The sequence below is a fragment of the Haladaptatus pallidirubidus genome (assembly GCF_020700235.1).
In the GTDB taxonomy this organism is placed as follows: Archaea; Halobacteriota; Halobacteria; order Halobacteriales; family Haladaptataceae; genus Haladaptatus; species Haladaptatus pallidirubidus.
The window spans coordinates 168172-225842 of the sequence record NZ_CP085304.1 but is presented as its reverse complement, the minus strand read 5'-3'; the positions used below and the strand labels follow the sequence as shown (position 1 = coordinate 225842).

43 protein-coding genes and 10 pseudogenes (1 of these 53 running past the window's edge) are annotated in these 57671 nt (G+C 49.7%); 30 read left to right on the top strand and 23 right to left on the bottom strand.

Annotated features, from left to right (window positions below; all coding sequences use genetic code 11):
• Positions 1–417: 417 nt before the first annotated feature.
• From LIX15_RS26590 to LIX15_RS26575, 4 genes are all read left to right on the top strand, one after another.
• Positions 418–1191, top strand: coding sequence for a glycosyltransferase family 2 protein (locus tag LIX15_RS26590; RefSeq protein WP_227777897.1), 774 nt, complete (start codon positions 418–420; stop codon positions 1189–1191).
• A 125-nt stretch (positions 1192–1316) separates the two neighbouring features.
• Positions 1317–1820: a GtrA family protein gene (locus LIX15_RS26585; protein ID WP_227777896.1), complete on the top strand. Its 504-nt coding sequence runs from the start codon at positions 1317–1319 to the stop codon at positions 1818–1820.
• Between the two features lie 231 nt (positions 1821–2051).
• Positions 2052–3782, top strand: a complete 1731-nt coding sequence (locus LIX15_RS26580) for a glycosyltransferase family 39 protein (protein WP_227777895.1) — start codon at positions 2052–2054, stop codon at positions 3780–3782.
• 404 nt (positions 3783–4186) lie between these two features.
• A complete protein-coding gene (locus LIX15_RS26575) occupies positions 4187–4519 on the top strand; it encodes an RDD family protein (protein WP_227778099.1) in 333 nt (110 codons plus the stop codon).
• A 135-nt stretch (positions 4520–4654) separates the two neighbouring features.
• Here the strand turns inward: LIX15_RS26575 and LIX15_RS26570 are convergent, their stop codons facing one another.
• A complete protein-coding gene (locus LIX15_RS26570) occupies positions 4655–6097 on the bottom strand; it encodes an AlbA family DNA-binding domain-containing protein (RefSeq protein ID WP_227777894.1) in 1443 nt (480 codons plus the stop codon).
• A gap of 215 nt (positions 6098–6312) precedes the next feature.
• Here LIX15_RS26570 and LIX15_RS26565 point away from each other — a divergent pair, with 215 nt between their 5' ends.
• Entirely contained in the window at positions 6313–7089 is a 777-nt protein-coding gene (locus LIX15_RS26565) for a hypothetical protein (RefSeq protein ID WP_227777893.1), read from the top strand.
• A gap of 249 nt (positions 7090–7338) precedes the next feature.
• Here LIX15_RS26565 and LIX15_RS26560 read toward each other — a convergent pair whose 3' ends face one another.
• Positions 7339–7572 carry a hypothetical protein gene (locus LIX15_RS26560; RefSeq protein ID WP_425556809.1) on the bottom strand — a complete coding sequence of 78 codons (234 nt, stop codon included), beginning with the start codon at positions 7570–7572 and terminating at the stop codon, positions 7339–7341.
• A 244-nt stretch (positions 7573–7816) separates the two neighbouring features.
• On the opposite strand from LIX15_RS26560, the gene LIX15_RS26555 reads away from it, so the two are divergent.
• The 9 genes from LIX15_RS26555 to LIX15_RS33465 all read left to right on the top strand — a co-directional run bounded on the left by LIX15_RS26555 (position 7817) and on the right by LIX15_RS33465 (position 15031).
• Entirely contained in the window at positions 7817–8314 is a 498-nt protein-coding gene (locus tag LIX15_RS26555; RefSeq protein ID WP_227777892.1) for a hypothetical protein, read from the top strand.
• Positions 8315–8370: 56 nt separating this feature from the next.
• The gene (locus LIX15_RS26550) at positions 8371–8751 is read left to right on the top strand and encodes a hypothetical protein (protein WP_227777891.1); all 381 of its coding nucleotides are present in this window, start codon (positions 8371–8373) and stop codon (positions 8749–8751) included.
• Positions 8748–9074 carry a hypothetical protein gene (locus LIX15_RS26545; RefSeq protein WP_227777890.1) on the top strand — a complete coding sequence of 109 codons (327 nt, stop codon included), beginning with the start codon at positions 8748–8750 and terminating at the stop codon, positions 9072–9074. The genes LIX15_RS26550 and LIX15_RS26545 overlap by 4 nt, the downstream gene beginning before the upstream one ends.
• Positions 9075–9076: 2 nt before the next feature.
• Complete coding sequence (locus LIX15_RS26540) at positions 9077–9484, top strand: hypothetical protein (protein WP_227777889.1); 408 nt, start codon at positions 9077–9079, stop codon at positions 9482–9484.
• A complete protein-coding gene (locus LIX15_RS26535) occupies positions 9477–10274 on the top strand; it encodes a hypothetical protein (RefSeq protein WP_227777888.1) in 798 nt (265 codons plus the stop codon). The genes LIX15_RS26540 and LIX15_RS26535 overlap by 8 nt, the downstream gene beginning before the upstream one ends.
• 533 nt (positions 10275–10807) lie before the next feature.
• Positions 10808–12559 (top strand): right-handed parallel beta-helix repeat-containing protein, encoded by a 1752-nt coding sequence (locus LIX15_RS26530; RefSeq protein WP_227777887.1) that lies wholly within the window; start codon positions 10808–10810, stop codon positions 12557–12559.
• A 484-nt stretch (positions 12560–13043) separates the two neighbouring features.
• Complete coding sequence (locus tag LIX15_RS26525; RefSeq protein WP_227777886.1) at positions 13044–13559, top strand: cation:proton antiporter regulatory subunit; 516 nt, start codon at positions 13044–13046, stop codon at positions 13557–13559.
• A gap of 2 nt (positions 13560–13561) precedes the next feature.
• On the top strand, positions 13562–14779 hold the full coding sequence (locus LIX15_RS26520) for a cation:proton antiporter (RefSeq protein WP_227777885.1): 1218 nt from the start codon (positions 13562–13564) through the stop codon (positions 14777–14779).
• Positions 14780–14887: 108 nt separating this feature from the next.
• Positions 14888–15031 carry a zinc ribbon domain-containing protein gene (locus LIX15_RS33465; RefSeq protein WP_227777884.1) on the top strand — a complete coding sequence of 48 codons (144 nt, stop codon included), beginning with the start codon at positions 14888–14890 and terminating at the stop codon, positions 15029–15031.
• Between the two features lie 64 nt (positions 15032–15095).
• On the opposite strand, the gene LIX15_RS26510 is transcribed toward LIX15_RS33465, so the two are convergent.
• Complete coding sequence (locus LIX15_RS26510; protein ID WP_227777883.1) at positions 15096–16118, bottom strand: lysylphosphatidylglycerol synthase transmembrane domain-containing protein; 1023 nt, start codon at positions 16116–16118, stop codon at positions 15096–15098.
• Positions 16119–16371: 253 nt separating this feature from the next.
• Between LIX15_RS26510 and LIX15_RS26505 the strand changes: the two genes are divergently transcribed.
• Both LIX15_RS26505 and LIX15_RS26500 read left to right on the top strand, forming a co-directional pair.
• Positions 16372–16674, top strand: coding sequence for a hypothetical protein (locus LIX15_RS26505; protein WP_227777882.1), 303 nt, complete (start codon positions 16372–16374; stop codon positions 16672–16674).
• A gap of 470 nt (positions 16675–17144) precedes the next feature.
• A pseudogene (locus LIX15_RS26500) lies at positions 17145–17957 on the top strand (IS5 family transposase).
• Positions 17958–18260: 303 nt separating this feature from the next.
• Here LIX15_RS26500 and LIX15_RS26495 read toward each other — a convergent pair.
• From LIX15_RS26495 to rdfA, 8 genes and pseudogenes are all read right to left on the bottom strand, one after another.
• A complete protein-coding gene (locus LIX15_RS26495; protein WP_227777881.1) occupies positions 18261–18605 on the bottom strand; it encodes an L-rhamnose mutarotase in 345 nt (114 codons plus the stop codon).
• 59 nt (positions 18606–18664) lie between these two features.
• On the bottom strand, positions 18665–19534 hold the full coding sequence (locus tag LIX15_RS26490; protein WP_227777880.1) for an amidohydrolase family protein: 870 nt from the start codon (positions 19532–19534) through the stop codon (positions 18665–18667).
• Between the two features lie 4 nt (positions 19535–19538).
• Entirely contained in the window at positions 19539–20345 is an 807-nt protein-coding gene (locus LIX15_RS26485) for an SDR family NAD(P)-dependent oxidoreductase (protein WP_227777879.1), read from the bottom strand.
• Between the two features lie 127 nt (positions 20346–20472).
• Positions 20473–20877 (bottom strand): hypothetical protein, encoded by a 405-nt coding sequence (locus tag LIX15_RS26480; RefSeq protein ID WP_227777878.1) that lies wholly within the window; start codon positions 20875–20877, stop codon positions 20473–20475.
• A 97-nt stretch (positions 20878–20974) separates the two neighbouring features.
• Positions 20975–21938 (bottom strand): annotated as a pseudogene (locus LIX15_RS26475) (IS630 family transposase).
• 165 nt (positions 21939–22103) lie between these two features.
• Positions 22104–23013: pseudogene (locus tag LIX15_RS26465) on the bottom strand (transposase); the annotation flags it as partial.
• A gap of 405 nt (positions 23014–23418) precedes the next feature.
• Positions 23419–23739, bottom strand: coding sequence for a hypothetical protein (locus LIX15_RS26455; protein WP_227777875.1), 321 nt, complete (start codon positions 23737–23739; stop codon positions 23419–23421).
• Between the two features lie 69 nt (positions 23740–23808).
• Positions 23809–24444 carry a rod-determining factor RdfA gene (gene rdfA, locus LIX15_RS26450; protein ID WP_227777874.1) on the bottom strand — a complete coding sequence of 212 codons (636 nt, stop codon included), beginning with the start codon at positions 24442–24444 and terminating at the stop codon, positions 23809–23811.
• A 156-nt stretch (positions 24445–24600) separates the two neighbouring features.
• Here rdfA and LIX15_RS26445 point away from each other — a divergent pair.
• Positions 24601–25271: pseudogene (locus LIX15_RS26445) on the top strand (transposase domain-containing protein).
• A gap of 607 nt (positions 25272–25878) precedes the next feature.
• On the opposite strand, the gene LIX15_RS33030 reads toward LIX15_RS26445, so the two are convergent.
• From LIX15_RS33030 to LIX15_RS33845, 6 genes and pseudogenes are all read right to left on the bottom strand, one after another.
• Complete coding sequence (locus tag LIX15_RS33030) at positions 25879–26313, bottom strand: hypothetical protein (RefSeq protein WP_265338452.1); 435 nt, start codon at positions 26311–26313, stop codon at positions 25879–25881.
• Between the two features lie 8 nt (positions 26314–26321).
• Positions 26322–26678, bottom strand: coding sequence for a transposase (locus LIX15_RS33025; RefSeq protein ID WP_265338451.1), 357 nt, complete (start codon positions 26676–26678; stop codon positions 26322–26324).
• A gap of 795 nt (positions 26679–27473) precedes the next feature.
• Positions 27474–27779: pseudogene (locus tag LIX15_RS26435) on the bottom strand (transposase domain-containing protein); the annotation flags it as partial.
• Positions 27780–28382: 603 nt separating this feature from the next.
• Positions 28383–29336, bottom strand: coding sequence for an aldo/keto reductase (locus LIX15_RS26430; RefSeq protein WP_227777873.1), 954 nt, complete (start codon positions 29334–29336; stop codon positions 28383–28385).
• 404 nt (positions 29337–29740) lie between these two features.
• A complete protein-coding gene (locus LIX15_RS26425; RefSeq protein WP_227777872.1) occupies positions 29741–30838 on the bottom strand; it encodes a Gfo/Idh/MocA family protein in 1098 nt (365 codons plus the stop codon).
• Between the two features lie 98 nt (positions 30839–30936).
• Positions 30937–31352: pseudogene (locus tag LIX15_RS33845) on the bottom strand (transposase domain-containing protein); the annotation flags it as partial.
• Between LIX15_RS33845 and LIX15_RS26420 the strand changes: the two are divergent.
• The 4 genes and pseudogenes from LIX15_RS26420 to LIX15_RS26405 form a co-directional block, all read left to right on the top strand.
• Positions 31339–31484 (top strand): annotated as a pseudogene (locus tag LIX15_RS26420) (ISH3 family transposase); the annotation flags it as partial. The pseudogenes LIX15_RS33845 and LIX15_RS26420 overlap by 14 nt on opposite strands.
• Before the next feature lie 399 nt (positions 31485–31883).
• Entirely contained in the window at positions 31884–32948 is a 1065-nt protein-coding gene (locus LIX15_RS26415) for a Gfo/Idh/MocA family protein (protein WP_227777871.1), read from the top strand.
• A gap of 118 nt (positions 32949–33066) precedes the next feature.
• On the top strand, positions 33067–33813 hold the full coding sequence (locus LIX15_RS26410; protein ID WP_227777870.1) for a sugar phosphate isomerase/epimerase family protein: 747 nt from the start codon (positions 33067–33069) through the stop codon (positions 33811–33813).
• 1713 nt (positions 33814–35526) lie between these two features.
• A pseudogene (locus tag LIX15_RS26405) lies at positions 35527–35946 on the top strand (transposase); the annotation flags it as partial.
• Between the two features lie 533 nt (positions 35947–36479).
• Here the strand turns inward: LIX15_RS26405 and LIX15_RS33460 are convergent.
• Together LIX15_RS33460 and LIX15_RS26395 are read right to left on the bottom strand one after the other, a co-directional pair.
• Positions 36480–36638 (bottom strand): helix-turn-helix domain-containing protein, encoded by a 159-nt coding sequence (locus LIX15_RS33460; RefSeq protein ID WP_227778096.1) that lies wholly within the window; start codon positions 36636–36638, stop codon positions 36480–36482.
• Between the two features lie 64 nt (positions 36639–36702).
• A complete protein-coding gene (locus LIX15_RS26395) occupies positions 36703–36975 on the bottom strand; it encodes a COG3415 family protein (protein WP_227777869.1) in 273 nt (90 codons plus the stop codon).
• A gap of 39 nt (positions 36976–37014) precedes the next feature.
• On the opposite strand from LIX15_RS26395, the pseudogene LIX15_RS26390 reads away from it, so the two are divergent.
• The 3 genes and pseudogenes from LIX15_RS26390 to LIX15_RS26380 all read left to right on the top strand — a co-directional run.
• Positions 37015–37774: pseudogene (locus tag LIX15_RS26390) on the top strand (transposase); the annotation flags it as partial.
• A 127-nt stretch (positions 37775–37901) separates the two neighbouring features.
• Positions 37902–39734, top strand: coding sequence for an ABC transporter substrate-binding protein (locus LIX15_RS26385; protein WP_227777868.1), 1833 nt, complete (start codon positions 37902–37904; stop codon positions 39732–39734).
• Between the two features lie 526 nt (positions 39735–40260).
• Complete coding sequence (locus tag LIX15_RS26380; protein ID WP_345412943.1) at positions 40261–41328, top strand: Gfo/Idh/MocA family protein; 1068 nt, start codon at positions 40261–40263, stop codon at positions 41326–41328.
• A gap of 235 nt (positions 41329–41563) precedes the next feature.
• Here LIX15_RS26380 and LIX15_RS26375 read toward each other — a convergent pair whose 3' ends face one another.
• Positions 41564–42733, bottom strand: coding sequence for an MFS transporter (locus LIX15_RS26375; RefSeq protein ID WP_227777867.1), 1170 nt, complete (start codon positions 42731–42733; stop codon positions 41564–41566).
• A gap of 383 nt (positions 42734–43116) precedes the next feature.
• Between LIX15_RS26375 and LIX15_RS26370 the strand changes: the two genes are divergently transcribed.
• From LIX15_RS26370 to LIX15_RS26360, 3 genes are all read left to right on the top strand, one after another.
• Entirely contained in the window at positions 43117–44130 is a 1014-nt protein-coding gene (locus tag LIX15_RS26370) for an ABC transporter permease (RefSeq protein WP_227777866.1), read from the top strand.
• Between the two features lie 136 nt (positions 44131–44266).
• Complete coding sequence (locus LIX15_RS26365) at positions 44267–45145, top strand: ABC transporter permease (RefSeq protein WP_227777865.1); 879 nt, start codon at positions 44267–44269, stop codon at positions 45143–45145.
• Between the two features lie 35 nt (positions 45146–45180).
• Complete coding sequence (locus tag LIX15_RS26360) at positions 45181–47364, top strand: ABC transporter ATP-binding protein (protein WP_227777864.1); 2184 nt, start codon at positions 45181–45183, stop codon at positions 47362–47364.
• A 1413-nt stretch (positions 47365–48777) separates the two neighbouring features.
• On the opposite strand, the gene LIX15_RS26355 is transcribed toward LIX15_RS26360, so the two are convergent.
• Both LIX15_RS26355 and LIX15_RS26350 read right to left on the bottom strand, forming a co-directional pair.
• Positions 48778–50202 (bottom strand): family 4 glycosyl hydrolase, encoded by a 1425-nt coding sequence (locus LIX15_RS26355; RefSeq protein ID WP_227777863.1) that lies wholly within the window; start codon positions 50200–50202, stop codon positions 48778–48780.
• Between the two features lie 566 nt (positions 50203–50768).
• Positions 50769–52039: pseudogene (locus LIX15_RS26350) on the bottom strand (IS4 family transposase).
• A gap of 177 nt (positions 52040–52216) precedes the next feature.
• On the opposite strand from LIX15_RS26350, the gene LIX15_RS33840 reads away from it, so the two are divergent.
• On the top strand, positions 52217–52588 hold the full coding sequence (locus LIX15_RS33840) for a hypothetical protein (protein WP_227777862.1): 372 nt from the start codon (positions 52217–52219) through the stop codon (positions 52586–52588).
• On the top strand, positions 52570–54717 hold the full coding sequence (locus LIX15_RS34050; RefSeq protein ID WP_227777861.1) for a glycosyl hydrolase family 95 catalytic domain-containing protein: 2148 nt from the start codon (positions 52570–52572) through the stop codon (positions 54715–54717). The genes LIX15_RS33840 and LIX15_RS34050 overlap by 19 nt, the downstream gene beginning before the upstream one ends.
• Before the next feature lie 122 nt (positions 54718–54839).
• Here LIX15_RS34050 and LIX15_RS26335 read toward each other — a convergent pair whose 3' ends face one another.
• Entirely contained in the window at positions 54840–56864 is a 2025-nt protein-coding gene (locus LIX15_RS26335; RefSeq protein ID WP_227777860.1) for a glycoside hydrolase family 97 protein, read from the bottom strand.
• 555 nt (positions 56865–57419) lie between these two features.
• Between LIX15_RS26335 and LIX15_RS26330 the strand changes: the two genes are divergently transcribed.
• Positions 57420–57671: the 5' end (the start) of a glycoside hydrolase family 27 protein gene (locus LIX15_RS26330; protein WP_227777859.1), read on the top strand. The gene runs 936 nt beyond the window's last position; the window shows 252 of its 1188 coding nt (coding positions 1–252); it begins with the start codon at positions 57420–57422; its stop codon lies off the right edge, out of view.

The window sequence follows — 57671 nt, the reverse complement described above, 5'->3', positions numbered from 1 at the left end:
TACGTCGTTGGGATGCCATAAAATCACTTGGGCAAAAAAGATAATTGGTCCTGAAACGAATTCCTCAGAATCACCGTGTCTACGGACGCTACCGCCACGCATAGAATACGTAGTCTCGTACCGTTTCGTCTTCGCCCTCAATAGATATGGCTGGCAGTGATCGCCACTCGTAATCGGTTATTCAATCAATGAACGTGGCTTGAAGGTATGACAGATACGTCCAAGCGGTTTCCGTGCCATTATTGCCTCACACGTTCTCCGTACCGAGGCCCACTTTGCATTTTCGGCGAGAACGTATAAGTGACAAGCCGCTATATGCTAAGAGTAGAAATGACTGGAACGGTAGTCCAGTGATCCGATTACTACTGTTCAAAATACCATGATCATTAGACAGATATTATTGGAATAACTGTTAACATGATGAAAATAAGCCTCATCACCCCTGCTTTCAAAGAAGAAGGTAACGTCCAAAGATTAGTCTCCAGAGTAACAGATGTCTTTGAAAACAACGATTCATCACGTAACTTCGAACTGATTATCGTCGTCAACGATGACGATCCGAGCAACACACCGTCGCTCGCTGCCGATTTGTCGAATAAAAATCCCACCATAACGTCGGTTCATAGAAATGAAAATCCCGGCTTCGGCAACGCAATAAAAGCAGGATTAGACGCTGCAACCGGCGATATACTCATTCCACTGATGTGTGACTTTTCAGATGATCCACAGGATGCGCTTCGTCTCGCCGAAGCGATCGAAGCTGGCAACGATATCGCTTATGGATCACGGTTCGCACAGGCTAGTTCAGTCAACGATTATCCCCCCATAAAATTGCTGCTGAATAGGGCGTTCAATCACACAACCAAAATTGCATTTGGGGTTGAAACAAATGATATTACAAATATATTCAGCGCCTACCATTCGAATATTATAGAGAACATAGGTGTGAATTCCCTTAAATCAGAAAGCTTTGATATTACGGTTGAACTCCCTATCCGCGCTCATATGGAGGCTCAAACGTACACTGAAGTGCCTGTTTCCTTCAATGGGAGAGACGTAGGAGAAAGTAATTTCCAAATCGGGCGTGAAGGACCATTGTTCGCTAAGCGTCTCGCCCAACTTTTCTGGCAGTACAGACTGCCACTGGATGGGTCAGTCAAATCGGCAGAAGCCACCAAAAAAAGAATGTGAATATGTAGATATCGATACGAAATCATCTAACTGAATATAGTATGATTCGATTTAAGAGCTATCGTTACAACCGCAAAGGGTTACACCTCCATACATCACTGGCGTATTCCATGGATGAATAGCAAATGAGTCGCCGCTCTCGCTTCTCCGAGCATATCGAAGCCGTCATTTCAATCGTCCATTTTGGGCAGTTCCTCTCTGTCGGGGCTGTCGGAACTGTCTGTGATAATATCGTTTTACTGCTTCTCTCGGAAACGGGCATCGCAGCAGCACTCGCCGCTACTCTCAAGATTTCAGACTCTTCCCTCATAGTCGCGAAAATTGTGAGCATTGAGACTGCAATTGTTGTGATGTTCTTACTAAATGAGCATTGGACGTTCGGGGACGAGGGTGCAGCGGGTACTAGCGCTCTCTTTCACCGGCTGGGTAAGTCCCATATCGTGCGTACCGGCGGTGTTGCTGTACAACTGATCGTTTTCACGACCGTATATCGCGTTTTCAACGTAACCCTTTCTCTCATGGGTATTGACCTCTGGTTGCTGATCGCGAACGGGTGTGGCATTGTGATCGGCATGATTATAAACTACATTTCTGAATCCCTCTTTACTTGGCGGATTCAAGACACTTAGTAACCGAAGATATAGCTTGTCTATATAGAATATCACAAGTGGTTCGAGCACAGAGATATGGATTAAATGGGTCATTCACGCGGATCAAAAGAGGAACCCAAAACTCAACGAAAACACGCCGTAAAGATCTTGACGGGCGGACACCGACTCGCAAGCCAATTTGTGACGCCAACACTTCATGAGAACACCCGAAGTATCATTCGAGAAGATTCAACCCAATTGGTACACTGAATGAAGAAACGATGGACTATCTCGGTTGGCGTCGCTTTCATAGCCGTCCTCGCGCATATCGAGACGATCGGTTACTGGTTCGTGACGTCGGATATCCTCGCGCTCACGGTCTCAAGCCGTGCGGCTACCATTAACGGCGTCATAGATATCTTCACGCAACCGCTGATGGCTGGAACCTCATTCACTAATAACGCACTGTTCTACCGGCCACTCATGAGTCTCTCGTACACGCTCGACTACGCGCTTTGGGGGCTCGACCCAACCGGCTACCACCTCACCAATCTCGTCCTTCATAGCGTCGCGGTGGCTCTCTCCGTTCTCGTTGTGAATGCGATCACTGACTTGGAAACCGGTTCTCTCGCTGGACTGTTAGTGGCGGCGCATCCGTTGACAGCGGAGGTCGTTCCCGCCGCCTCACGTCGCGATAGCGTACTCATGAGTGTCTTCCTCCTGACGGCACTCTTCATGCTCGTTCGCGGGCGCCAACGTGATTCCCGATGGCTACATGTCGGGTCCGTCGCAGCATACGCATTTGCGCTCCTCTCGAAGGAGCTCTCCATCCTATTTCTGGGACTCGCCTTCATGTGGGTCGTCTTCGGCGAGTTGGATGTCGAGGACTCAACCAGTCAGAACATCGTTCTCACCGTTTGGACAGCTCTTCGCTACCTCATTCCGTTCATCCTCGTTTCCGTCGCGTACGTCGGCGTCCGAGTCGCCGTCCTCGGTGGACTTGGGGGATACGACCAGACCCGTCCGTTAACGCTGGACACGGTCTTCGAGATCGTGACAAAGTACGTCATGTCGATTGCGTATCCGCAGGACATCATTTCCGCACTGATCGGGGTCGTTGGGCTGGATCCGCTACGTATACTCGGGGGGCTGCTCGGCGTGTTCGCGCTCGTCATGTTCGGCCTTGCTATCAGACGACCCCATCACATGGGCGCACTCGCACTCGCGACCGTCGCCGGTGGCATCGGCAGTCTCCCGTTCGTCGCCAATCTCCTCAACCGATTCGGCGTCAAGATCGTTCTTGACTACTATACTCCTCAACCGATGGCACTCGGCGGTCTATTCGTCGTAAGTCTCGCTGTAGGAGCGCTCATTGCCCTCCTCGCATTCAGTCAACGGCGGTTCGCGGGTACTGATTGGCAACCGTTTGCGTTCTTTGCAATCTGGTTCATCTCCCCCATCCCACTGTTCCTCCTAAGCGGTGCGTACACTGTCCGTAACGGATACTTCTTTCTCATTCCCGCAATGGGACTCGTCGCACTCATGCTGACGACCGCGATTCGATCCATCGACTTGGACGCTCGAGAACTAGATGCAAGTGTGGCGTTAACGGTTATCGCGGCAGTGTTCGTCCTCTCGCTGTCGGTGACCTCGCCGCTCGTGCACGAATACGACGGTTGGCACACTTCGGGTGAGACGAACCGAGCGACGCTCACTGCCCTCAAGGATGCGCGCGTCGATGCTCCCAACAACGCCACAGTGCAGATCTCGAAAATGCCGGCAAACGTCCGCACGCACAGGCAGGCGTTCCCGCAGGTACATTCCCTTTCCTACGCTCAAAAATTCACCGTCGAATCGTGGCTTCGGTTACACGACAGCGACAGCCGAGTGACGGTTCGCATCTCCAAATTCTTCATGCTTCCACGGACGCCGACCGGAGCGACGGCTGCGACCAAACGAAAGAACGGAACGACACGGGTTGACATACGCTACACATATTGATAGCAGGCACTGTCTAGATACGGAAAGCCAAGCGACAGCGATACGATTGATGAGATTTTCGCACTGTTCGTAAGCGACTGAATCTTGATAATGAGATCGGCTGCACCTTGAGACGACCAGAATCGACTGCTTCACCGAAACCCTAGTCATGATGAGATGAAGTGGTTGGTTAGCCACACACGTCAGAGACGTTGAAACGCCACTCCACCACTGAATCTCTTAACTAGACAGTGCCTGATAGCATAGCTTTTCATCTGTCGACCATTTCGTCTCCACGGTAGCCACGTAGATTACTGATGACGATTCATAGTCTTCATTCATATCTCAATGTTGCATTCGTGGTCGGCTTTTTCGGTGGGCTACTCGGGATCAATGGTACAGGATGATTCGGAGTTCTACTCGGTATACTGGTTGCCCTCGTCTACTGGTTGTTGATTGAAGGGTTCTGGGATGGATATACTATTGGCAAGAGATTATTCGGTATCCGTGTTGTCCAAGAGAACGGGACTCCGTGCACGCTCGGCTCCTCAGTTGTTCGCAACCTTCTTGAAATCATTGATGGGTTATTTTACTACCTTATTGGGTTCATCTCGATGGCGATGACCGACAAGCGCCAACGCCTCGGCGATCGTGTTGCCGGAACAGTCGTTGTTCGTGAAACCTCGGTTAGTACTACAAGCAGCACGACACCCGTTGGGACACCAACTGAGCCTGAGTCACCAGCACGTTCACAGTGAATAGTTCCTCGATTTCGAAATCTTTGGACAGGTACATGCTTCTCAGAATCTCCTATCAGTCTATTCGAACAATCATTTATGGGTAGATCCCGAGTTTCAGAACCAATGACTTCCAGAGAAGCCCTATGTATGAGGCTATTCTCGTTGTTGTCTACACCAACCAGATACAAAGACAGTATTCACTAAGAGATTTTTCGAAAACATAGAGAGGGTATCGAACTTTACCGCCCTTTCCTCATCCTCAGAGTAGCCTCCAGAGATTGAAAGAGGCATACGATTGATCCCATCTAGCGGATTCAATAGGTACTCTGGAATATTGACTTTGACCTGGTTTTGAAGTTCGTCTTTCCGATGATAGAAAGGGTTGTCAATAGCCATATACTCTGACGCGTCAGGATGAGAGCTAATATTGATGATTTCGGGGTTCCCGAGATATTGTGATTCTCCAGCTACGGTAAGCATCTGTAAACCTCGACGTTGTTCATACACCTCGGGGTGCTTACCTAGTTCTGTAAAAAACGATTGGTAACCACGATCGTCAAATGGGATATCGGTGAAGACAAACCCGCACTTTGTTCTCGAAAATTGTTCACCTTGCCACCGAGTTTCAATCCAAAAAATGCCTGCAGAACAATCCACATAGGCAACCGCAATGGGCCGTGGGTCACTAGGAGCACTAGAAACTGGTTCTTTTTCATGCGACGATTCTAACACCTCTATTGTATCGTCGATGTTTTTCAAATCTTCAACGAACCAACGATGGCCACGGCCTATCACTTGACGGTCTCCCAATTTAATCGCGTAACCTAATCGTGAAGGGAACAGGCTTGTTCCGGTGGTTTGTTCCAGCACATCAAATATCTCCGATATTTCCTCAGCTGATGACGCGTGAACTCGCTCCTCTACGTGATAAAGAACAGACTTACCGAAGTCATGAGAGAGCCCTGGCTCTCCAAAGACAAACATTGAGGGCCCTTCCGATGTCGTGATCAGCCAATTTGGTGGAGACGGAAGAGAGGGTACATCTTCTTGTGAATCGATGTCAATTGTAACGTTGACGCGATGTTCGATTTCGGAGGAGAACAAGCTATAGTCCTCACGTTCACGAGCTTGGAAGAATGAGAGCATCTGGTCACTAGTCATTTCATCCATACCATCTCCAACACGGATCCATGGAACGAAATCCCCATTCTCTTTGAATTGAACAGGCTTCTCTCGGGCTTTGTTCACATCAATACGAAGGATCCGTTTTCCTGAATACTCGATAAAGTTCACATCTACTAGATCGGAAACAGGAGGTGTTGTGTATTCGAGTGTTGAGTGGGTGAGATGTTGTACAACCTCGGAATCAACCGAGAAACCCTGAATGAGAATACTATCGTCCGACTCATTTCTCACCCCGATAATTACCGTTCCCCCGTTCTGGTTGGCCATCGCTGAGAGTACCTTTACAAGCTTCTTTCGACCATTGGAACTCTTGACGATCTCCTTTGATTTGAAATCCAATTCCTCCGATTCGACTCCTGGCTCCGAAGCAAACTGTTCTACGAGGCGTTTCGTTTCTTGTTCAAGACGCATTTTACTGCTGAATTGATATCCAATTCATAAGAGGATATCCCAGTGCGAATGGTTGTCGCTCCTATAGTAGTCAAACTTAGTTGATTCGTTCAGTAGATAAGGCTCAATAAATCTGTGAGATAGATGTGATTGCAGCTAGTTTGAGAGACATTTCAACATTGGTTAGAATAGTCAAGAAGACTCAAGATACCTGAACACTCAGATGTTGACATTCGATGTCAGACTACAATTTAGGTGACTTCTTTAACGAAGATGAACTCGATCACAGAAAATTAGAAGAGATTATCGAATCCGATGAGAGAACACGTGAGGAGCTCGTTAGTGCTAGTTTAGATTCTGAAGGCTCAAGGATTTTCAACGAAATCCGATCGCTCTATAGTACGCTGAATATGGTAAATACAAATTTTACTTTACTAACCAAGAAGCGGGATGAGTTTGTAGCACATGACGCGACATTCTGGATGAAAAAGTCAGACGAAGAGATGCAGGACTTTTTCAGGGAATACCTGAGACGTCTCCACAATTATACAGCCTCTGTGCATACACTTATTTCACATACCTATACTTTTCTAGATAGACACGAAGACGACAAGCCTGGACTAAAATCTGGATATTTCGAGGAAATCAGGTCAAGAGATCTTCAGACGAAAGTCAATCTTCTAAAACAGATTCGACACTACACTCAGAAGAACTGGATCCCTCCATTGTCAGCAAATATCTCTACAAGTATGAAGGGGGACAAAGATGGTGAACTAGAGCTCTTTCTTGATAAAGAAGAAATGTTGGAGTGGAATGGTTGGGATTCAGATGTCCAAATATTTCTTGAATCACTCGATGAAGAGATTGTTATTACAAAATTAGCTGAAGACTACCAGAAAGAGATGAATGACTTTTATGACTGGTTTCGGACATTCATTTTGAGTATTTTTTACGACGAAATCTTGGAGTTCTTCACTGCAAGTCTAATTTTGCAGAAAAAGCGAACAAGATAGGAGCAATCCGTTGCCACCGACGATAAGTCAAAAAGAGCATCCGATTTCAGTTTTTGTAGATATCTGTTTGACACACCACGCACGCCAATTCTTTCTTCAATTTTTTCATCGACAGATCATATCTCCCAGAGGAAAGCATCGGAACAACGGCTTACGTCCACTACTACAATATAATGTCAAATGTCATAATTGGTATGGTAGGTATTGCAATAGGAGTTGGTTACGTAATGGTCGAGATGCTTCCCGACTTTATACGTCATTTTGATTTTCGCAGACCACCTCTCGAAGTTCATCAAGCAATTCTGGGTCGTGTTCTTCAAGTACTTCAATATCTTTTTCCAGTTTTTCAATGCGATTTCTGAGGAATGAGCGTGTTTTATACCGATACGAGTCTGACGCGTCTCCAGCGATAGCATTGCGTTCGGGTTCTGTGAGAAGTCCCCGTCCTTCGGACATATGTGACTTTTTAGTGGAGTTGTTCATACTTCATTCGGTAATATGTTGTCCTATCTCTTTGTCTTTCCCAATACAGTAAGCCTTACCATATTTGGTAAGAATTAAGTGGCCAAATTACGTAGTAATAGCTGAGGAGCGCGGATTACCTTCGCAGAAAGGCCGGTGATAGGACACCGACCGCGCTTCGTTTGGGACGAAGCATGACTAGCAATACCCTTTCCGTAGAAAAACGCATCGACTACCAACCACCCGTTTTCGGAGGACAGGACTAATGGCGTCCTTCGACGAGAAACCCAACGGCGGGCTCCTCTCACTCGAAGCCCAATTCGGCACAAAAACCTTCCATCCCGTCAAGTGCCTCAAACCCACACCCGAAACCGCCGTCCAAGACCCCGACCAACCCACTCCCGAAATCACCGACGAGGCAATCACCCGCGCGTACCTCGTCGAACTCCGCGTGGGCTTTCAAACCCGAACCAAGACCACCAGCCAAGAGCCCTTCCTCTACTGCATCTACGCGACGCCAGACTGCCAGCGATTTTTCGAACGTCGCCTCCCGATCAACTACGACGAGGACGGATTCCAGATTCCCGAGGATACCGACACCTACCGCTCGGTCGTCACCACCAAAACGGGCAACTCGAACCTCCCTTCGACACCACCGGGCGAAACCCACGCAGAAACCCGCACGCACTACCAACGCATCCTCGAGCGGTGCTACGGGATCGACGCCACCACTCACACCACCACAACCGAGGTGCGCGCGTAGATGTCCCCCACAGAACGCCCTTCCCAGAGAGCGACAGCCATCGGCGGTGATGGGCGATGACCCGCACGTCCACCTCGATCACCCCCGAGGAGATCGAGAACACATTCGAACGCTGTCCGGACTGTGGAACCTACGCGGTGCAGATCACCGACTCCCATTACTGTACCACCCGGTTCACAAGCAATCTCAGTGACGCCGAACGCGATCAGCGCATCGCTGCCGACCCGTATCCTGCCGATGAGACGGTCGCTATCGTCGATCAATTTGTCGGCGACGCCTTCGCCTATCACGAACTCGATGCGGACAACGACCCACACTGTACGCTGCAGACCGACAATCCACTCGCCTATTGCACTCGTAAAGAGGCACAAGACGACCAATACGCACCTTGCCAACTCTGTCAACGACTTCGCGAAAAACGGGAGGCAGACCAATGACCGACCAGGAAACGGTCCTCGCATTGGCGTGTGCAGATCCGATCCAGATCCACACCCAAAAGCGCACGCTCACGGGCGTCATCTACCAATGTGAGCACTGCGAGCCCGAACTCACCTGCCGAGGGCCAGAGCCCGGCGAGCACGTGCTATACGTTGCGACACCGACTCACTACCTGTATCGTCTGCTGTTCGCCTACTACGACGAGATCGAGCACACCGAAGCCACACTCGAACACTACGATCTCTCGCCAAATGGTCGATACACCTGGCTTCGGACGGATGCCCGTGTTGAGTGCATCACCAACCCCACGGGAGGTGAGTAGGCGTGAGTACCGACCAGCATTCGATCATTCCGAAGCCACTGAATCCACGCGATGCCGACACACTCGTCCAACAGCTCTCACCCGGTGATCGCGTTCGCATTACGACGACTGACCTCCCACGGACGATTCTCACGGTGCAAGAGACACACCCCGTAACAAGTCGCGCACCACAGCTTGTCCTGACGGCTCCGCCACTCACCACGACTTCACAGGACGAGATCCAACAAGCCACCTACCACTGCACGGCCAGCCGCTCCAATTCACCGATGACTGTTCTCGAGTACACCCACACCGCTACTGACACGACTACTCGTTGTATCGGTTCGCTCACCACCATCGCGCACTTCCCTCGGCTCTCCACGCCAGCAGACGCCACTATGGCCAAAACGGAGGTGCCCGTCAATGAGTAACACCACCACTTCCGGAGCTTCCAGTGCGCTCGAAAATGTCTCAGTCACCGACCTCGCCAAGCACGTCCAATCGCTTACCGACCGTGTTGATGACCTCGAAGCAGAAGTCGCCGAGAAAGACGAGCGAATCGACGAGCTTGAACAGCGAGTCGATGAGCTCGAAGACTATCGCACGGAAGCGACGAAAGCACATGGTCAAGACCGACAAAAGCTCAGTCGTCTCGAAGACACGACCGAGTCACTAGAAGCGGACGTCGACGACCTCACCGACGTAGAGGAGAAGAATGCACGAGTTCGGGCGTCGGTCTCGCGTATAATCAATCTCGTGCGTGATTACGAGACAGAGGAGAGTGTTGATGAAGATTCGCCGAACCTCGTCGCAGAAGCCTCGAATGCAGGTCGGCAACTCTTCGAGACGGTGCAACGCTCAGAACAGAATACCGAGCTCGTCAATTTCCGCGAGAAACGTGCCGAGAGTCAGCAGGTCGAAGATAAGTACCTTGACGTCCTCGAGCACGCGAAGAACGTCGCCAAGACGAACGACGTAATGGTCGCACGATTAGGCTATCGCGAAGTCGCGACTCATTATGGCTGTGCGTACAAGAACGACGGTTATCGGGTGATGGAGGAGATGGCCGAACGGGTGCCCGGCGTGACCTACAAGACATCACGGACGTTGTCGGTTGACGATGCGATGGGTGTCGGTGGCCACCATATTGAGATCACGTTCGCCCATCCCGACCTCGCCGGGTGGATGCGAGCCCACGAAGCCAACGCGGGAGGGATCTAACCACAAAAGAGCGGATTATAACGTTGTAATCACGGGGGTTCGCAGAATCCCCTCTCGGACCACGCCACCACAAGAGATTCACACCGCTTTGCTGGTGAGACATGGTGGGAACGGTTGTACGGCTACGGTGGAGTGTGTCTATTTCTGCGTCTATTTCTGCGAAACAGAGGGGGTCGCGTTCGCGATCCCCCTCTATTACAACGGTATAATCGAGCATACCGAGAACTCTGATAATATTCTCTGAGAGGTGGGCGTCAGGAAACTCCGTTTTAGAAGAGGATACTGTCGTATGAGGCCGTTGCAACGCCACCTATTACCCGATCACAATGAGGACAAACGACGAGCCCTGACGACCCTCTTTTGCTTTCACTTGTCTGAAGAAATCTGACGTCGTCATCAGTCATGGTTGTGTTCTCACATTCGAGGCAACAAGCACTATCGATAGCAGTAATTTTCAAATCATATCAAATGATTTTGAACATGAATACCATTTGGGCAAAGGAATTACAGTACTTACCTTACTCAATTTTTGTATGGACACGTTTCCACGCCGCGAACTGCTTGGACTCTTTGCGGCGTCAATGGGAACCCTCTCAGGCTGCAAATTTGTGAGCCAAAATTCATCACCAAATATGAAACCATCCAAAACACAGTCGTCAAACCAACGAACCGATACCGAGATCATTACCACACGAACACAGCTCGAAACAGCGTTTGATGAGCTTACGCCGGGAGACACGATTGAAATTAGCGATAAAAACGCACCATATCGGACGACAAAGTGGCTTGATATAGACGTTGATGGCGTCACTGTCGTTGGCCCTGGTGTTCAAAACCTCATTAAACCCGCTAACGGTGCGAATGTAGGAGGAATTCGTATCGGTCATCACAGTCGTTGTCACGAGATCGACATCCGCGGTATCGGTTATTATGGGAATCCAAGTGGACAAAAGAAAAGCGCTAATCGACTCCATGGAATTAGCATTCGGAACGCGACGAATGTGACTATCGAGCGGAATCAAATTCGGAAAACACATCCCAAAAAGCATGGTAACGGTGGGAGCGGGATCAGCGTCACGCCAAAATGTTCAGACATCCGAATCTCTAATAATCAAATCCACGATTTTGGTGATCGAGGCATCCAACTCGGTGGCAAACGGCTCACAGTATTTGGAAACGTCGTCACTCGAGGATTAGACCGACCGATTGCATGTGATCTCTGGTATCCCGGCTCGAACAACAGTACGGCCCAAAGTGTCTCGATTTTCGGCAATCTCCTCGGAAACAGTGCAGAGGGCAGTCTTATCGGGGTTGCGCGAAATACACCACTCAAAACGAATAAAGGGTACGTGAATATCTTCGGTAATGTTGGGTTTGGATCGCACAAATCATTTTGCCATATTCGTGGGCCAGAAAAACTTCAGAATATTAGCGTTCAAAACAACGTGAGTACGCAGAAATCTGACGGTCTCAAAACGGAGAAAACAAAGCAGTTTGCCGGTATTGCCGTGGATGTTGCCAAAGGCGAGAATTTGGCAATTAAAAACAATGAATTGTACAGCTACAGTGGACACGGAATCCATATCAAGAGTGAAATTTCGGATCTTGCCATTCAAAACAATAGTATTTTTTCAGCCGGTCTTGTTGGGGTTCGACTGGTGGATGGAACCTGCGGATTGGTCGATAATAATCTCATCACGGGAACCACTAAAACAGGAATTCAGTTGAAGAATACGTCTAACATTGTCATAAGAGGAAACTATCTTCGGAAGATAGGAACGGTTGGTATCAAATCAAGCGGTTCGAAATCAGCGACAGACAACGACATTACGTCAAACTATATACTCTGTACAAAGGATAACTCCAAGAAGACATATCCGGCAATCAAAATTGACGACACTGAAAATCGAGTACGTGGAAACACAATTCGGCAAAATGAGACCGTGGCGATCGTAGAAAGCACCAATGCTGGTAACAATATCTACGAAAACAACTTGGCTGATGGAGATAACCCATGGGAAATCACAAGTCCGACATCAATAGTTCGAGATCATACCCCACCGGCAGGAACGTATCGGGAGCTATCGACAGGCTCGAACAGTAAGAAGCGTACAATCGAATTTGAGAGGCGATATGCACAACTGCCTCGGTTGACGTTTGGTCGCGGCAAGACTGCTATCGAGGATCTCTCCTACAGAACCGATGACGATGGGGACTTTACTGGAGTCGACATAACGGTTAGTGACGAAGACACAACCATCGATCTCTTCGTCGATGATCACTAATCATAGTAAAAACATTTTAGATTCGGATATCGGATGAGAAACAGTCGGTAAATGAGGGATTTATTGAGAAATGCGATACGAGTCGACTGCAGCCTTGATCTCACCGGCCTTTGGCCGCCCATGAGCAAGAGCTGGCGTGAGAACAGAGGTTTGGTATCGAAGTCTTGTTTTCGCTCCAGACTTCAAATTCGCCTCCGAAAGAATGGCAAGCACCATCCCTCCCATCAAATATTCAATCGAGTCATTTACTCGCCGTGAGTGGATTCCATCGACTGACCGTAGGATGGTCTCATGTGCTTTCTCTTTCTCGATATCAAGATAGACCGTTTGAAAGCTCACAAGTGTACTAGTTTATCGTACTCCCACTTGAAATACGCGTCCGGGCCGAAAGTGAAGTAATTATTGGAATTTGTATTCTTTTTCTCGATATTTTTGATAGGCTTCAAAACTGAGGTTTATCTGTCCTGGGAGAATAAGACCGCATATGACGGTCTATGAAGCAGATGTTCCTGGAGTAGGGAAGAAATACGAAATAGATACGAATGATGAAACCCGACTAGTTATTTTGATTCATCATGATGGACGGCGTGAAGTATATCATCGCGTGAGTGAGGATGCAGACAGTGAAAAATTGTTCTCACTGACTGGAGAACAAGCCCGAAAAGTGGGGTCGATCCTCGAAGGGGCGTACTTTCAACCTGTTGAGATAGATGACGCAACTGTTCCACTTGGCGATGCATTAATTGAGTGGCTCGATGTGTCTCCAACTTCTACTGTTGTTGGCAAAACGCTGCGATCATTAGATCTCCGGAGTCGGACGGGTGCCTCCGTTATTGCAATCCAACGTGGGGAAAAAACCGTTCCAAACCCAAGCCCGGAAGAGACGATCCAAGCAGACGATATTTTAGTGACGATTGGAACACGTGATGAACACGCATCTCTCTCTGCACTGATTACTGCCGACGAGTCGAGCGAAAACAAGGAGAATCAAGATCACTAATAATGGCTGATCTGCTTCTTATCGAGATCGGAATTGCTCTGACAGCAATCGCCGTTGCCGGCGCATTCGCAAATCGAATCAGCCTCTCCGTTATTCCGGCGTATATTCTCGTTGGCATCCTTATTGGGCCACATGAACCTACATCAATTGCTGGAGTTTCGCTTCAACTTGTCGAAAATCGAGAAGTGATCAACCTACTGGCAGAACTTGGCATTGTCTTTCTTTTATTCTTCTTAGGGCTTGAGTTCAGCATAAATCAGCTTCTTAAGGCTCGAACCCGGATTGGGAAAATAGGGATTGTAGACTTCGTTATCAATTTTGGGCTTGGCCTCGCACTTGGAGCGATGTTTGGGTGGTCGCTGCTTGAAACCCTGTTTCTTGCGGGCATCATCTATATTTCCTCAAGTGCGGTTATCACGAAGTCGTTAATCGAGAATGGATGGATTGCAAATCCGGAGAGTGGCCCAATCTTAGGGACACTCGTGTTTGAGGACATCCTGATCGCGATCTATTTGGCTATTCTTTCCGCTATCGCTTTAGGAGAGGGTGACCTCGCGAGTGCTGCAGTTTCTATTGGGACAGCCTTCGTGTTTCTCGGGGTATTAACAGCTGTCGCGTGGTATGGAACAGGATTCGTCGAACAAGCATTTAACACGGATTCCGACGAACAGTTTCTCTTACGGGTGCTCGGTGTAACGATACTCATTGCTGGTGCTGCACTTGCAAGTGGGGTTAGTGAGGCTGTCGCTGCATTCTTTGTTGGAACGACGTTCAGCCAAACGGATCACTTAGAACGAGTCGAGCGAGTTGTCTCTCCAGCACGTGATCTCTTCGCAGCAATGTTCTTCTTATCAATTGGGCTAACCACAGATATCACGGTTCTTGCAGACGTCGTTGGACTACTGGTTGTTGCAATTGTCCTATCCGTTGTCGGGAAGATCATTAGTGGCACAATTTCTGGTCGAACCTACGGTCTGAGTCCGAAACGCTCGCTTCGAGTCGGCTTTGGGATGGTTCCCAGAGGTGAGTTCTCACTCGTTATCGCAGCACTTGCTGGTGGGGTAAGTGGTGTTGCATTCCAGTCTGTGATCCCTGCTTTCACTGTTGGCTATGTGTTATTTATGAGTATTATTGGCACCATCCTAATTCAGCATGCAGATCGATTTACAGAAGCCCTCAAACCATTTGTTAGCCGCTTGTCCATAGTGGATGAATCATGATCAAACCGTGAGTTTCACAACCGGTCCTGGTTGACCTAGAAACTGCATCTTGATTTGGTTGCGTAGCTCGCCAGAAGACATACAATCCATGCTTTGCTACCTGCCCAAATGGGTAAATTCGCGAATCTGTGGAAGTCACTTCGAACCAATTCGCTGATCTTCTCGAATGTAGAGTTTGAGTGTCCAGGGTGTGGTGAGACAATAAAAGAGCAACAAGAGTCATGTCCTCATTGTGGACGACAGCTACTGTGAAAGGTCAGCAATACTAGTTCTGCCTACTATTCCACACTAATATTCTGACATTTTGTTATGGTAGTTAGCTAACTCGCTTGGCTGTTACTGCTGCGAGTACGCCACCACCAATCATCGTTGGAACCCAATACACGAGACCACGGAAGATGAGAACTGCTGCAACAACAATTGCAGACTCAATACTGGTGACTGAAACAAGCAGACCGACAAGCACTGATTCAATTCCGCCAGCACCACCTGGGAGTGGAGTTACGCCAGCAATCGCACTAATCGGAATGGCAAACAACACGACGGAAAAGGGAACAGTCGTTCCAATTGCGTAGAACGCTAGCCACAATGCACCTGCTTGAAATAGCCAACCAGCCCCAGAATATCCGAGTGCAAAAATGAGTTCTAACGGGTTCGTCGCAATCTGCTCAATCGTCCGAATAAAGTGATTAATCCGCTCTCTGATTGCTTCGCGACCAGGGGCAGAAACCCGCGGAACAACGCTAGCAATTCGATGGGAAAGACCAGCAAGTCCGGAGGAGAGATACTGTTCGACGACTCTACGAGACCTCCAGAGATAATAACCACCGCCAAAAACAATAATTCCAAGCCCTCCAAGAAGGATCGCAGCGAGTTTCATATGAGAGGTAAGGGTGAGTACGGTTGCATAGTAGCCAATCCCGATCACTGCGAAGAAGAATGAAGGGACAAAATTGAGGGTGTCGACGCTTGCAATCGCCGCTAATCCAGTCTCATATTTCGTTTTTGACGTTCGTGAGATTAGATAGGCAGTAATCGGCTCACCGCCTGCCTGACCGAACGGCGTCACGTTATTTGAGAAGGTTGCACCTGAAAAGAGGAGGAACGATCGGGGGATTGTAATTGGAACATCTAGTACCTGTAGAACGGTTCGAAGTGACAGACTCCATGCGAATAGCCAACCGATTGTTGTTGCTAATGCGAGCACAAGGATCGTTCGTTCTGCCTGCTGTAATGCGGTAATAACAGGTTCGATGTCGACAAACCAAAATAATAGTCCAAATACAGGAACAGTAAGAAGAAATCCAATAAATGTCCGCCAAATAAGAGACCGATCCATACGAATGATAGAGCGAAGGATCCCTATTACCCTTTTGGCACCTATTCTACTCTGTACTGCATGTTACTATTGTGAACGTTATACTAAGGTCATCCGCAAATAGACCTACTAAAACTGAACAGAATATTTTTATAATAGTTTTATAGAGTGTTTATTTGAATCCTAATCCGTTCAAACGATTCACAAACGATCTGACGGTCGCTTCAGTTTGTAACGCTTGGTTGTTTTCCCAAAACAACGACCGTAGTGTAGTGTGAGTAAATCACTGAATTGTAAAGTCAAATTTGGCAATGATATGAGTGACAATAGGAACAAAACGGACGCAGCGAACGAAGTACGTCAATCTAGAGCCAGTGAAGATACCTCACCACTTACTTCTGTCTCTCGTGGCGCTGGCCTCTTCCTTGCTGGAAAGGGGATCGACCTTTCACTCGTCACTTCCCAGCTTGACCTGATTCCTCACCATCTGCTGGCCGTCATGGGCTTTCCTCTCGGCACGCAATTCGCTTTTATTTTTGGTTTCCGATCTGAAAGATTGGGACTTCTACGGGGGTAATTGACCGGAATTAGCCGGATAGTGACTGCATTGCACCAACCTCACAGCTCGTTCCACGAGTCACGCAGTGTTTCGCGAGGATTTTGCATCAGATTCTCAATCGACTGCTTGACCACTGCTTTGGGACTCCGAGCGAACGTCACAAAGAACGGGATGATACTGTATTTCAGCGACTGTGCTGTCTTGATAAGTAACCATCCAAGGGCGCTTACCAATAGAACGGACATAAGCACCAAAAGCGGGGGCTCGAGTATCCCTTGAACGAGACTATGCGTAGTCAGTAAGTCGCCGATGTGAATCAAGGCTACCAGAATAGACGCGCCGACACCAGTTTCATCAAGCCGTTTGCACGCATGTCCTAACGCCCCGGTTCAAACCGCCCTTCGATGTCATCCTTTGCTCCGTTGAACGGACCTTCCCTCTGCGGATTTTATCGCTGATTTCAGGGGATTTGGATGCCGTCTGGCGATATGGGTCGTCTCAGGAATCTCGCACAGACGTTTCAATATTTCGCCACGAACCATGTAGAGGAGCCAGACGTACCCGTCATCGCCTAAGGGCGACGACGGGTACGCTGAACCGACGAAGATCGCACTCCTCCTGCTCAAAGAGATGATCGACAAACCGCTTCGGAAGCTCGAAGACTATCTCAACGAGATGCCCGGGATCCTCAACGTCTTTGACCTTGAAGAATCACCGGATTACACGTCGTTCAGCAAGTGGGACGGCGAGTTTTCCGATGCAGACGTTGCGCCGCCTGCTCCGCGGATCTGCGGAGCAGGCGGGGTTTTCGGGAACAGCCTCGATCGACGCAAGCGGGTTCCAGCGTGATCAGTCGAGTTCACACTACCGGAATCGTGCGAGCTACTCGTTCACCGCCATGAAAACGACGCTCTTAGTCGATACGGAGTCACTCGCAATTATGGACGCCCATTTCACAACGAAGAAAGCCTATGACGGGCATATTGGGCTGCAGGTCTTCCGGCGGCCGGAGACCTGCAGGCACTCTTGGCCGACAAAATGTACTCGTGGACCGACCTCAGGGAGTCCTTCGCGCGGCGTCGACGCGGCCAGTGATCAAACACTGTGAGCAAAATGCTCTCAAGAAGGCACACAATGCCCGAATTAATGACGATGTCTACAACCAACGGTCGATGTGTGAAACAGTGTTTACGATGCTGAAAGACGACGGCGACGAACTTCGCTCCCGGAGCTGGCACGGCCAGTTCCGGGAAATCACGCGGAAGTGCATCGTGCATAACTTCTCCCAGGCGGCGAGTTAGGGCTCGCCGCCTGCGCTCCTTCTCTGGGTGTATCGCTCAGAGACATCGCTGTCGTCTGCATTGAACTTCACGCACAATACCATGAAGGTGGATGTTTGCGCAACGAGAACGTCGGATGCTGCTGTATCATCCGATCTCAGAATGCAGGGAAAAAGTGTAGCTACCGGCGGAAAATTGAATATCATTCTACTGACAATGTCGATTTCTGGCGTTCAACACGACAAAATGCATTGTTAGTGGTTGTATCTCAAGACTGCCTATGATAATGTCATTCGTATAACTGGTGTTAAACCTTGTTACCCGTCACGGTTCGTCATCCGAGAATGTCCAAATGCAATCCATAAATGGGATGGGTTCGTCTTCGTCGTCGACATCAACCCCTTCGTGCTTGAACTGGGCGACGTAGCGTTCCCATTCCTCGACAGCCTCGTCATCGTCGACTGTCGCTATGTATTCATCGATATCTCGTGCCTCGAGGATGCAAACGGCCAGGTCACCCCGAACATACAATTCAAATTCGGTCACGCCTCCTCGCTCCATCGCGTCGGTGACTCCGTTGGGAACATCGTTATGCGCCTCGAGATATTCCTCACGATGCTCGGGATCGATTTGTTGAACATATACCGTACGCTCCGTGTCACCAGACATACCTCGTAGAATGCCTGGTATCATAAAGAAGATTCCGCCGAATATGGTTCTGTGTTCGATCAGGTTCTCGTGATGCGTTCAAAGGATCGGTGTGTCAAAAACGAAAAATCCCGGGCAGAGAGGAAGGGTACCTCTTCAACCCACGACAGGCATTCCTCGTAGCTGGCCCAGTCGTCCATCCAGGGGTAGTCTGAACCGAGCATGAGTCGTTCAGGGCCGAACCACTCAACGAGGTTGCGCACATAGTCATGGATGTCATCATAGGGCCAAGGTGTCTCCGCGGATCTGGGGAGAGAACTGATTTTAACCACCACGTTTTCGTGGTCAGCCAGTGCTTCGAAGTCGGTCCACGGAGTTTCATCGGGTGCTGTCGTCTCGTCAGGAAACGCTATATGGTCGATGACAATCGAAACGTCAGGGTAGTCTTCTGCCACCGTTTCGATCATCGATAATTGCTCGGCCTTTGGGAAGACGAACACAGACATGTCCAGTTGTGCTGCCTCGTTCCACACAACATCAAGGTCATCATCAAGGATCCAGTCGGCTGTTCGATCCTGGTTCGTGGGGAATTCGGCATATTTCATGCAGGCGTGCATCCGCACTCCAAGCATCCGTTCGTGGCCGACGACCCGGCGAAGATTCCCTCGGACTTGCTCAGGATCACCGAAAAAGTCCATGATCCCAACCCCCCACAACCGCTCAGGATAGGCTTCGATGGCACGCATCGTGTATTCGTTAGCCCGAAGACCCCGTCCATACAGTGGGGTGCTGACGATGACACTCTCCTCAACGCTTGCGGCGTCCATGTCCGCTACGAGATCGTGGGCAGTGTACGAACCGGTCCATCCAGGTGGAAGTATCGTAGCTTCCCAGGGTAGTTCGTTAGTATCCCGACCCCACGCGTGGGTGTGTGTATCCACTACCTTCATATGCTCACTCCAAGTTTCCGCCGCCACTGACCCGGAGGATGGTTCCGACAATGTATGATGCCTTGTCACTCGCAAGGTACATCACCGCGTGAGCCAGATCTTCGGGCTGACCGAGTCGTCCGATGGGTCGTTCCTCACCCCACCCGCGGAGGATATCTTCGGCAGTTCGATCGGGATTTTCTTCTTTCTTCATCTTGGCTTCGCGGCGCAGCTGGTGCGTATTCGTCACATCTGTCGAGATAGCGTTCATGCGAATCCCGTGTTCAGCGAGTTCGCCTGCCATGCGCCAAGTGAGGCCGTTGACTGAGGTTTTTGAGATACCGTAGAGGCCACGTGTACCGGTTCGCCGGTCGGCTGTCTGGCTCGAATGGTTGATGATATTACCCTTAATGTCGTTCGCTATCATGTGCTCGGCAACGAGTTTCGAGGCATAATATTGGGCCCGCACATTCACATCCATCGCAAGATCCCAGTCGGCCAGTGAAGCGTTAACTAACGACTCCTCACGGGGCCAGATGGCAGCGTTATTGACGAGCAAATTGATCCGTTCGAACGTGTCGATAGCGGTATCAATGAGTGATTCGATTTCTGAAGGATTAGCCATGTTGGCTGCGATACCTATCACATCGCCATTGCCCAACTCGTCCAGCTCTGACGCTACCGACTCGACATCAGCTTTGGTACGGGAGTTGACAACGATGTTCGCATCGGCTGCGGCGAGTTCCGCGGCAATACCCCGACCGATTCCCTTCGTCGATCCCGTTACGATGGCTGATTCTCCGTCAAAATCGTACTCTGTATGACCAACCATACCTGAAGTAACGTAGCAATCGACGAAATACCCACCGATTGTAATTACCGGAAGTAGCAGTGCATAGTAAATTCGGTGAATAAGCCAAGATCTACAGAAAATACAGGAGGGATTTAAATAACCGTGATTAGATTGTGTCTAATATCTCATCGATCCAAGAGAGGTTGCGCTCGAGGAGTACTCCATAGCCATAGAACGAGAGTTCATCAACGCCCGCGTCGACAGGTGCCTCAATTTGAGATTGCAGCGAATTCCGATCATGAATGATCGGGTGACCGGCGAGAATTTCGGTCCGAACAAAACAGTCGAAGAAGGCCTGAATCACATTAATATCGTCCCTGACAACCGTTGAGTCGGAATGGTATGCGAGTACGGTGACCGTATCCAAGAGATTCGATAGCCGTTTTAAGTCAAGTCCGTGCTTCCAAGAATGTTCGATCCCCATACGGTCATCACCGAGACCACCCATCTTAAGATAATAGCCAAAGTCAGCGGAGTTGATTGTCGAAGCGAAGTCCTCAAACAGGGACATCAGCGTATTGCGTCGAACGTCGACATAATCTTTGACGACTGGATCATACGCTCTATAATAGTCTCTAGAAATAATTGCTCAGATCTGGCACAGTGATTCAGTCGAGGGCGGTGTCGACTGCAGTATTTAGTTGTTCAAGCGAGTCGAATCATCGGTTGCTGAGAGCCATCATAAGCTGCCACCAGCACTCTTCGACCGGGTTCAACTCCGGTGAATATGCAGGTAATCAAATGAGGTGATGTCGTCACGAACCTGACGAACCGTGACAACCGACGCCCGAAAGTACGGTGTCCCGTCAAGGACAACGATGAGATCCTCGTCAAATTCTTCACAGAGTGCGAGAAGAAAGTGTTTCACGTGCCCACTCGTGACGTACTCGTCAAATCGGGAGACAAAGCGATCACCGAAAACGGTGATCGCGCCCAACAGACACGTCCACTCTCGTTAGCCAGATAATTCGACAGACGGCCGCGTGCCGCGCGGAAACCACGCGATTCACGGTTCAACTTGTACAGGTTTCTTTGTTTGATCGATGCAGACTACCGTTGCGTCCATCTCCCGCCGCTTTTTTTGAGTTCATCGTGAAACTCGTCGCGGTCTTCAGGGTCTGATTCGGCAGCTGTTCGGCGTGGCTTCTGGAAACTGAGCCCAGCTTCCTTCATCAGCCGTCGGCAGCTTGGCCGAGAATAGTCCACGCCGAAGGTCTCGTCGAGATATCGCTGAACAAGCGCTGGCGTCCACGCCGGCGCGTCATACCCCGTCTTAGTCGGTGGATTCTGAAGCGTTTCTTCGAACTGTGTTTGCTGATCGTCGCTGAGTTTTCGCGGCCGACCGCTCCGGTGATCGTCACGAACGGCTTGCTCAAGCGGCTCTTGTTCGAGCCGCTTGAGCCAGCTATAGATCGTCCGTCGCTGAATGCCGTACCATTCAGCAAGTTCGGTCTGTGACACGCCGTTTTTGTACGCAATAGCTGCCATCAATCGCTGTGTCGGCTTTTTCCCTTCAACCTCGTCAAGCGCTTGCTGAAGGTCTCGAACAGAAATCTTGTCGAGATGATCCATACAACATCATAGAATGGATGAGCAGAAAGTTCTAACGCCTATTATCGGATGGTTCTTTCTCTGTCAACGATTAGTCAGCGAGTGCTCTTGTCCACTCCATTAGCGGCGTGAACTGATGTGTATCGAGAAGGGGAGCGACATCAAGTCTGCCTCTCTGGCTCGCGCTTACACCTCTGGATCGACACCGTAGATGGTGACGTCCAAATCGAGTAACTCCAGCACCCGATTCGGTACATTCTCATTCGCTGGAAGCTCTGGGCTACCGTTGATGTGAATCACGAGAACATTCATCAAAGCGTTCCAAGACGCGTCGACCAGTGGGTCGACGAGTTTTCGGCCCACCGGCCAGATCCATCGGTTCAACCGCATCTTTCAGTGCCTCGCGTGCGCGTCGTCCAATCACCGAGTGTAACGACATTAGCAGGACGTAGCCTAACGCTTCGACGCGCTCGGGCCGGTTGAGAAAGACCGCCCCAACACACTTTGGACCTTTGAGCACCAGAAACCGACGTTCGACCGTCTGCTGTTGCTTGTACTCCTGTAGGACGCGTTCTGCGGGCGACTCTTCTGTATCGTCTATCGAGATAATGACTACGAAACAGCTAGCTCGCTTCTTGCAATGAGTGATCGCCGCTGCGTCCTGTTGAACGCTGGCGGCGATCTGGTAGACGGTTTCGTAGGGATCCCAGTCTTTCGGCGGTCGCCCTGGTTTGTCGTGGCTCTTCTTCTGTTCGGTTTCACTGATCTCTGCGTCAATCTCGAAGCAGGGATTGTCGTGATCGGCGAGCCACGTCTCCCACGCTTCGTGAGAGTCGGGTTCACAGGCGAACGAGCGGTCGGTCAGCTGACCGACCGCATCGTCAAGGTCTCCCTCGGTGCTGTCGAGGTCGGTATCGATGCTGCGTACAGTACGTCCATCAAGCGTCGAGGAATGTGCGACGACACACCGGATATCATGTTCAGAAATGGATTCTTGGTAGGTTTGAATTTAGTAGGTGGCGGCGTCTTCGTCGTCTTCATCGTCGACAAACGTTCCAAGATGGGTTCACTCGTTATCCTTCCACGCGCGGTCGATGTCGTCGATTTCATCTTCTAACTCTCTCCGCCGGTCACATTTTTGCTGATCGGGCTCCTGAAGCCGGTTGAGCGTTTCCTTGATACTCGACTTCTCGACCTCGGAACCACAGATCCAGCAGACGGTCTGTGTGTCCTCGACGAGACGATATGTGACAGAACCAGTGCTAGAATCTGCAATACCAAGTACCTCGGCGATTTCGCTGTTCGCACCTTCGAGTTTTTTCTTCATTGAACTGAATTATCGTCCGAATCTCGTTGATCGTCTGGTTGATAGTTCGTACTTCACTCCGAAGCTGATCAATTCGGGACCGACTTCACTTACTTCTCCTATCGGTGCTTCGGGCATCTCGATTCCTTCTGTCTCGAGATCGTCACAGCGGTCGTTGAGCTGGTCGAGACTGTCCTACTTCCGCTGCAGCTCGGACAAGACCGCTTCCTCATCCGACCGTTTGCTCCGAAGTTCCTCGACCTTCGACTCGAGCTCGCTCTTTTCTTGTTGAGGTTCCTCAACGTCGGCGTCGAGTGATTCGATGGCCGCCATCTTCTCGTTTAGCTGCATCTCGGGATCGTCAATTTCGCCCTCGATCCTCTCGTATTCCCGCTCCGCACTGGGTAGCTCCTGCTTTAGATCATCTAGTTCATCGAGACGGTCGTCCAGTTCGCGCCATCTCTCCATCAGGGAGTTGATTTGCGCCTCGATTTCGTCAGTATCGACTGGCCGCATAGTGACTCCTTGGGATACTGATCTATAAGAATGACCACCTGCGGCACTCAAATAATAACACTAACTCTGCTATTTCGAATTAGGATCACATTTACAACCCCCTGTCCGTAGTAACTCATTCACATTTGATTGCATCTTACAATCCTCACAATAAATAGTGACTGTAGTATGAACACTGAAAGTACCTAGTGTTAGTTCGTTAGCTGTTTTTAGCTGTTCCAACTTCTGTTCAACTACTGCTGTTGTGCGGCCTATGAGACGGCCGAAACTGGACTGTGCGCGCTCGATTCTATTTTCCGTATTCAAATCGAGAGATGCTTCTCTGATATCCTTGAGGTACGTTCGAATCGCCTGGTACGTTAGAAAATCCTTGCAAAGCGCCTCGATATCGATCCCTTCTTGCTCAAGCCTGTTTCTCACCTCTGTTTCAACGCCCCGACTTGCGTTTTCATCTGTGAGAAGCTTGTAATTGTTTTCTACCTCCCCCTCGATCGGATTCATCCCTACACTGCGCATTGCCTGCTCAAGGATACGCATATTAAACACGTTTGCTAAGGTACGAAGACTATCACGCTCTTCTCCCTTTTCTGTCCATCGTTGCTCAAGTTCCTCTCCTATTCCCTCGAGATCGTACTCTTCGATAAGACGTTCAACTTTGGTCTGGCTTCGAACACTAAACGAATTCTTAGAATCCCTTTCGGTCATAGAGTCAGTATATACACTCACATTCTTGAAGCTCTCGGTTTGACTCTCTCTCAATTCCTAATTCCTTTGTCGTCTCTGCATCATTAATACCTATGAGAACACTATCTAAATAAGCCAGTTTGAGAGATACGCAGGCCGTTGAGTGACTTGGTCAAGATGCTCGCAGACCTGCTCAGCGAGTGCTTTACTGCGGATTCAAAAAAATTGGTGGGAGCGTGAGCGGACGGCGACACCTGTTAGGGCGTTCACCATCCAGTTCCAAACAACTGGATGTTTGCTTCGGAAAACAACATTGATTCACGAAGAATTTGGCGTTGAATGCTCTTACGGGATCGACTGGGACTGGGCCTATCGGCTCGCTAACAGCGTGCTTGACCTGCCATCGGCGCAGCCGTCGCAGGTCGCGGTCGACGAGACCGCTGTTATAATCAACGATTGGTAGTTTTGGTTGTACGTTGTAATAGATCTCGACACAAAGTTGCTCCTCGAGGTACAGTTGTTTAAACGACATGGAACCGATTGGCGGCTTCGTTCCTCCATGGAGACGCCGAGAAACACGACTGTGAAGACACGGTGTTTCTAGTCAATCAGTTCGATAATCGGACAGCCCTCTCTCGATTAGGATTGAGCGGTCGGGTCGTCTACACGGAGCGAAACCCCATCGAAAAGTGGTTTCACACCCCAAAATATCAGTTGACCGCTTCTATAATTAATGAGTCGGCAGTCGACTGAGCATCCATCAGTGGCTTTCGCTGTTCACCCATTACTATAACGAGTATCGACCGAATCAAGTGCTCGACGGACGAACGCTAACTGAGGGGGCTTAATTAGACAGTGCTGGTCAAGAAATCAGTCAAGAACTCCTACATGAATATTAATTCATAGTTATTGGATAATGAATATTAGTTATTTTTACTATATTAATACATTGAAAAATTAGATCTTTTAAGGATTCTATAATGGGGATAACATGAGTATGTTTGTTATTATTGCATTCAGAAACGAGGTGATAATTGGTACTGAATACTGGTTCAAGCTCTGGCCCCTCTAGGGGTAAAATTCTGACTTGTGAAGGAGAAACCTTCTTCATTTGTTTAATGAAGAGATGCGGTCTCAACTTGAGGAACATTGTAGATTCACTAATCGAGAATCAGATCGACTCGGATGATCCGTTTTATCCACTGAAGCAGACTAATTTCTCTAGCATATAAATGACTGGCTTCTAATCTTGTCCTGAAGTTTCTGGAGCACTTTAATTCTATTACTGTATAAAGTAGACAAAGTGCTCAAAACCGATGATGTACTTATATCCGGCTATGTGTAGCTTTCGAATCTACTCATTTGCAGGTTCGGTAATACTGAATCTTTAGAGAGGTATCCATCCGTTCTAGTTTAGTGACGATCTGACGCAGATCTATTTAGGGAAGTCACCGACTAAAACAGGAATTGAGCTATATCGTCCAGTTGCTGGGGCTCTTTACAAGGAAAACAGTCGCTGGAGTCCACTGAGGCGACGCACACACGGTGGTGAGTGCGTCGCCAGGCCAATCTGTCGCTGGTCAGCAGGTCTATCCTGCCTACTCCGTCGGGCGAGTTATAGCCAAACTCGCCAGACACAACCTCCTTGCGTAATCTCAGACGGTGTGGGTTCAGGCCGCGTGATGACCGCAGCAACAGCGCATCCAAATCTGGCAGGCCGTAGCCCAACTCAAGCATCAGATACAGGTGGATGAGATGGGAGTGACGTTCGATGGCGGTTGAAAATCGCCGTCGAGGAAGTCGCAGCGTGAAAGCGCCTCCGTCGTCGGCGCTTTCACGCTGCCTCGCGTTCAGCTTCTGGAGTTCGTCGAAAATGACGCGACTCATCATCAACGAGATTACCGCATGATGGTCAGTGCCTCGATGATGTAGGCATCGGTCGTATTGATCTCGTCCAGCCCAAACCGCGATTTAAGTTCCTTGAACAGCAGTTTGACCTCCCAGCGCACCCGATAGAACTGGGCGATATCGGGCGTGTTGTAGTCTGCTACAGGAAGATTTGTCAGGTAGAGGTAGTACTCGTCCGTGTCATCTTTGATCACGCCGACCAGTCGGAAGGTTCGGGTCGCGCACCCGCGCAACCCTCGCTTACGGTCGAAGGAAAGTTCGACACAAACGTCGACTTCCTGTCGGTGCAGGACGTCTTCGACGATCTGTACCGACTCCCTTCGAGCGGGATGTTGTTGTTCCGGCATATACAAAGGTTCTCGACGATTTCGAAGTTCGCATTGGACTTGACGCGAGAGACGAACCAGCCGCCGTTGGCGTAAATGTGATCGAACAGCCAGAAATCGTAGAAGCAGAGATCAAGCAAGACGAGAGCGCCAGCTACCTACCGGCGAATGGGTAGCTGGCTGCGTTCGTGGGTGGTTCAGTCAGTTGTCTACCAGTGAGTCGGAAATCCAGTTGCAAGTGATTCAATGAGGTGGAGTTTCGCGTCAGTGTAGCGTCATAGAGAATATCTCAAAAGAATCCAACGAACGCTGGTGAGAACCACTCGTGGAACGATAAATAGGTGAGTTCGTCGTAGTCAGCCATCTCGACGTAGCGTTCGAGAAACGCCTTAATGGGTGGTCTGAGCCAGCGAAGCCGAGTGAAAGCGTGTAAAACAGCGTAAAGACGTCGAACTTCCCCTTTCGCAGGACGAGACTTGTTGCGCGAGCGCGCTCGCGCAACTCATCGGAAAAGGCTCTTTGAATCCGGTGGGTTGTAAGTCACACTTCTCACCGGGTTCTCACCCGGCAGTTCCGACGGCATCAAGTCAACTGACAGCAGTGATACGCTCTGCTAAACTAGAACGCATGGAGAGTTATCCGATGGTTGTTTCTTGATCCTTTGCTATTCCACTTTTCTGACCAGACATTGTTCAAATTAGCTGGTTCCAGCAAATCGCGAATGATTGGAGCCACGTTTCTGCAGTTGCAGAGTGAGTGTGTTTGAAGTAGGTTGCGAACACCTCCGTTCGGGCTTCAACCCTTTCCGTCACGAAGATCGACAGCGGCGTACAGCCAGTAGCGCTGGTCATTGACCCGAATCACGGTTTCATCGACCGTGACGCGATTTAGGCTTTTCCCGTCTGTCGGCTGTAAATTGGCCTTCTGAATCCAGTTGTAAACGATGGTGCGATAGCGCTCGACACCTAGGCTATCGAGCACCGAGACGGTATCCGACAGTGACAGTCCCGTTAAATGGAGTTGGATACCAAGCTTCATCGCTGGCTCGGGTGTCGTTTCTCGCTCCACAAATCCTAATTCCGGCCAACCACTATCACCGTTGAGACAGTCGAATTTTGCTATAGACCACACAAATTCGTACCGCCTTATCCTTCGTCTTTATCTGAACACTACCCACGGACGGTGTTTAAGTAGGATATCCCCTCCGCGAGTGAAGGCTTAAATGTTCGATTCAGCGAAACCTGATCAATGTGGTTAGGATTACTCATTGACGGGAGGCACAATGGATTCGACGACGTATTGCTGCCGTGGTCACAGGAAACGACTTCGTTGAGTGCAGCATTCAATATTAAAAAATAATAGAAATATTTAATAGTAATAGATAAATAATGTATAAAACTAGCATTGGACGCTGATCAGATTCACCGTCATACCGAGTGTGAGATGATTCGGGGCTTATTCGTCACCCAGTCATTTGCCATTTTTCTGTACTCATCTGAAACGGCTTCCGAACCCACTGATTACCCAATTCAGTCTGAAATCATATTTCATTTATAAACAATCTATTACTGGCGCAGCTAAGCATCCGACTTCGTTACCGCCTCCTGTATATGATCTATAAATTGAACGTAGCTCAGCATCTAAGAGCTGACATAGCATATAATCTCTGTGATTGATAGCTAAAAACATGCTCGCTATTTGCTCACACTTCCTATATATTACTTCTTAGTCTTCGTATGCGGACTCGATTCGCTCGTACTGATCGCTGGATAATTCGATTTTGGCCGCCCCTGCGTTATCCGTGAGTTGTTCCGTTGTGCGCGCGCCGACGATGGGGATGCAACTGAACGACTCCTGCTGGCTCAGCCAGCGTAGCGACACCTGCGCCGGCGTCGCGTCGAGGTCGTCGGCGACCGACTGGATCTCGTCCAACACGGCCCACTGCTCCTCGGAGAACCCCTCCCACGAGTGGAGGTCGCCGCGGGATCCCTCGGGGGCGTCGGCGTCACGGTCGTACTTCCCGGTGAGGAACCCGCCCTCGAGCGGCGAGTACGGGCAGACCGCGAGATTCTGATCGGTGCAAACGTCGAGGAACTCCCGGACGGGGTCGCGGTAGGCGGCGTTGAACCGCGGCTGGGTCACCTCGAACCGTTCGAGGCCGTCCACGTCGCTCGTCCACAGCGCCTTCGTCAGCTTCCAGGCCGCCATCGAGGAGGCGCCCAGGTAGTTCACCTTCCCCTCTTCGATGAGGCAGGTGAGCGTCCGGAGGGTCTCCCGGATCGGCGTCTCGTCGTCCCAGCGGTGGATGTAGTAGAGGTCGATGTAGTCGGTGTTGAGCCGGTTGAGCGTCCCTTCGATCTCCGCTCGAACGTTCTTGCGCGAGAGATTCTCGTCGAATTGGCTCTCCATCGTCCAATACACCTTGCTGGCGATCACGACGTTCTCGCGTTCGTAGTCGTCGAGCCACTCGCCGATCCAGCGTTCGCTCTGGCCGCCGCCGTAGCCATTGGCGGTGTCAATGAAGTTGATCCCGTAGTCCCACGCCGCGTCGAGCAGGTCGTGTGCCTCCTCGCGGGTCGTCTCGACGGTTCCGTCTTCCGCCTCGAGGCCGAACCGCCACGTCCCGAAGCAGAGCTCGGACACCTTTGTCCCGGTCGAACCAAGCGTTTGGTAGTTCATTCCATCCACCCGTTCTCACTTCACTTATTTATAAGTGTGAGATTTGCACGCTGTTTGCCAATTCGATTCCGATAATAAAAATATTTAAAATAATAATTTATACAATATATTATATTGATATACAAAGAATGACCGCGAATTAGATATGGAAAGAAGGATATTCAAGTTGACCGAGAATCGATAAACATTTATGCAAATATAATTGAGCTAAGAATTTTTACCAAATAAACAACTATTATTTATACTTGGGTCTGATGGGAATCTCGTTCCGGTATAAGCTCGCTGGAGATTGGCTGAACACGCCTCGATTGTGGGCTATCTAGCTTTCCTATGAACGAAACAGGTCAGACTGGATCGACCGATCGAACTGAGATCGGATAGTCTACTTCATCGAAATCTCTGAACTACCACGATGTAATGGAGACATCACAAAGCGGCCGATCCAAGGGGAAAGTTGCTCGCCCATCTGTGTAGTGCGAGAGATAAAATCCGACGATGATTTCGAGAGATTTGGCTGCAACCTTTCCGGAAGAGTGATTGTCGGCCGATCCGTCGAGTAGTTCGATAATGTGTTCTGCTGCATTAGGAAATGCACTTCGGTAATCGTCATCCCATGTCCAAGCATCTTCGATTCCGGGGATGGGTTGTTCAACGTGTGTACCATCTTCGAGCTTCCAATAACGCCATTCCCCGTCATCATTATTCATGTAGAGTTTGCCTTCTGTCCCGGTAAACTGAAAACACATTGATGAAAATTCTCTCGGAACCGTACAGTCTATATTGACGAATGCTCCATCTTTCATGATGATGAACCCGCCACCCCCAGCGTCGTCTACTTCCTTCGACGCACCTAACGAATCGATAGCTTCGTTCTCACCGTTAATATATCCACTTACTTCTTTAGGTTTTGTATCGAGAAGGAAGGTGAGTGTATCGAGTACATGGGTTGAATTTCTGAGTAGTTCCATTCTAAACTGTGCGGAAACCGAACGGATATCTCCTAGCAACTCTTCCTCTTGAATGAGATATCGTAACTGCCGTAGTTTTTTTGTAAATCTGAATGAATGGTTGACAAGAAGTTCGGTGTTTGTTTCTGCACAGACTGAGATCATTTCCTCGGCTTCAGTAACCTGCGAGGCGATCGGTTTCTCACACCAGATGACACCTGGATCTGCAGTGGACTGAGCAGCGTCGATAACGTGTTCGTGGTGAAGATAGGATGGTGTACAAACAGAGACAACATCGAGATCCTCTGATGAAAGCATCGAGTCGTGCCCCACATACTGACGATCAATCGGAATGTTCCAAGCATCACCGAACTTTCTCAAGTTATCTTCGTCGATGTCGGAAATAGCGACAAGTTCGATATTTGGTGTTTCGGCGTAGCCGCCCGCGTGACTGGCTTTCACTTTTTTGGTTCCGATTTCCTCCTGTTTGTGCATGCCAAGAATACCCATACCAGCAATTCCTCCAGTTCCAATTATCCCTGCTTGATAATCCATTCTAACAATGGCGAAGTTAGAATCATGGCATTATGTATGTTTCGGTGAGTCAACTCTGACGGGGGTACTATCTAGTTCTAAACCTCCTCAGCAGGCGTTCATTCGTCGAGTGGCTGATTCAGTCGATCGTAGTTGTAGTGGAGTCTACCGACGTAACCAGTGACGAGTGCTGGATTGACTGCCCCGCCAGCACGAGTGGAAGCTGTCAATCCGCATTGTCACGGTCTGAAAGCACTTCTCGATGTTTTCGCTTGCAGTAGTTTAGCTGACCGCTCAATTATTTGGCGAAAGAGGGTCAGTCGGATTGCCCGAAGCATCAACCAGAAACTCAGCGTTGGCAACGATGTGTTTCTCAATGAGATGACGGAGGAACACCATCACTGGATCGGTCTCACGGTGGCTCTACACGTCGATTTCCAACAATAACTTTGGCTCCGTGTCGCTCGCCGCGGACAGTCACTTACTCCTCACCACCGACCTCAATTCGTTCCCCATCGGCTGCGACCCGCGACGGCACCACCAAGTGTCACCGGTATTGTACCGTGTTCGTCCTCGACATCAAGAAACCACTTACATTCGCTATAACGTCGTCCTCGACCTCGTCGAGACTCTTCCTTTCGAGAGCGATGCTATTCTCGCTAATCGTGGCTACTACCAAGAGCGCGTCATTCGACGCGCTCGGTCAAACTGTTCCTGTCGTGCCTGAGTATGATAACAGAGTGCCAACAGGACGCTCACATGGGTGAGCGTTTCTTTCATCTTCACCAACCCGTTCTCGACTTCAACTCAATCTCTGAAACCGGAAGTAGAATCAAAGGCATGAAAACAGAATCGGAACTACGTATAATGTTTTCTATCGATTTTTGATGAATACGAGCCACTATTGGCCACGTTATTATATTCCTTCTATTAGATATAGTATTTATAAATTTTATTCTTATACTAAATAAATAAATTATTAGAAACTATTAACTAGAAGAATAGACCTACGTATACTAGATGGCGAAAGTTTATTTATGAGTATCACACATCATCGAAGGACAACATGAGTTTTAAGGTCGCATTCATCGGGACAGGACCTGAACCGGACAATCCTGTATGGGGCGAGAGTGCCGCGATGGCATATCGCCATGCAGACGGATACCAGAGGCTTAGCAACTGTCGACTCCATGCGTGTGCAGACATCGTACGTGAGAACGCTACTGCGTTCGCGGACGAATTCGGCATACCCCATCAGAATGTATTCGAGAACTTTGATGAGATGTTGCAGAAGACTGAGCCAGATATTGTGTCTATTGCCACTCCCGTTCCCACTCACGCCGACATCGTTATTGATGCGGCCAAGACTGATGTGGTCACTGCAATTCATTGCGAAAAACCGATGGCTAACACGTGGAGGGATAGCAAACAGATGACTACTGTTTGTAAAATGCACGATGTTCAACTCACCTTTAATCATCAGCGCCGTTTCGCACCAGAGTGGCGACATGCGAAGAAAATTCTAGAAGAGGGTGTTGTTGGGGAGCTCAAACGCGTCGAAATGTCTGCAAAGAACTTATTCGATTGGGGAACTCACTTAATCGATCTTGCGAACTTCTATAATGATGAACGGGATCCAGAGTGGGTAATGGGGGGTCTGGATTATCGAGTTGAGGATATTCGCTATGGATCACACAACGAGAACCAAGCAATGGCTCTTTGGAGATACGATAATGGAGTCCACGGACTATGTTCGACGGGCAGTCAAAATTTCGGGCCGGATTTGGTTGGTTGCAAGCACCGATTAGATTGTACTGAAGGTATGATCGAAGTAGCGGGAAAGGAGAACCTCCGATACAGACCGGTGGGTGACGAAGAGTGGACAACTGTAGACATCGTCTCGAATAACGCCGTTGCCAAAGGTATCGAACATATCGTGAAATGTATTGATAATGGTACTGATCCGGAATTATCGGCCGATAATGCGCTTCGAGCAATGGAACTCATCTTTGGAGCGTACGAATCGGTTCGAGCACGTAGACGTGTTGAATTCCCACTTGATATTGACGATAATCCTCTTCAAGAGATGGTTGAGGCTGGAGAACTCCACCCCCATCCAAACGGCAACTAAGGGACGTGGCTCGACTGGTCTTCAGCCAGTCGAGAATCGCGCTACGAATCATGGTCAGAAGTCATTTCAAGCCTGTCGGAACCGTAAGACCGATATTACTCCCGATGATCCTCATGATATGGTACAGACAGCCATTAATGTATATAGTATACGTGACCTAGATGCTTCAGTAGAAGAGGTCATAGATCGCGTATCCAACGCCGGATATGATGGAATCCAATTTTCTGGACGTCACACACCGCTCAATGCAGACCCAACGACAATACGGGAAAAACTCGCAGAAACCGGTCTCGAAACCACCGGGGCGCACATAAGCGTCGATGATATCGAAAACCGAATCAAGAAGGCTCTTTCCGCATATGAACCCCTTGATGTGAATGACGCGGTGATTCCCCATCTCCCTGCAGAAGACTTTGAATCAGCTGCGGCCGTTGAAGAAACAGCAGCACGTTTATCCAGTCTCTCGAGAACGCTTGACGAGATTGACTGGAGGCTTCATTATCATAATCACGAGCATGAATTCATCGAACTAGCTGATGGTCTCACAGGATTTGAGGCACTCATCGAGAGAACAGATATTGGCATTGAACTAGATGTCGGGTGGGCGCACTACGCTGGACGGAGTCCAATAGATCTTATTGAAACACATGGGGATCGAATGCCGCTTATTCATATGAAGGACGTAGATGAGAGCGCACCCCGAAACGAATGTTTCCGAGAAATCGGTGAGGGGGACGTTGACATGAACGGCTGTGCGGTCGCGGCACGCGAAGCCGGTGCAGAATGGCTCATTTACGAATATGACACCCCAACGGATCCTGCAAGATCGATCAAGGTTGGTGCGGAATATCTCAATTCTATATAAAAGTGGGATCCAGACTGAGTAACCGACGAGGACGGATCCCTACTCATTGGCTGAAGTATGGAGTACTTCGACAGTGATCCAAATCTTTTCTAGTAGATAATGAATGTTTAAAACAAATTTTTAATCAGAACTATAGTCGATAGTAACGACTGGTGAGATCCGACTTCGGTTACCATTTAAGAGCATCTCTTCCAGTGAAATAGTAGTCATCTGTTTCTATACGGTTCATTCCGGAAACGTACTAATCTCTGGCAACTAGGTACGAGTCTACAACGAGTTTGCAATTAAGCCCGATGAAATTGTAGGAGATTAAATATTTTAGTATACTAAGTTGTTCGGTTCTTGAATTCATTTATCGTGTTAAAGATTTCAACATTGAGGAACTCTTATTCATAATAAGAAAACTCATCGAAACCTATGGGTGCACGATGGAATCGGTACCCACATGGTCTCAAGTCGCCTGCGGCTATAGAGCACTTCTACCAGAAAGAGTTCACCGTCGATGAAATATTTCTCGCACAAATTTGTGAGCTACATCTCGATCTGGGAGAAGGATCTGTTGAGAAAACGTGCGCATGTAGCAGACGGTTTGTGGTGGATCAACAGCCGTGTACAACCAGTATCGCTGATCGTTGACCCAATTACAGTCCCGTCAGTCGGGACGCGATTCGGGCATCGATCCCCGGAGAGTCGTAGGTTAGCCTTCTGTATCTAGTTGTGGACGGTAGTGCGACTGCGTTTGACAACCTGACTAGCGAGAATAGAAGCGAAACTCAACGAGGATACTCCCGCCAAGTAAAATTGGATTCCAAGTTCCATCGCCGACTCGAGTAATGCTTCCCGCTCCAGAAGATCCCAAAAGAAATTCCACGCAGAGCACACGGCCCACCTTATTGAATTCACTAATTAAGAACAGGAAAGATAATGCAATACCAATTAAATATATAATAATGTATAATATTATAATAAAGTTTTAAAATTAGATATCTTCAACACCATACACAGCAAGAATGATTGTATACCAGACGATGTAATCACATTGGTTTTCAAGAAAAAGGTGATACGGATCTACGTCCCCATAACAATTGTAGTGTTGGTATTCTATGTGGGCCATATTTATCTGTACTTCTCTGAGTAGTACGCAACCAGTATGATTCTCAGTCAGTCAAGAGCGAACTTTCTATAACAAATATATAAATAATATATAATACAGTTCATTTCAGGAAATACAGTAGCCAAAATCAGAGGTCACTACACCCCATTCGAGAATCGTATTCATTAATACAGAACATGCGCAATGTAGGCCCATTAGATTGCTTTGCTGGCCTCATATGGCCATATTGTAGCCTGTTTAGATTGAAACAGGATATTTTGACTTTGCTTTTACAGTCTCTAACTGAACGCAGGCATTCGAAGAAGACCACAGTCTTTCCCTTCAGTTGGCATGATCTAAACGATTTGTTCTTCTGCTCCTTGAGCGTCAATTCTATAATGAAAAACAAGTGTTTATGGGAATGACTGAGTTGAAATCCAGTTTCTGCATATTTAAATCGACAATGGACAAATCACCCGTCTTTAACTAAGGAACAAACCGCATGACTTCGGCTAGAATCGAAGTTGATTCGTAATCGAAATGAAGGATTCAGTGCGACTCATGACCCCTCCTCGTCTAGAATTGAACGACGGCTTACTACGCTCTTTTCATCGACCGCAATGGAAGACCACACCGAGGCAGTCGGCGTGGTCGAACGCAACGACGAGATACAGATTCCGGCGCTGGTGTAGGCATTCGTGTTCGGCTTCGCCGCCGGTGAGAACCGAACACTCGCCCCGTTCCGTCGCGCCTACAACGCTACCGCTGACAAACCACTCTCACCTGGCGACTTCTACCAGTGGTTGACGCCGCTGTTCGTCGCGTACCTCCACGACCTCGTCCAGCGCGAACTCGATGAGGTCGCTGTCCCGCACACCGTCAGCGACGAGTTCGACCGCTTCAGAGACGTGACGGTTGCCGATGCAACCATTCTGCGGATACACAGATTTCTGCGCGAGGAGTATCAGGGACTCTGTGAGGAGCAGACTGAAGCGAAGCTCCACCTGCTCCACAACGTCACCGACCAAACCATCGATAGGGATCAGCAGAGATACTCATAGATCTGTGGCGAGTTGAGCGCTGGCAGCGTAGTTGCGAGATATGTCTTGACGTCGTCGAGTGTTCGAAACAGCCGGTTGGCTCGAGCTTCTCTCAGTTGCCGCCGGCAGTTTTCAAGGGGGCCCAGTCCCGGTGAATGCGACGGCAGGAACGTAAGAGGTAGGCCGCCGTGAACGGCCTACTTCTTCAGCGTCTTCGCGATGAAGAAGCGGGCATTGTCCAAGACGACCACTGACTTCTTGCCGAACTCCTGCTGTATTTCCCGAAGAATGTGTTTCGCGACTTCTGAGGTGAATCAATCTGGTGTGAGAGTAACAAATCGGTCGTCATAGTCGGTGACCGCGCCCAACATGTTCATCCGATCATGAACGCCCGAGACTGCCGGTCTCGGGCGTTAGTTCACTGGGATCCACCCGCGCTTTTGCTCGGTAGCGACCACCTGCGTATGCTGATCGATCGCGACGATCCAATAGCCGTCAGCCGTCAGTAACGGCCACTTTTTGAACTCTGCACGCTATCGTCGTTGCTCGGTTGAACCGACCTTGTAGTGACGCGGCCGGGCTGTAAGTCTAGACAGCCCGGCCGAGTGGAGCAGCTTTCGGCAGTGCTCCCGGGAGTATGTAATATCGAATGTCTCCTCCAAATACGTGCGTATGAGCGTTGGCGTCCACACCGGCGCGTCATATCCACCCTCGCTCGGTGCAACGTTCACCACAGCGACAAAGCGCTGATGTTGCTCATGGCTCAGCAGTCGTGGCAGACCGGGATGTGGGATATGGGGTGTCGTGGAGCGCGGTATCGATGTCGCGCTCCACGAGCCGATTAAGCCAAGCGTAAATGGTCTGTTCGACCTCCCCGTATTTCGCTTCGATCTTGGCTGGTGAGAGCCCCGATTTGGATTCTAACGCCACAGATAGACACTTGACCGCCTTCGGATCGGTCTCGTCGCTGAACCGCTGGTGGAGGTGAGCCGTGCTCACTCCCGCTAGCTTGTCGCTACGCTTTGTCAAGGACTAACCGGGTCGCTCGGAGAATATGAGTACTTTCGTGAGTTCCTAGAGAAGATCAGCATCACCGGCGAGCGCTCCCACGCCAGCACTGAGTTCAAGATCGGATCGGGGCTTGAAGGCCGGTTGCTGATTCACAATTTAGCGTACTACAAGTACCGCCGCTTCGCGCGAACCGATGAGAACGGCAGCTAATTCGTGAGTCGCCTCAAAACCAACACCAAGCTGGAGATCGTCGCAGATCTGTGGGAATGGTGCGGATGCGCCATTCCGCTGGAGGGCGAGCAGGTCTTCGATGTCATGGAGGCTCTCCACCGCACATCCATCGATTACGAGGTCGAAGTGGAGTTCAGACGAGGTCTGTACGCAGGCACGCGGTCGTGGAATACGAAACGATTCTGCATCGTCGGCGTCCACAACGAGGACGCCCACTACTACCACCTCTTCATCACAAATCTGCTATGGAAGGCTTTCCTCCCGGCGAATTTACGCGACATTCTATCGGTGTCGGTAGAAGGTAGTGCTCCTGTTTCGAGAGCTGAAGACGCTGTACGACCTTGACGAGTTCGGCACGAGCAACCCTGCGGTTGTGGAGATATTACTGTATGCCGCGATTTTGACGTTGCTGGTGAATCGTGAGTTGTTGGATCTGGTGATCGAGTGCGCCGATGAGGAGGCGGTGTTCCCGCCCGAATGCTGGGTGTACGACCGATAGGTCGCCACCCAACGGATCCTCAAACGACTCAGCAACTACCTCGGCTACTCTCCACCACCGCTGTTAGAACGGATGGCGGCGGACGCCTAGAAGATCCATCGACAGCGACCAATCCTCCAAGAACGGTTCGCTACTGCTACTTAACCAATCGCTGAGGTTAGCTAAAGACGAATGATGAACAAATTTATATAACAGAACCCCCAATCTACGTGCCATGCCATCGTACGACAATGGCGATTTAAAGTCAGACAGTAAGATGCCAGCTGCATTTAACCGTCGGAAGTTTCTTGGGGCCGTTGGTTCTGCGGGAATAGCTGGGATCGCGGGTTGCGGTGGACAGCAGTATAGTCCGAACAGTAATGGTAGCAACGGTAAGGACAACGAATTCACCTCCTACATGAACATCCCTCCTCAGGATGCGCAATTCAATCGAATGCGGCCTCAGAACTATGGCGAAAACGTAGCGTCATTGGCATACGATATGTTTGCTAAGTATGACTATTATAGCAAGGATAAAAATTGGCACCCCATGATCGCTGAGGACTGGAAGCTACCAGATAAAATGGAAGAGGGTGCCGTTGTCACTGTGAATATTAGTAAAAATCATATGTGGCATAATGGAAATCCTGTGACGGCCAAAGACATCGAAAACCAGTTTCTCATCGAAAAAGGGTTAGAGATGTCTGTCTGGAATTTCCTCAAGGACGTAAAGGTCGTCGATGACAAGACGGTAGAATTCACTCTATCTGGACCAGTAAACGAAGAAATTCTGCTTGTTGAGCTATTCGACCGACCAGTCGATATGCCCAATTCGATCTTCGGTGAATATGCGAAGAAGTTCCAAGAAGCGAAATCAGAAGCTGATAAGAAAGCCGTGCAGGAGGAACTCCTCCAGTTCAAACTTGACAAACCAATGGGGAACGGGCCCTTCAAGCATAACAAAATCACGGACAATAAGTACATCCTAACCAAGTTCGAGGACTACGCCAATCCATATATTACTGCTGATGATATAAACCTTCCAAAGTACGGCCTCCGACTATCACCAGGCGGAAGTGCTGTTCCACAATTTATCATCAATAAGGAAATTGATGGGACTCCCCAAACCGATCCTCAACCTGAACAGTTAGATAGATTCCCGCAAGGTCACGTCACTACACATCCGGGATTCGTCGGCGAAGGTGTTATTCTTAATATTTCAAAAACTAAATATTTTGACAACCGACTGGTTCGTAAAGCGCTTGGGCATGTAATCACACGTAAACACCTACGTATGGCGATGCCTGGACCCTCTGATCTATACGGGTCGATTCCAACCCCAACAGGCATAATGCCAAATAAAGCGAAGGAGATAATCGGTGATAAATTGGATAGTTTCGAGAAATACGCATACAAAGAGCCAAATCACAAACGTGCTACTGAACTACTAAAGAAAGAAGGGTTCAAAAAGAATGGAGAAGCTTGGCATACCCCCGATGGAAATCGGTGGACGCTCTCTGTAAAGTCGCATACCGCCGCAACATGGTTGTCTGTCGCACAGGCAGTGTCTGCTGATCTAGAGCAATTTGGAATCAAAGTTGAACAGACACAGCAAGAGGACTCCACATTCTTCGGGGAAACAATCCCGAACGGAAATTTCGATCTTGCAGCCTGTAACTGGGGAGGTGGCGGCGCCAATCTTCCGTACGCCAACTTCCAGACTCACTTCTATGACCGAAAAGACAGCGACGGGTATCCTGTTCCTAGTAAAGTCGATATCCCAATGCCAGCAGGCAACCCTAACGGATCGATTCAAACGGTCGACGTCCGCAAGAAGATTTCAGAGTTAGGCGTGGCAAGCGACGAAGCACAACGTAAAAAACTCATAACAGAGATTGCATGGGCGTATAATCAGTCCGCTCACCATTTCCCAGCGCGGGTCTGGGAAGCCATCGCGTATGTGAGTACTGAACAGTGGAAATTCCCAGATCCTAAGAATGACGTCGACATGCATCTCGACCGTCCTACCTACTGGCCTATCCGCAAAGGAAAGCATAATATGAGATAACTTCCATCAAATTTAGACGTTTATAGGACAGTAGACCTCTACAAAGGGAATTTTGCAAAAATTCAATGATGACTCCACTGAGTGGAGTATGTGGGGTATAGTTGATCGTGAACAGTGATGTGATTTCTTGGTGAGCTATGCCAGAAATCAGCTGCCTCACCAGTCGTAGTGTTTTGTTCGAGGTCGTCAGCCCGCGGCCACGGGCCCGCCCTTCGTGAGTGCCAGCTGTCGGCTGTGTTCGCCAACACATTCGTACTCGCGGCTTCTGCCACGCAGAAATGCATCTATGAAAAGCTGAAACTGTCCACGGCGAATCTCACCACGTCCGCTTACTAATTCGGTGAATGTTCTGAGAAGTCAGTAGGAAGTACCGATGGTACAATACCGACACTCGCTACAAATCCGGAAATCGGAAGGATCGCACACTGGATAAATAATCAATATTTGAATATATACATGAATATGTGGATTCAAATAGCCGCATACAAAACACTTATTACCCATCAGTTGTTCTCACAGTCTGATTATGATGACGTACGATATAATTCATATCGGAACGAGCGGTTGGGGCGAAGTGTGGTGCAAAGAATTCCTTCCATCTGCCATAGATGCGGATCTATTTAATGTCGTAGCAGCAGTAGATCTAAGTGAAGAGGCTCTGAAGAATGCAAAAAACGAATTAGGGATGCCAGAAGACCGATGTTATACCGACATTGAAGAAGCGTTTTCCGAACACGAAGTCGATTTTTGTACAAACGCAGTGCCGCCCGCTGCTCGTGAGTCCATCGTTGATGCTGCGATCGACTATAATCTCGACATCTTTTCGGAAAAACCAATTGCGGAGACACTCGAGACCTCAGTTCGTATCGCTAAGAAAGTCGAGGAAGCTGATGTGAAAATGGGAATTACGATGAGCCATCGCTTTGATCGAGATAAAACGACACTCCGCAAGTACCTTCGATCCAATAAGCCAGGACCGCTCGATTATCTCGTTTGTCGGTTTACTGCGAACACCCGATCGAGTGGATCCAGATATCCAGCTCTCGTTGAAGGTGGAGTTCATCAACTTGACATCTTAGCCGACCTCGCCGAATCTCGTTGTGAACGACTATATGCTCAGACATGGCATCCAGAATGGGGGACAGGGACCGAGGATGGACAGGCATTAGTGAATATGACCTTCGAAAATGGTGTTCGAGCCACGTATGAAGGTACAAAAACGAACGCGGCAGGTCTTAATGGTTGGGGACATGATTATATTCGTGCTGAATGTCGAGATGAGACTGTTGTTCTTGATAGGCGAGAAATCGAACGGTTTGAATATGATTCTGATGATGAAGGAAATTGGCCAGGAGTCAAACCTGGCACTGGAAGCGAGATACCACTACTGAATTCAAGGAACACCTGGTCACATCTCTGGTTAATTGAGCAGTTCATCGAGTGGATTGAGGGTGGGGAACCGATGGTAACAAATGTACAGGATAACCTTCAGTCAATGGCTCTAGTCGAAGCAGCATTGTTGAGTAGTCAAACAGGCGATCCTGTTGCAGTCCAGAAACTCCTGGAAGATACTGAACAATCATTGACGACTTGAGCGGAAACAACGAGATAAAATGAAGTGATTATTATCAACGAAGTACCCCCCAGGCTGGGAAGCACGTAGTCTGTAGGGCACTCTCCTGTGTCATTGCATCGTACAACAATAAATTTCTTAATAAATTTCTTAATAAATTTATAAACAAATTTATAATAGTTCAGATAAATAAGTTAGTGAATACGGAGATGGTTCTATAAATGAAAAATTGGTCCGTCTTTGCGAACAAGTACGGCTATTGTGAGAAGATGCCGGTAGCTGAGTGACTTCTAGCCACCAGTAGTACTATTAGGACAATTAATAGCAGGAGGAATTGTGCTGGCAGGAGCCACATCGAGATTTGAATGCTGTAAAGTCCAGTGATGACCCCAACTATCACTGGTACAATCGCGATCCCGATTGACATTGCTGCAGTAGACAGAGCGTTTACCGGTCCGCTGTATTCAGGAGCAATTTCCACTCCCAATGCCGAAAAAGTGGGATATAGTCCTGAGATAAGTATCCCCAGTCCAAACACACTAGCAAACATTATCGCTGGTTGTGGGCGGAGGAATGTAATATACAAGAGTGGAAGGCTGCAGATACACCCTACGAACAGTAATCCTAGCTCTCCGAGATGGTCTATGAGGATACCATATGCCATTCGTCCGGGAAAATATGCCAACAGAAATGTGGAGAGGAGAATGTTTGCAGTATCTTGCTGGAAATAGGAGCTAGCATAATATGGTAGCCAAAAGAATAGGGTACCTTCAATTCCCCCGAGAAGCACCATTCCAGCAGTCATTCCAGCGATTGGTAGTCTTCTAATTAACTGGCTTGCTGCGTCAAGTGAGATCGTTGACTCATTGTTAAAATCGCTTGGTGGGTTGAACCGCATCAATAGTATGATCAGTGGTAAGAAAGCTACACCGAGCAGTAAGTAAGTGAAGCGCCAGTTCCCATACTCAATTGCCGCATTTACAAGTAGTGGGCCGGAGAAGGCACCGATCGCCCAAACCGCTGAGTATACGTTAAATATTAACCCGCGACGTTCAGGATAAAGATGACTCAGTATCGGTCGATCGAAAGCACGGATCACTCCATTACTGATCCCCATTAGAAACAAAGATGATAAAAATAATTCATAACTCGGGGCGATACCCATTAACAATAGTGCGATCCCGACACCAATGGTTCCAGTTAGGAGGTATCGTTTTATAGAAAGATGCCCCGTTAGAAATCCGATGAGGAGAACCGTACTCACAAATCCTACAGAGCTGGCAGGAGCAACTAATCCAAGTAATCCATCAGAGATTCCAAACGATTCCTGAAACTTGGGTAGCAGTGCTCCCCGCGTCTGTCCTGCAATCGCTCCTATAATGACAATTACGAATACGGTAATTGTCCAGCGCTCTCTCTCCAGCATTACACACGTTTAAGAGTCGGAGCAATTCATTGTTAGTGTTTGCGGTGATTTCGTATGGAATTCAACCTCAAGTGGCTGTAATGTGGACTCGCTAACTCAATCTTTCCTCTATGATCAAAAATCTACAAACTATTATTTAAAAATTATATGGTTCATTTAGGAACGAGCTCCATTCAGTTTAGACAATTCAGTTATTATTACCGAATAGCGTCAGGTATGCCACGAAAGACTTATTGTGGATGGTTCAATTTCTCATGGTATGCGGAACCTGTACACACGGGCTAATGGGAAAACAGCCAAACGTAGAATTCATAAAGCATCAGCTCCCGTCTCAGTTGATACTCTGGTGATCAGGCGATTCAAGTCTCGCAACAAAATATAACATGGCTAACTATTACCTAGAACGGACTGCACAAGCAGTCTTTACGATATTCACCGTCGCAACCCTTTCGTTCGGAATGGTACGCCTCCTTCCCGGAGGCCCGATGGATTTCTTAAGAGCACAGCTCATTCAGCAGCAGGGAGGTAATTTCGATCAAGCTCAACTAAATGCCCTAGTTGAAGCGTACACAAATATGCAACCAAATGACCCCTTACTACAGCAATATATTGACTATATGATTGGACTAGCAACTGGCGATCTCGGACGATCGGTCTGGTATGGGGAACCAGTTAGCGAGATCCTCGCCTCAGCACTCCCATGGACAGTATTCATTATGTCTATTGGGTTACTACTTACATTCACGCTTGGCGTTGTCCTTGGGGCAATAATGGCTTACGTGGAAGGGAGTAAATTCGACGTCATCGCGACGTTAGTATCAATATTCCTTAGTTCTATTCCTTACTACGTAGCAGCAATAATGTTCCTCATGATTTTTAGCCTCTGGAATCAGTGGTTCCCTACAGGAGGTCGGATGAATCCAAATACAACGCCAGGGATAAATTTGCCATTTATTATCGGGGTATTCTATCATGCAGCACTGCCTATCGCTTCAATCGTTGTTACAGGCCTAGGAATGCAGGCTCTTTCGATGAGAGGAAACAGTGTTCGTATCCTCGGTGAGGATTATCTCCGGGTCGCTCATCTGCGTGGCTTATCATCGAACCGAATCGCGCTACGATACGTGGGACGAAACGCGATACTACCCATGTACACCGGTTTGATGATCTCAATCGGGTTCATGTTTGGTGGGTCGGTCATCCTTGAAGAGATATTTGGATATCCAGGTATAGGATATTACATGCTTCAAGCAATCAGTGCACGAGATTACTTGATGATGATGGGAGCGTTTCTATTAATCACAATTGCAGTGGTTCTGGGCATTTACATCGCAGACTTGACATACGGAAAAATTGATCCGCGTGCAGGGGAGGGAGCTAACCGTGAAAGCTACTGATGACACATCGCCGTTTGGAGATCAGACCACGACGTCCTCCGACCAGGGGACGACCCGAACCGAACGGTACCAGCAGACTCTCAACGAATGGGTTTACGCTCCACTCGTCATCTGTTGGAAGGATTGGAGAGCTCGGGTGGGAGCGCTAATCATCCTCTTTTACATCCTATTAGGGACTATCGGCGTCGTCATTATTCCTGAGCCAACTCCATATATTGCTCCGAATTTGGTGATGCCGTTCCAGTATGCGGAGGCTCCATTGGGAACGGATAATCTTGGTCGATCCGTTGCTCATCAGGCAGTCCATGCGACGCCTGCAATGCTCCAAATGATTACAGCCGGTGCTGTATTTTCGACTGCAGTCGCCACAGCGGTCGGAACTAGCGCAGGTTATAAATCAGGAACTGTTGACCGTGTATTAATGACAATTACTGATGTATTGATGACGATTCCTGGTCTACCCTTAGTGATTGTGCTTGCTGTCCTCCTCGAACCCCGCAACCCCTGGGTCGTTGGTGTCGTCCTGACAGTCAATGCTTGGTCTGGATTAGCACGCGCAATTCGGTCGCAGGTTCTGACGATCCGCTCGGAATCGTATGTCGAAGCTTCTCGTCTTATGGGTGTTTCAACACCGAATATATTGATGAAAGATGTAATCCCACCGATTATGCCATATATTATGGTGAATTTCGTCAATTCAGCTCGAACAGTTATCTTCTCTTCTGTTGGGCTTTACTTTCTCGGCATCCTTCCCTTTACGAATCAGAACTGGGGGGTAATGATGAACCTCGCATACACAACTAGTGGGGCACTGACAACATGGCAGAACTCTCACTGGATAATTGTACCGATGATAATGGTTATCCTCCTATCATTTGGGTTGATCCTCTTCGCACAGGGTACCGATAGAATATTTAATCCCCGCATCATTGCACGTCACACGTCTTCGGCTGGGGATGAAATCGAGAGTAATGAGAGTCAAGACAGTGGCGCCACGTCTCGGATTCAAGGTTAGGTGATAATATGAGTAGAAACCAAATGGCTTCAAACATGAACTCGGCAGAACGAAACAACAGTGATCCAAACGAAGATGTGGTCTTGGAAATCAGTGATGCAAGTGTCACATTTGACATGGAGCGTGGTGATTCGCGCGTACTAGACGACGTCAGTATCGATATCTATCGTTACGATATACTCGGAGTTGTTGGTGAATCGGGATCCGGGAAATCGATGTTCGCATCAGCGATGCTCGATGCAGTGGTCAAGCCCGGAGAGTTGAACGGTGAGATAACATACTATCCTGGAAACGGGGAACAGATCGACTTACTTAGCTTAAGTAACCAAGAACTTCGTCGTCTTCGGTGGGAAGAGATTTCAATGGTCTTCCAGGGAGCCATGAGTTCTTTCAATCCGACCATGGATGTCCGGGGGCACTTCAAGGAAACACTTGAAGCTCACAACTATGACATCGATGAGGGGATGGACTTTGCTCATGATCTTCTCTCGGAACTGTACTTAGACCCTGAGCGCGTTCTTGATTCGTATCCGCATGAACTGTCCGGAGGGATGAAGCAGCGGGCACTGATTGCATTGAGTCTCGTTCTCAAGCCAAATGTATTGGTGATGGATGAGCCAACTGCAGCACTTGACCTCCTGATGCAGCGCTCGATCCTGAGTCTACTCCAGAATATTCAGGATCGGTTTGATCTCACCGTTGTATTCATCACCCACGACCTACCGCTTGTTGCAGGTCTTTGCGATCGATTGGGAGTTATGTATGCGTTTGAGTTCGTCGAAGTCGGACCAGCGAATCGTATCGTCTCCCAACCGACTCACCCATACACAAGGTCGTTATTGAAAGCGGTTCCGAATCTTGACGCTCCACTTTCTAAGATGCGACCTATTAAGGGTTCAAGTCCGGATCCAGTGAACCAACCGACAGGTTGCTCCTATCACCCACGATGTCCATTGGCTACAGAGGAATGTACGGCTTCAGACCCATCCTTGGAGGACGTTACAGCGGGACATCAGACCGCATGCTTCCATTGGGAGAAATCCGAAGAGGCTATCCCTCTATCTCAAGATAGAGGCGAGCAAGAGGTCGTCGAAATTCAAGGCAATCAGTCGGTGGATCCGGTTGTTTCGATGAAAGATTTAGAGGTTCATTTCGAGAAGGAAGCTGGTATTCTCGAGGGCTTATTCGGGAACCCAGACGTTGTTCACGCAGTTGATGGGGTGGATTTGGATATCTACGAGAATGATGTCGTCGCACTGGTTGGCGAGAGTGGATGTGGAAAGACAACGTTAGGTAAGACAGCGATAGCAGCACAACGTCCGACCAATGGCAATGTAGAATATCGAGGTCAGGATATTTGGGAGACAAAGGATGGTACGGTTGAGAATTCTGACACCTCATTTAGTGATATTCGCCGTTCACTCCAAATTATTCATCAGGATCCTGGAAGCTCACTAAATCCCTATCGGAAGGTGATGAAGATTCTCGAGGTACCGATGAAGAGGTGGAAACCTGATCTGGATCCAGGTGACCGACGGGACCGCGTACTGAGTATGCTTGAGTACGTTGGGATGACTCCACCCGAGGATTATGCTGATCGCTATCCTCACCAACTATCGGGGGGAGAAAAACAACGTGTTGCGTTAGTCCGGGCACTCATGATGGAGCCGGATGTTATCCTTGCGGACGAAGCAGTAAGTGCTCTGGACGTCTCACTGCGCGTTGAAATGATGGATCTCATGCTTGCTCTGCAAGAACAGTTCGACACGTCATTCTTATTTATCTCACATGACCTTGCAAATGCTCGATACTTCGCGGGTAATGCTGGGGGTAGAATTGGTGTCATGTACCTCGGTGAAATTGTGGAGATAGGTCCGGCTGAACAGGTAATCAATAACCCACAACATCCTTATACGAAAGTATTGAAATGGTCGACTGCTGATGTGGAAGCAAAATCAGAAACCGGTGAACCTCCCATTCGGGGCATCGATATACCTGATCCAGTAAATCCTCCAATAGGATGCCGATTCCACACTCGCTGTCCGGAAGCACGGGAAGCATGCCGAAATCAGAAGCCTACGCTCGAACATAGTGATGGCGGTGATGATGAACATCACACTGCCTGTTTCCGAGAGTATCCTGAGTATCATCCATACTGGGATAGCGAAACTCTCGAAGCTAGTCAAGAGGCACCCAGCGAATCCATATTGGACGATTGAAAACTATCGGGATGGCAAATTATTCATCTCCTCACATCAATTAAATATTTATTATTCTAAATATATAATAATATAATATGTGTCAAATTTAAATTCGCTATCTTCGAATCAAGTGTGTTGTGAAGTGACTGATATATGATGTCCCGATAAACTTAACCTCCTTACTGACGTTAATACTCATATGCCACAGTTATTTGGAGGTCGCCTTGATCACCCCTATTTGGCAATGACTCTGTTCACTGGAATCATCCTTTACATCATTGGTTATGTTCTTGGGTTAGGAGGATTCCAGTGGACGGCCGCCTATTTAGGAATGTATGGGTCAATCCCGATCCTCATGGGTATAATAGGATATCTCATCATCGGCGGGTTGAGCGTCGCTGGACGGATTCAGGACCACAGGTACCGACGGTCGACGTGATCAGATACACTAACGTGTATGATTGGAGTAGGATCAGATATTCTCCCTAAGTCAATTCAAAGGTCTGAACTCAATCTTTGTGTTCCTATATCTAATTATCCTTCTTGACGACGGACATCCACCAACAGTCAGTTTGAAGCTTACCACAGACGATGAAGAAGAAATCTAACGAGTGGTCGAAAGCGAGTATATCGAATTCCACCAAAATATATAGTTATATAATTAAAATTGTAATTATGACGTAATTAGAAACATCCCTCCAACTCACCTATTCCGGCACAATCTAATCATAATTCCTACCGCAAATTGACTCACACCGACAATTACAAGAGAGATTAGTGCTACCACGAAAGCACCACTTTCTTGATCATCATGGAGAATAGAAAGAGATATTATAATTAAGACTAGAAATATAATATTAAAAACGAAGAGTGTGTACCAGAAGGGGACGAAGCTACAAAGGATTTCCCAGTATCGATCCGAAGACCATTCCATAGTAGCATAGAAACTGAGTCTCTTATTAATATCTTCCTTTACAGTCCTGTCACCCCACACCTTCATTCAAAGGCTGGCTTACAAGTTAGCATGTACCTTGGCCAAGGCGATTAGTGACGTCGATACTGAAACAGAGATGTTCATCCAACGTGCCATCGAGGGAATTACCGCTGATCGAACGACGATGATTATTACATATAGGTTTTCAACAGTAAACACGAGGATAAGATTCCCGTCCTGGAAGACGGAGAAATCATGGAACAGGGCGAGAATAATCAGCTCCTTGTTAAAGACGGCCTCTATGCAAACCTGGAGAAAGTATAGACAGGTGAGATTGATGATCTGGCGTGAGAATTCGTCAATCAAGTCGCTCGTACTGTATGAAAATATATAGAAATTAAATCGGTCTACACCAAAATAGTAGTCGACACGTACGTACAAAGAGCCCTCCTATCAGACAGTGGTAATTTTTTTACATAACATGGGGTCAACATACTCTAGCTATCAAGGATTGCCGCATTGTCAAAATCCCAATCCATGAGATACGAACGCTCCTGCTCAATCAGGTCAATGAAGAGTTGGCTGGCCTCCTCCGTATCAATCGTAACTAAGGGATCATTCAAGAATGCCTGAAAGGCAAGATCGAGATCGCCCTCGAAGCTAGCTTCGAGAAGTGTTTCTTGATTTGTGATATTTCTACCGATTAAATTTCGCAATACAGGAGGAAACCCACCTGCAGTGAGTGGAGTGCAGTTGTTATTGGTGAATAATACATTTGTCTCGACGACAGCGCCGATCGGCAGATCTGATATTTGACCTTGGTTTGGAACGTTTGCGTTCGTCTTCATCGGTTCGATTCCCAATAATGCACGCATGATATCGACCATTTCCTCGCCACTTTCACGGAAGTCGAATGACTCTTCTCCTTGGAGTAATGCTTGACGCGAAGATTCACCTTTGGACCAATGTTCCCTACGATGGTCGCTTGGAGTAAGTCGAATCCCCCATCGATGGATTTCCTCATTATGGTCGATATCAAGGTACCAGGGAACAAATTCGGCCAGATGGCGGTCGCCAGCCGCAGGTAAGATGTTGAAACGATCATATAGATCGAACGTAACTTCGTGATTGGTGGTGTAGAATGATTCGTCAGTCATTTCCCCCGGATCGTAAGATGGCGGATCGTACGTTTCGGCTTCTAACTCCACGAGCGACATCAGGTTCTTCCCCCGCCAATATGCCTCGTCGATCCACGTAAAGTGATTTACACCCTTGACGTTGATATCGATTTCGTTACGAGGAGGCTGGTCTTCTTCGAGATGCTTTTCCACCAACGACGCCAAGAAGCCCTGAGTTCCATAGACCTCGTGGCAGATTCCCATTGCTTTGATCTCCGGGAACTCTTCATAAAGCGTTTGAGTACAAACCGTCATTGGGTTTGTGTAGTTGATGACCCAAGCATTTGGACAGTACTCTCGAATTGCGGAAGCAATCTCCCGGTATTGGGGAATTGCTCGCATAGCTCGAAATGTTCCACCGGGACCCACTGTATCCCCCACTGTCTGGTAGATACCGTACTGTTGTGGAACATCCAGATCGTGTACCATTGTTTCCTCCGGTGGATCTTGTGTTGAGCAGACTACAAAATCCGCTCCATCAAGTGTTTCTGAAAGAGTCTCGACGGCTCGATATTCCCAGTCACCGACTGCATCTGGATGTTCTTGGATCAAGCAACCAAGCTGCTCGTTTTGTGTTGCACTTTCGTAGTCAACATCATAGAGACGTACTACTCCAGCCATTTCCGTTGTTTGCCCAAGATCGTTCATCAGCGTTTTTGCCCAACTTCGACTCCCGCCACCGATGACGGCTATTGAGATATGACTAGGATCGGTATCGACAGCACTTCCATCAAGTGTATGCATGAGTTTCACTATTGAGGTGACTGGGGAATCACTTGTATGTTTCGTCTGTGTTTAGCCCGAGAGTTCAACGACCGGTACAGCGTGAGCCTGTGAAAGCACCTCGATGTCTCGAACGACTCGATTGAGTTCTTCGTAAGGGTTGCGTCCATTCGTGTTCGATTAATCCTACTTCCGCGGTTTAATTCCGTTCTTGACGACAGAGGGGCTAAATTACGGTAAGGTTACGGTAGACTAGTCTTGTCTATCGATTTGTGACATCTTCTTCGGTTTGCAGTCAATGATACAAGAGTTGGGCGAGTTCAACAGTTGTCATCGGTTCCTCATCTAACGCTAGTTGAGCAGTGTAGTCGATGGCAATCGTCATGGTTCCCAAGTCATCGTGTGCCATGCCTCGTGAAAGCTTGGTAGCAGTTTCTTTGCTGATCGTGATCGTCGTGTAGCCGTCTAGAGGCATAACCGATAGAGGGAGACGTATTACGGTAAACTACCGTAAATCTTGGTAGAGACCACCTTATCAGCGATAAACTGCGGAAGTAGGATTAAGAGCTAACCTCCGTTCTGAAGGCTTATACCCCTCGTTTGTTCAAAGTGAGACGTGAGCTCTCGGATTGATGTGCCTCCAAACGCACCAGTTCGGGAAGATTCGGTGGAGGAAGGCCGAATGCAAGAGCCAGATCAGCAAGTACTGGCTGGGCAACCGACCGAAAGATCGTCGCCCAACGCTCTTCTGGGTACTCGACGCCAGGCTCAAGCTCCTGAAACACCGCTAACGAGGCTCTGCTGATCACTAGCGTCAGCAGAGTCGCCATCACGAGTAACTCCCTATCGCTGGATCACTCGTTTCGAACTTCTCCAGTTCGTATCGCGATTTCAACTCACGGAACAACAACTCGACCTTCCATTGGAGGCTGTACAACGCCGCTACTTGCACTGGCGTGAACTCGTCCAGTAGGTTTGTCACGTAGAGATAGTGGTCGTCGGTGTCCTCGCTACGGACACCGACGACACGGAACGCTGCCTTCTCACTCGACTCGTTCTCACCATACTGTCGACGCTTGAAGGCGAATTCAGCGGTCGCGTCGATGTGTTTCCGCGTGAGCTGCGAGAGAAGGTCTTGGAGGTGGGTTCCAGTCACGGAAATGGCGCTGCCGCACCATTTCGTCGCTTGTCCACGATCACTGGATTTGCGTTCGTCTTCAGCCGGCTCACGAAGAACCCACAGTTCTCGTCAATTAACACGAACCAGCGGTGGCTGTAAAAGCCGAGATCGAACAAAAACAGCCTCCCACGCAGCCAGTTCTGCACCGCGAACTGGCTGCTTTAGTGGGTTTGTTCGTCGGTGAGGTTGAGCTACGCGAACGTCCGCTTCGTGACTTTGTAGACGAGGTACAGCTGAATACCGGATTCATCGCCTTGAGTAGCTGGAAACGCCGCAAGGAGCCGAGGGAACCGTCTTCAGGTTGCCTCGGCGATCGTCGTGTCGCGGAACTGGGTGAGTTACGGGACTATAGTGTGAGGGACTTCGACCTCCTCAAGCGCGTGCGCGAGAAGGATAACTTAGGAGACCGCCAAGTTCTGACGTAAATTGGTCGTAGAAGTTGGATCGGCTCACGGTCTGGTTGGTCGCAGTCAAGTAGGTACGTTGAAACGCGGCGATGGAACGTGTTTCGTCATCCATGTCATAGCCTAAGATGAGCGACCAGACGAGCATGGTGATGTCGATTTTCCGGTGACGTTGGACGGTATCGCGCACGAGAGTGATGCCTTCAATGAATTCTACGGGAAAGAGGGAAGTCAACTGGCGTCGTATAATTGTTGGATATAGTTCAGATAGCAAACATCTCTCTACGCGGGTTCTGAAGATAATCTCATCAAGACAGCACTGTTTATCGGTTTTGCGCCTTATCCGAACACGGATGGTATCTGAATACTTCCACGTAGTCGAACGTTTTCTGAACGTTCACCGACAAATATATCCCTTGCTTCTTCGTTAATTACGTGGAAGTTCTCCACTATGACACGAGATACTGATGACGGATCCACGATGGCGTCGGTCGATTATCGCTCATTGATCTCGCGGGCTGACCTCGAATACGAGGGATCCATCGAGCGCAGCGAAGCCGGTCCTCCAGTGGGCAATGGCCGCATGGGGAGCCTCGTCTGGACGACGCCGTCGGCGCTGAAACTCCAGCTCAATCGGGTCGACGTCTACGCGAATGGTGGCGACACGATGAGTTTCAACCGTCGGACAATGACTACGGGTACGGCTGCGGGTTCGTTGATGTTGAGTTCTCGCGATCGGGTCCGGATGCGTTCCCAGATCGGGACACCGACGCGTATCTGTCCGTCTACAATGGGATCGCCGAGGTGGAAGGTGACGGAGTAACGACCCAAACTGTTGCTTGGCAGGAAGAAGACGTACTGGCGATCGGAATCGAGGATAAACAGGAGGCTCCGGGGGCCATTACGGCGACCGTGCGGGCCCTCAGGCCACCAGTCGTCGAAACGAAACATCACACCGCGACATCGACGGTCGACGCCAGCGAGGATCGGATTACGCTTGTCCAAACGTTCGAAGAGGGCGAGCACTATTGCACCTCGGCTATCGCTATCGGAATCGTCGGACGTTCCGTACGGATGCAACAGCCGACCCAAACCGAAGCGCAACTTGTCGCTGAGCCGGGGCAGGAATCGTTCACAGTGTTAATCGCTACCGCGGCTAACTTCGATCGTGACGTGAACGTCGCTGCTGTCGCCCGCGAGCGGCTTGATCACGCGGTTGCCGAGGGGGCAGACGGCATTCGGGCAGCAAACGAGCGGTGGTGGAAGGAGTTCTGGTCGCGGGCGTTCGTCCACCTGCGAAGCGAGGACGGCGCGGCCGAGGAAGTCGAGAAGCATTACACGTACTTTCTATACCTAATGGAATCGAGTTCGCGCGGTTCCTTCCCGCCCAACTTCGGAGGTATGCTTTGGAACACAGACGGCGATTATCGCCGGTGGGGCGCTCAACAGTGGTGGACAAACCTCAGCCTCTACTACCGGGGGCTATTTCCATCGAACGGGATCGAACTTACTGATCCGCTTTTCGAGCTGTACTCGGGAATGCGCGGCGCCTGCGCGACCGCAGCACGCCAGCAATGGGGCAGTGAGGGGATCTACGTACCGGAAACGACGTGTTTCAACGGACTCGCCGATCTCCCCGACGACATCGCCGAGGGACTTCGGGTGCTCTATTTGCTCGAAAAAACCTGGGAGATGCGGTCACAACAGTTCCGTGAGTTCGCCGCCGCAAAGCATCCCCACACCAGTCGATGGAACTGGAAGGCACCCGGGCGGTTCGACGACGGTCATTGGACGTACACGGACAAGGGTACCGGACCGTTCGGGGAGGTGAATCACTTCTTCGCCAGCGGTCCGGAGTTGGCCTATCTGTACTGGAAACGCTACGAGTACACCAGAGACGGGACGTGGCTCCGCGAGTACGCGTACCCGATGCTACGGGGCGTCGCAGAGTTCTTCCGCCACTACTCGAATCTGACGCGGGATCCGGACGGCGTTTTCCACTTGCATCACGTCAACCACAGCGAACCGGTGCTCGGTGCCAAAGATCCGTTCGATGCGCTTGTGGGATTACACGGAATTCTCCCGGCAGCGATCAACGCCGCGAAGACGCTCAACGTAGACGCGGACTTGCAATCGAAATGGTTCGACTTGCTCGAAAATCTCGTACCGCTCCCGACGAGTGACCACCCCGATTCGATTCACTCGCGTGACGGCGACGGACCGCGAATCTGGGCGAGCGCGTTCACTCCTGCGGCTAGCCTCCCCAATCCCGACTCCCTGTGGGGTGAATTCGACGTTCGCTGTCGGTATTACGACTTCGACATTGCCACACTCGAGACGAGGAATCCATGCGAGAATCCGGAACGATTCGAACTCGCGGAGGCAACGTTCGAGCAGTGTCATCCCAACGGCGTCGGACTGGAAACGCGCGTCCCCGTGATGTCATCCCTGGGGGTGATCGCGGCGCGGTTGGGACGTGCTTCGGATCTCAAGAACGCGCTCTTGAATCAGATACGCGCGAAGTGGCCCGAGGAGGACTTCGTGGAGTTCGACGAGACCGGTCAGCTGGCGGTCCTCCCGAACCGGTATGACACTGCGCGAAGGCAGTCAGGCACTCGGAGCGCAACGGCTCGGCAACGTCGCGTACGCATTACACGAGGGTCTCTGTCAGAGCATTCCCCCTGGTCCCGGTCAAGAGCCCGTTATCCGTGTCTTTCCAGCGTGGCCAGTGGAGTGGGACGCCGAATTCACGCTGCTCTGTCGCAACGGATTTCTCGTGACCGCGTCGATGAGGGAGGGCAAGGTGGGTTTTGTGGAGGTGCACTCCCGGGACGGCGGGACGTGCCGACTTCGAAATCCGTGGGGGAACGATCCCATACGGGTGTACCGGGACGGGAAACGGCAGGAAGACGTGGACGGATCGATGGTGACCGTCGATACGGACGCAGGTGAGGATATCGTAATCGTTCCGTCGGGCGCATCGCCGGAGCAACGACGGCTCACTGGCTGTTCGGAGTAGTATCGAGTACGGATCGAACCGACGACCGCGGAAAGGTGTGGTCGGCGGGCACCGATCAGAGCCGCGCGACGAATCCGCCGTTTTCCGGTACCGGAATCGAGAGCGTCTCGCTTGCGACCTCGCGTTCGCACATGAGTGTCTCGCCGTCTCCCTCGTCGCGCGTGACTGTCACCTCCCGTTCGCCGTCGACGAAGTCGAGATGCACGTCGACGGTACGATTCGGTCCGGCGGTGATACAGCCGATAAACCATTCGTCACCCGAACGACGCGCGAGCGTCACCTCCGCGCCGGGTTTCCCTCGGAGGAACCGGGTTTCGTCCCACGTCGCAGGCACTGCATCGAGGACCTCTTGTGCGAGCGGCCGAGCGGTGTACTCGTCGATCGAATCGGCATAGTGCTGGAGGCCGGACTCGAAGACGATCGAGAGCGCGAGTTCGTGGCCGACGGTCTGCAGGCTTTCGGCCGAGAACGTGACCGGCGTGTAATCCATCGGTCCGACGACGTTGCGCGTGAACGGTAGGATCGTGTTGTGCTCTGATGCGATGCCGGGGTGTTTCTCGGCGCCCATGACGCCCTCGTAGGTCATGACGTGCGGCCAGCGCCGTCGGAGGCCCGTCGGGATGATCGACCCGTGATAGTTGACCATGAGCTCCTGTTCGGCGCACGCTTCCGCCATTGCGTCGTAGAACTGCAGCCGGCCCTGGTCGTCGGAGTCCATGAAGTCGACTTTGACGCCGGCGATCCCCCAATCGGCCCACTTGGGAAGGCGTTCAGCGCGCTTGCTCTCCGAGTTGAGTTCGGTGAAGTGCGCCCAGACGAACACGCCGACATCGCGTTCGTCCGCGTACTCGACTAACTCGGGCATCCAGTCGCGACCCCAGCCCGCGTCGATGAGGATGTGCTCCCAGCCGTGCTCGTTCACGTAGTCGACGTACGCTTTCCCGAGTTCGAGGTCACCTGTTCCGGTGGACCACCACGACCACGCGACTCGCCCGGGTTCCACCCAATCGGCGTCGATACGCGGGCCGTCGACGAGGTCAGTCGTCAGTGTCGACTCCGTCACCGTCGCCAGGTCGCCGACGATCGCGACTCGCCACGGAGCGTCGACCGGACGCGGCGACCGCGCAATATTTGGCGGGTGAGTGATTTCAAATAGGCCATCGTCCCCGTCGAAGGTCAGTCGTCCCGCTGCCCAGTCGCCGTCGACGCCGGCCTCACAGAGCAGCACCCAACTATCCTTCTCTACCTGAAAGAGCCCCGGGAACTGATACTCGCGACCATCATCGATCTCGCTAACCGGCACCGTCCGGCCGCTCGATTCGTGATGGTAGACGTAGGGCATCAGATATCCGATCGCCTCGCGCGGAATATTGAAAGCCGAACCCTCGGTCAGGAATCCGACACTACCCTCATCACCGGGATAGCGATAGCGATAGGCCACACCGTCGGTTGCGATACGCACCTGAAGTTCGACGACGCCACGGGCGGCCTCGTAGGTGAACACCGCCTCCGTAGCCCGGTGACGACACTCCTTTCGTTTCCCGTGTGCGAGCTTGTAGGTCTCGTCGATCTCACGGGTTTCGACGCCCTCGTAGTTGAACTCATCCGGAAATGATCCGGAAGCCGGGATATTGTACGGGGATGGTTCGAGAATCGTTGTTCCGTCTAATTCGATCGAAATCTCGCCCTCCGGATCGATCGTAGCACTAACGTTACCATTCGGTCCGTCTATTGTTGGCACGATACTCGGTTGTGCGCTCCGCATATAATAGTTTCTATCAGAGATATGGTAGTCGGGTGTTCCATTACTCCCTGTTTTCGCGATACGCTCGACGGGCCCGATTTTCTTCACCGTCGGCACGTCCGGAATCGTGTCTTCGCGCAGACGGTAGCCGGCCCAGCTAAAGTCCGGAATCTGGTTGCCCTCCTCGTCCGCGGGGAACATCAACTCCCCGTCCTCGTAACGGAGGTACTCTGATTCCACGTAGTTCCCGTACTTCCATGCGTTTTCAGTATCGTCTGCGCTTACACTACCAGTTTTCGCCGGGAATCCGACGGTCGAGAAGCCGACCAGTTGCACAAACCGCCGCTTGGTTATGCCTAATCCGTTGCCCGCGTCTCGCTCATCGATCAGCTCCGTTCCGTAAACCTTACTGTTTTCCTCGTCCGTTGTTATGCAACCTCACGGTGATGTGAGCATCCCAATATATACTCGTGTTAAACTTAATTATTATTGGTAGATTTCAATAAGTACTTGGGCGCGAACAAAATGGACAACACGAACTGATGACAGGATGTTTCGAGTGGTTCCGCTCTTGGCTTCCTATCGGCAGCAGCGAACCGAGCGTCGTCGGGGATCGGCGACGAGACATTCGACCATGCGGCGGCTATCCTCGGATCAAACGGTGACGATCACACGACGGAGACCAGCCGTGAGCAAGTCGAGTACGTGCTCAAAATCAAGGATATCGACGAGAGCGAACTCCGTTTCAGCGTGACCCAAGACAAGATCGAGTAGTCAAGCTCCGATCGGGACTCTCTGGTGGTAGACGTAGCCTCGACGTGTCCGGAGGGTCGTTTAGTGTCGTGGATCAGTTGCGGTAGGTATTTATTCCACGGTTGTAAACTCGGGGGTATGTCAAAGAACAGTGGTAACAGCAAACTGGCCCAGACACCGCCGATGGGGTGGAACTCCTGGAACGTGTACAGTTGCGCTGTAACTGAAGAGGATATCCGCGACGCCGCGGATGCACTAGTCGAAACGGGACTCCGCGATGTCGGATACGAGTACCTCGTCATTGATGACTGTTGGATGGCAGATGAGACTGATTCGCGGGGGCGTCTCCGTCCCCATCCCGAGGACTTCCCGAGTGGTATCGATGACCTC

Excerpts from the sequence above, each read along its gene's own strand:
- LIX15_RS26590 (WP_227777897.1), top strand. The coding sequence starts at position 418 with ATGATGAAAATAAGCCTCATCACCCCTGCTTTCAAAGAAGAAGGTAAC.
- LIX15_RS26585 (WP_227777896.1), top strand. The coding sequence starts at position 1,317 with ATGAGTCGCCGCTCTCGCTTCTCCGAGCATATCGAAGCCGTCATTTCA.
- LIX15_RS26580 (WP_227777895.1), top strand. The coding sequence starts at position 2,052 with ATGAAGAAACGATGGACTATCTCGGTTGGCGTCGCTTTCATAGCCGTC.
- LIX15_RS26570 (WP_227777894.1), bottom strand. The coding sequence starts at position 6,097 with ATGCGTCTTGAACAAGAAACGAAACGCCTCGTAGAACAGTTTGCTTCG.
- LIX15_RS26565 (WP_227777893.1), top strand. The coding sequence starts at position 6,313 with ATGTCAGACTACAATTTAGGTGACTTCTTTAACGAAGATGAACTCGAT.
- LIX15_RS26560 (WP_425556809.1), bottom strand. The coding sequence starts at position 7,572 with ATGAACAACTCCACTAAAAAGTCACATATGTCCGAAGGACGGGGACTT.
- LIX15_RS26555 (WP_227777892.1), top strand. The coding sequence starts at position 7,817 with ATGGCGTCCTTCGACGAGAAACCCAACGGCGGGCTCCTCTCACTCGAA.
- LIX15_RS26550 (WP_227777891.1), top strand. The coding sequence starts at position 8,371 with ATGACCCGCACGTCCACCTCGATCACCCCCGAGGAGATCGAGAACACA.
- LIX15_RS26545 (WP_227777890.1), top strand. The coding sequence starts at position 8,748 with ATGACCGACCAGGAAACGGTCCTCGCATTGGCGTGTGCAGATCCGATC.
- LIX15_RS26535 (WP_227777888.1), top strand. The coding sequence starts at position 9,477 with ATGAGTAACACCACCACTTCCGGAGCTTCCAGTGCGCTCGAAAATGTC.
- LIX15_RS26530 (WP_227777887.1), top strand. The coding sequence starts at position 10,808 with ATGGACACGTTTCCACGCCGCGAACTGCTTGGACTCTTTGCGGCGTCA.
- LIX15_RS26525 (WP_227777886.1), top strand. The coding sequence starts at position 13,044 with ATGACGGTCTATGAAGCAGATGTTCCTGGAGTAGGGAAGAAATACGAA.
- LIX15_RS26520 (WP_227777885.1), top strand. The coding sequence starts at position 13,562 with ATGGCTGATCTGCTTCTTATCGAGATCGGAATTGCTCTGACAGCAATC.
- LIX15_RS33465 (WP_227777884.1), top strand. The coding sequence starts at position 14,888 with ATGGGTAAATTCGCGAATCTGTGGAAGTCACTTCGAACCAATTCGCTG.
- LIX15_RS26510 (WP_227777883.1), bottom strand. The coding sequence starts at position 16,118 with ATGGATCGGTCTCTTATTTGGCGGACATTTATTGGATTTCTTCTTACT.
- LIX15_RS26495 (WP_227777881.1), bottom strand. The coding sequence starts at position 18,605 with ATGTCTGGTGACACGGAGCGTACGGTATATGTTCAACAAATCGATCCC.
- LIX15_RS26490 (WP_227777880.1), bottom strand. The coding sequence starts at position 19,534 with ATGAAGGTAGTGGATACACACACCCACGCGTGGGGTCGGGATACTAAC.
- LIX15_RS26485 (WP_227777879.1), bottom strand. The coding sequence starts at position 20,345 with ATGGTTGGTCATACAGAGTACGATTTTGACGGAGAATCAGCCATCGTA.
- LIX15_RS26480 (WP_227777878.1), bottom strand. The coding sequence starts at position 20,877 with ATGTCCCTGTTTGAGGACTTCGCTTCGACAATCAACTCCGCTGACTTT.
- LIX15_RS26455 (WP_227777875.1), bottom strand. The coding sequence starts at position 23,739 with ATGCGGCCAGTCGATACTGACGAAATCGAGGCGCAAATCAACTCCCTG.
- rdfA (WP_227777874.1), bottom strand. The coding sequence starts at position 24,444 with ATGACCGAAAGGGATTCTAAGAATTCGTTTAGTGTTCGAAGCCAGACC.
- LIX15_RS33030 (WP_265338452.1), bottom strand. The coding sequence starts at position 26,313 with ATGATGAGTCGCGTCATTTTCGACGAACTCCAGAAGCTGAACGCGAGG.
- LIX15_RS33025 (WP_265338451.1), bottom strand. The coding sequence starts at position 26,678 with ATGCCGGAACAACAACATCCCGCTCGAAGGGAGTCGGTACAGATCGTC.
- LIX15_RS26430 (WP_227777873.1), bottom strand. The coding sequence starts at position 29,336 with ATGAACTACCAAACGCTTGGTTCGACCGGGACAAAGGTGTCCGAGCTC.
- LIX15_RS26425 (WP_227777872.1), bottom strand. The coding sequence starts at position 30,838 with ATGGATTATCAAGCAGGGATAATTGGAACTGGAGGAATTGCTGGTATG.
- LIX15_RS26415 (WP_227777871.1), top strand. The coding sequence starts at position 31,884 with ATGAGTTTTAAGGTCGCATTCATCGGGACAGGACCTGAACCGGACAAT.
- LIX15_RS26410 (WP_227777870.1), top strand. The coding sequence starts at position 33,067 with ATGGTACAGACAGCCATTAATGTATATAGTATACGTGACCTAGATGCT.
- LIX15_RS26385 (WP_227777868.1), top strand. The coding sequence starts at position 37,902 with ATGCCATCGTACGACAATGGCGATTTAAAGTCAGACAGTAAGATGCCA.
- LIX15_RS26380 (WP_345412943.1), top strand. The coding sequence starts at position 40,261 with ATGATGACGTACGATATAATTCATATCGGAACGAGCGGTTGGGGCGAA.
- LIX15_RS26375 (WP_227777867.1), bottom strand. The coding sequence starts at position 42,733 with ATGCTGGAGAGAGAGCGCTGGACAATTACCGTATTCGTAATTGTCATT.
- LIX15_RS26370 (WP_227777866.1), top strand. The coding sequence starts at position 43,117 with ATGGCTAACTATTACCTAGAACGGACTGCACAAGCAGTCTTTACGATA.
- LIX15_RS26360 (WP_227777864.1), top strand. The coding sequence starts at position 45,181 with ATGAACTCGGCAGAACGAAACAACAGTGATCCAAACGAAGATGTGGTC.
- LIX15_RS26355 (WP_227777863.1), bottom strand. The coding sequence starts at position 50,202 with ATGCATACACTTGATGGAAGTGCTGTCGATACCGATCCTAGTCATATC.
- LIX15_RS33840 (WP_227777862.1), top strand. The coding sequence starts at position 52,217 with ATGACACGAGATACTGATGACGGATCCACGATGGCGTCGGTCGATTAT.